The following is a 57,671-nucleotide window of genomic DNA, read 5'->3' as shown; positions in this document are numbered from 1 at the left end:
ACGTTTCGGATTATGGAGTGAGCCAGTAAATTGGCAACATATCTTTAAATCACCAGAGTTTTATTTAGAGAACTTACGTGATGACACCGAAATAGAATTGTATTTTAAGTACAGTATGCCACCAGAATTGCGTGCAAAATTCAGCAAAACAGCCGATGTAACTTTTGATGTTGATGAAGAACATAAACTTGTTATTGCTCAAAATTTGCGTTCAAAAGTAGTTTTGGATAAATCATTAGAACAACACGCAGCAATGTGTGTAGATAATTCAGAAACACTACAAGAAGCAAAAGCATTAGGAAAAGAACTAGATGACGATATTGATTGTCGAATCAAGAGATATTCAAAATGTTTGAGTCAATGTAGTAAGAATTACAGAGAATGGCTAATAGACGATTATAAATTGAAGTTAGTATTATTAACCGGTAAAAAATACCGTGAAAAAATAATGAACGAACCAGATTGATACCTTTATAGGGCTTTAAGCGGAAAGACATAAAGTCAAAAGTTTGTTCTCACTCTGAGTGGAGTAGAGGCCTATTTGTATGAGAGAATGACACGGTACAATCTAAAACTCAAAAAGAAGTTGAATAATTAGGAGCTATCCCGATAGCTATCGGGACCTGCTGTACACTATATCTTTTATTTTTTTAAAGAAAAAAAATAAAAGGATGCCGTTACCATCAGGGCTAAGAGTTCTATATTTATAAAAAAAATATCCATTAAGAGATTAAGAAAATTAAGTCAAGTCTAAATGAAACTTAATCCCTTAATGGTTTAAAAAACACAATCAGAAATTTTTAAATCTTTAAATTTTTCAATAAATTAAAACAATGTCAAAACAATTTTCAGATTTAGGGATTTCAGTACCAGTACTAAAAGCACTAACCGAATTAAATATAGTCACTCCAACCGAAATTCAGCAGAAAACTATTCCGCTAATTTTAGCTAATAAGAGTGATGTAGTAGGTTTAGCCAAAACTGGAACAGGAAAAACAGCAGCTTTTGGATTGCCATTGCTACAGCTAATAAATCCTGAGAACCCAACAGTTCAAGCAGTGATTTTAGTCCCAACAAGAGAATTAGGACATCAGATATTTAAAAATTTAGAAGATTTTTCAAAATACTTGCCAGAAGTTTCTATAGCGGCAACTTGCGGAGGAATTCCAATAAAACCACAAATAGAACGACTTACACAACCTACACATATAGTAGTTGCTACACCAGGACGTTTAATTGATTTGATGCAGCGAAAAGCAATCAATTTAAAAGAAACGCAATATCTTATTTTGGATGAAGCCGACGAAATGGTTTCAATCTTAAAAGAAAGCCTGGATGAAATCGTAGCCGAATTACCAAAAAAGCATACAACATTTTTATTCTCAGCAACATTACCTGGAACAATCAAGCAATTGATTCAGACTTACTTATCTAAAAATGTAATTCAGGTAAGCGCTGATATGGAAACAGTAGGGAATCAAGGAATAGATCATGAATATATAGTTGTTGATCCGATTGAGAAACTAGATGTTTTAATGCATTTCCTAAATTCTAGAGACGGAGAACGCGGAATTATTTTTTGTAAAACAAAAGCAGCAGTAAACAAACTAGCCAAAAACTTAGCGATTAACCGTTTTTCATCAGGAGCTTTACACGGTAGTTTATCTCAAGGAATCAGGGACCGAATCATGGAGCAATTCCGTGAAGGGCATATCAATATATTAGTTGCTACAGATTTGGCAGCTAGAGGAATAGATGTTAAAGAAGTTTCTTATGTAGTAAATTATCATTTACCAGATGCTTACGAAGCTTATGTACACCGAAGCGGTAGAACGGCCAGAGCAGGAGCAAAGGGATTATCACTTACAGTTTTGCAACCAGAAGAAGTAATTGAAATAACTGAATTTGAAAAAGAATTGGGAATTAAATTCAAAGAGTTTAAAAAACCATCAGTTGCAAGTTTGGAAGAAAATAATACACTATTGTGGGCAAAACAAATTTTTAAAACAAAACCCAATCACGACGTTTCGGCAGATTTAAAAACAAAAGTAAAAACAGTTTTTCATCATTTAACTAAAGATGAATTGATAGAGAAGTTGTTAGCCAATTATATCTTGCAAAACAAACCAGAGGTAGTTGAAAAACCTGTTAAAAAATTCAAAAAGTAATATTTTTGTATTTTAATGTTTTGACGTTATTATGACATTCAGGTATTAGTATAGTAAAATGAAAAATAAAATATTTTTAACAGCAAGCTTACTTGATCCAGATAGAAATTTGAAAATAAATAATTGCAACGGAAGTATTTTTAAAATACTTCCGCAAGATTATATTGAATTTCTTAGTCAATACGGAGAAGGGATTTATTGTAATGAAGTAGCTGTAGAATATCCAGATGAAAATAATATCCCAAAAACATTTAAAGACTATGCTGATCTATGGGAAGTTGATGAAACTTTTACTGCCAAGGATTTATTAAATGCGATTCAAATAGGTTACAGTTTTAACGGAGATATTCTTTGTGTTACAAAAGATAAAAAAGATAAAGTATTTATTCTTCCTAGGCATGATATCAGAGTAACATCATATGATAATTTTTATGAAGCAATCAATTGGCTTACAGGAAAATGGCATGATGTTAAATTTTACTCACCCTATTTTGATGGTGAGCATATAGAAATTAATTTAATAAAAGAAAATAAATTAAAAGATATAAATTCAATTCATAATACCTTTATAAGTGAATTTAATTTTGATTTTTCTTTTGATGAAAGTACACAGCCTCAGTATGTTTTAAAAAGTTTTGGCTTTTGGATACGCTTCGATTTAATATATAAAAATGCTATTACTATAGGTTATCAGAAGCAATTTAAAAACGAAATCAAATATATAATTGATAGAATTGAAGAACTATCGAAATAGAATTTGTAAACTTGAAAAACCTGTTAAAAAATTCAAAAAGTAAGTATTGATGAGTATGTAACCACTATTTTATGTTGTACTTTTGTAAGGTATTTTTTTATAAAACCTATTTAATAGACAACATATATGAAGATAGTAATCATAGGCGGAGGTTTTGCAGGAATAAATCTAGCGAAAGAGCTTGTAAATCAGCCACAAATACAAGTAACGCTTGTAGATAAAAACAACTATAACTTTTTCCCACCACTTATATATCAAGTTGCGACTGCTTTTTTAGAACCATCAAGTATTAGTTATCCATTTAGGAAATTTTTTGCAGGCAAAAAAAATCTACAGTTTAGATTGGGAGAACTACAACAAGTAGTTCCGGAAGAAAATAAAATAATTCTTAATAACGGAGAATTAGCATACGATTATTTGGTATTTGCAACAGGTGCTGAAACTAGTTATTTCGGAATGGAGAATGTAATGAAAAATGCCATTCCGATGAAAACACTAAACGATGCCATAGTAATGCGCAATACGTTGCTTAAAAACCTTGAAAAAGCGACTATTACCAAAGATATTCGAAAACGTCGCAAACTATTAACCCTTGTTGTAGCTGGAGGTGGACCAACAGGAGTAGAAGTTTCGGGAATGTTTGCCGAAATGCGTAAAAATATTTTATTAAAAGAATATCCGGAATTAGATACCACAGCAAGTAATGTTTACTTAGTTGATGGGGGAGATGCGCTATTGGCACCGATGAGTAAAGCTTCACAAGAAGATACACTCAAAGCACTTACAGATTTAGGAGTAGTAGTAAAACTTAATAATCGCGTTACTGATTATGTAGATGATGTAGTACATTTTTCAAACGGAGAAACCATTCATACCAAAAACCTAATTTGGGCAGCAGGAGTTTCGGCAAAAGCCTTTGATGGTATTCCGATGGAAAGTTACGGACGAGGCAAACGTATGGCAACCGATGCATATAGTAAAGTGAATGGCATGCAAAATATTTATGCTATCGGTGATACATCTATCATGGATACAGATCCTGCATTTCCAAATGGGCATCCACAAGTAGCACAAGTAGCCATTCAGCAAGGAATAAACTTAGCTAAAAACTTTAAAGCAAGTGTTCAAAATAAACCATTAAAGCCTTTCATATATCTAGATAAAGGATCTATGGCGATTATTGGTAAAAATAAGGCAGTGGTTGATTTACCAAAACCTAAATGGCATTTTAATGGATTCTTTGCTTGGGCAATCTGGTTATTTATTCACCTTGTCTCTCTGATTACATATCGCAATCGCTTAAGTACATTTTACAACTGGATGATAGCCTATTTTGCAAAAGATCAATCGTTGCGTATGATTATCAGACCAGATAAAAAACAAGTAATAAAGTAAAAGTCACAGTTTTAACAAATCTTACGACAAATTAATGTTTTACATAAAAAGGTTTTTCTTAGAGTAATCTTAAGAAAAACCTTTTATTTTTTTAGAAGCCTTATTTATTTTTAATTTGATAGTTTAAGTAACTAATTAAACTGTTGTTTTTATAGCCATTGGAATTTTGCAACTTTGTTTTTTTTAATCTAAGAGGTGTAGGACTACAGTACTTCAAAAGAAATTAATGAATCATTCCTGCTTCATCATTGTTAGAAATAGCTACTTTTTCTTTTATAAAACGTTTACCAATATTTAAAATTATAAAAGCAGTAATTGTAGTAGTTGTCATAATAGCAACCATCGGAATGATAGAATTTTTCACAAAAACGCCAACTGCAAAAGAGGCTATTGCACCTAAACCAAGCTGAATTGCACCCATTAATGCTGATGCGCTTCCTGTATTTTTGGAAAAAGGTGCCATAGTAAGACCAGCAGTATTTGGATTTGAAATTCCCAGGCAAGCTAAATAAATAAACAACATACCAATTGTTTCATATAAACCAAGAAGATTGTTTATTGCTAAAATTAAAAAGACAATACTAATTACAGATTGAGTAATCAAAGCTCCAAAAATCATTTGTTGACTAGAAAACTTTCTTAATAAAAAAGAATTTAGTTGGCTAGCACCAATAAAGCTCAAAGACATAAAGGCAAAAATCCAACCATATATTTTAGCATCTACTTTAAAAATATCCATAAAAACGATAGGAGAGGACGCTACGTAAGTAAATAAACCAGAAAAAGATACAGCACCAGTAAAGGCATAAGTAAAAAACTGAGGTTCTTTTACCACCTTAAGAAAGTTTGTAATTATAGGTTTAGGTTTTAACGAGATAGTCGTATCTGGTTTATGCGTGTTGGGTAAACCAATTAGAGCAGCCAATAAAATTACGATGCCCATACACATTAATATAAAGAAAACAGTATGCCAGCCATAATCAGTAGTTACGTAACCACCGATAGTTGGAGCAAGCATCGGCGAAAGGCCTACAACAAGCATAAGCATAGAAAATACTTTAGGAATGTCTTTTACAGGAAAAAGATCACGAACCATTGCAACAGATGCAACAGTAGCAGCACAGCTACCAACGGCTTGTAAAAAACGTAAACCGATAAAAGTGTCTATGTCAGTAACAAAAATGCATCCTAAAGAAGCCAAAATATAAATCATTAACCCTACAAACAAGGGCTTTTTTCTTCCAAATCGATCTAATAAAGGGCCGTAAAGCAATTGTCCAGCCGATATACCTATAAAATAACTAGATAAACTCATCGAAACTTTAGCAACAGTGGTATTTAAATCTCTGGCAATTCCAGAGAAACCAGGTAGGTACATATCGATAGAAAACGGACCAAGAGCAGTTAAAGAACCCAAAATAAGGATTAATTTGATGTATTTTTTTGTAGTCATTATATTTAAAAAATAATTTTTTTATTTCAATGCAAAGATAAATATTTCGTACCTTGTTATTTCATTAAAGAAATTTTTAGTGAAAAATCTAATTTTTTAACAAGTTAGCTTTGTAAAGGGCTATAATTATTAATTTAAAATTATTCAATTATGAAAAGATTTGCCTTATTATTACTTTTAGTTACTACAGTTTCTTTTTCTCAAACAGTTACGTCCAAAATTGAGCCAGTAAGTATTGAGCAATATGAATTTATTAAAAAAGTTAATCAATTTTATCCTGATATTCCGCTTACTAAGCAAATTACTAATTTTTATAGTGATGATAAAATTATTGACTCAAAACAAGAGTTTGATTTAAGAGGAACTCCATTCTCAGCATATAGCTTAGCAGTTGGTCCTTATAACACAACAATGAAATATGATTACACTACCAAAACTGATGGTAGAACTCATGGAGGTATTTCTATTTTTAAAGGAGATGTTATAAAAACAGTATATTATGAGGATAAAAATCAATATGAAGTTTTTATAAATGGGAAATCAGTTTACTTGAAGAAATATTAATTCCTATAAGCGATTATTATAAAAACCATCTTTTTAAGATGGTTTTTTTATTGAGATCTGTTGATTTTTTTTTTAATTAAACTCAAGTACAGTTATTCTTCAAGTAACTCATTAAAATCGATTCTTTCTTCTCTTAATTAAATTCAGTACTATAGCCTATTCTTCTACAGTGAGTTAGGGAGTAAAATGGTTTGTCATTAACTTTACATTGCTCTCTGGATAATTTAACACTACATTTTCTTAATAACTGAGTTTGTTTTAGTAAATGTTTTTATAGATTTGCGGTGTTTTATTTAACAGTTTTTACTTCGTCACATTTTAGATATGATAGCCAATGATTCTTTTATTTAGTCATCTATACACTAACCATTATGAAATTCTTTTTACTTTATAGTTAATATAAAAAGACATTAAATTACTCACGAAGAGCCTAGTTCAGCAGTATTTTAATTTTGATATTTAAAAAAATGTAACACAAACTTCTTATTTAAACACACACACATTAAAAATTTTACTCCAAATTAAATTATAACTGTAACTAAATCACATGTTTAAAAAAAACAAATTCCAAATTCTAATTTTCACTCTTTTAAATTTATTTTTTTCCATTAATTCATTTTCTCAAAAAAACGTTTATGCCGGAATTGAAATCGGGCGTAGAACAATAAAAGTTACCGTTGTGGAGGTAAATAATATCAAGAAAGCAGATTACAAAATTGTTTACTACGTTTCTGAAGAGGGACTTAGTTTTGCTAAAAACATTACTGCCTATGGTGAACTTACTCAGGAAGACATTAACAAAGCTAGTAGTATCATTTTTAATCATTTATCAGAAATAAGAGTGAAGTACAATATTCTTGAAGAGAATATCTTTTTAGTTGCTTCTTCTGTTTTTACATCTGCTCGCAATCTTGATGTTTTAAAAAAGAGGATTACTTCTCTAACCAACAAAAGCCTAGATGTTATCAATATTAACGAAGAAACTAGGATATTAGTTAAGGGATCTATACCTCCTGTTGATTATCCAAATGCAATATTGCTTGATATTGGTGCCGCAAATACTAAAGGTGGATACATTGATGAGCTTTCAGGTAATAAATTAGAGTTTATGCCTTTGGAGCTTGATTTTGGTACTATGACACTTACTGATGCTGTAAAGAGAACAGTTGTCAATCAAAAAGAAGCTAGTAATATGTTAGTATATCAGGAAAAATCTTTTGATTATAATACTGTTCTGCGTAAGAAAGTGAAGGAAATGCTTGACTCTAATCCTCTTTTGTTGAAAAAAGAAAAAATATACCTATCTGGTGGAGCTGTTTGGGCCTTTACAACACTATATTTTAATGAAAACACTAAAAATCATTATGTCCCTTTTAGTCTAGAAGATATTATGAATTATGATGCTGTATTGAAGAATAACTTCAGTAAGTATAGTAATCTTTCTAAAACGGATAAAGAAGCAGCTAGAGTTTTAAACATATACGATCAAAAATATTTAATTTCAGCAAACAATATACTATTGACATTTGTAGAAGGTATTCCTAATTTAGAGAAAAAGAAAATATACTTTGTAAAGGAAGGACCAATAGCTTGGCTTATCTCATACATTATTGACCGTTCTAAAAAAATAAACACCAATTTTTAAGGTATTTTATATGACCTACGTCAAAGGACGTTATGATAAAGCTTCAGAGGAATCTGAAGCTTTTTTTATTTATAGCGATGTTTATTAGCTTGGATTGATAAATTGACTTTTGAGTATAGATTTTATAAATTTCAAAAAGTGAAGTTTCAATTGTTTAAAAACTAAGAGCTAGTTATGTGAAAGAAATATTTTTTGTTCTTTTTTATCAGAAATTATTTTAACGAGTTATGATTTACTAAACTGCTATAAAAATAGGCACTTCGGCATTTTCTGGATTGGATGCTTTCTCTCCGTATATCTCAAAATCGGCTGTATATTTTCTTTCAAGATTAGAATTCCATATTTCTATCCATTTCTGGATTACTATACCATCTGCTAAATTCCCTTTGGCTGTAAATTGTTTGTAGGTTTCTTTTGCAATAGTTTTTCCAGTCATTCCAGCTGGGATATTGTCTAAACTTGAAACTTTACAGCCTAAAATTGTAGTGTATGGTTTTGTGTAATCCTTTTCATATTCTGTGTAGACAGAATAGATTGAGTTATCTATTTTATTTGGAATTTTTTCGATCGTATTTTCTGTCATGAATTTATTCCAAAGTGCTGGTATATCTATTGCAGATTGGTCATTTTCATTTGTCGTTCTTACTGATAATCCGATTATATAAAATTCTTCGATAGTAATTAATTCCATTTTAGATTTCAAATTATATTGTTATTGTATTTATAAGTAGCGCAAAAAATCATGCTGTTAATGCTAATGTTGTAGCTAAAAGGGAAATTAATAAGCATAATGGAGAGAAGTATTTTGTATCCATTTGTGCGAATTTTGTGGTTTTGACTTTTTTAAAGAATCCTACGTATTTAAATTCGCCAATAGCTCTCACCATAAATAGTATTGTGATAATCCAAAGTCCATATTCTTGTAACCAAGAAGGTAAATTTACGATTATTATTTTTGATTTTATTAAAACGATAACCGAAAGACTAAGTAATCCGATTGCAACTACCATGCATTCTTTTAGTTTTGGGTTGATTACTTTTTCATTGTTTTCGGTTGTTGGTATTGCGGCATCATTTCCCCATTTTCCGCCAAATCCCCAATAAATATGAATTCCAGCTAGGAATATAAAAATTAAGACTAGAATTAATCCAATTGTTGTTTGCATAATGTGATAAGTTGTATTTTTTAGATTATTATTTTTTTGTGGCAAGTATTGAATACACCATCGGAATTTTATTATTCAGATGTTTTATTCTGTATTTTTTTGGTTCAAACTCGATTGTATTATTAAAGCAATTGTATGGTGAATAATCAAATTCATTTAAAGAATTTAGCTCTAGTCCATTTTTAATTAGGCTATTTATAACTTCTCCCATATTATGATTCCAGCATATATATTCTAGCTGAATTGGCGCTTCTCTATCAGCATAGGTTCCTTCTTCGGTTTCTATTATTGCCCCTGAATTGAAATAATTATAGGCTACTTTCTCAAAATCATCATCAAACATCCAAACTACAGGATGAAATTCAACAAAGACTAATTTTCCATTTGGCTTAAGGAAATCAGAGATTAATTTTGCCCATTTATCGAGGTCTGGTAGCCATGGAATCGCTCCGTAACTTGTAAATACAATATCAAATTTTTGGTTTAAATGGTTTGGTAAGTCGTAGATGTCACAACATATAAATGATGCTTCAACATTTACTTCTTTTGCTAGTTTGTTTGCGCCATCTATTGCTTTGTCTGATAAATCGACACCCGTAACAGTTGCGCCAAGTCTTGCTAAAGAAATGGTGTCTTGACCAAAATGACATTGCAAATGCAGGATTGATTTACCTTTTACATCACCTAGTAATTCTAATTCGATACTGTTTAATGATGTATTTCCTTTTAGAAAACCTTTTAAATCATAAAAATCAGATTTTAGATGTGACTCAACCCGACTGTTCCATGATTCTTTATTCACTTCTATATAATTGTTTTCTGAGCTCATTTTTTTAATATGATTTGATAATGTCTTTTTTTATTTGATAAAAGCTTCTTTAGGGAATTTATCGGCTATAAGGTTTAGGTTGATATTGTGTTCTAAATAGGTTTTTAATCCGTCGAGAACTGTAGTAAACCCGCCAGTAGCATCTTTGATTATATTTAAGAGTTCGTCGCCTTCTTTATCAAATCCATAATTTCTGATAACTACATAAGTGGTATCATCTGTTATTTTTTGAATTAGAAATCAACGGTTGTTTTAGGTTCATTCCATTCAATAGAAATTTTTTCGTTTCGATTACCAGTCATATCGCTATTTTTTCTAGTTATGGTTTAGAATCTTGCATATAAAAGTATTCTTTTGAATGCATATAATGATGGTATTTTATTAAATCTCTTTTGGATTCGATTCTTAAATTCTTGAATGAATTGTTCTTTTATTGTACCTTCTAATCTTTCAAAATAGGGAACTAATGTTGAGCCTGATATAAATTCATATAATTCGTCAGTAGACTCTGCTATCATAGGATATACCTTTTGGTAGATAACTATATCTGTACCTCCATTTTCGAATAATATTTGTGCATAATCATCCATTGTAAGTACAGGAGAAAGTCGTTTCCAATTATTCAATGCACTTTTATACGGTTCTTCCTGAACCAATTCGATTACAATCTGATTGAGTAAATTTTCGTTTTGACAAGGCATTTGGATTGCCAATTGTCCGTCGGAATTTAATAACGATATAATTTTAGGAAATAATTCTTCATGATTATCAACCCATTGGATAGATGCATTTGCAAAAATTAAATCACATTTCTCTCCCGTATTGATTTGTTCTTCGATGGTTTTTTGATCAAATTGTATGGAGGTAAATTCTTTGGCCTTTTCCAGCATTTCTTTCGAGGAATCGATACCTTTTACTGATGGATTAGTTAGTTTATCGGATAGCATTTGGGTTAACTCTCCAGTTCCACAACCTAAATCAATGACTTTCATGCTTGGTTTATCCAGAATATGGGCAACCAAATCAAAGAAAGGTTTGTAGCGAAGTGCTTTAAACTCGTTGTATTTTTCAGGATTCCATGCCATAATTTGCAGAGGTTTTATGTGGAAAACGAAGTTAAGGAAATTATTTTTTTTTTAAGTTAAAAACACTAATATTTGACTGAAAAAGGGATCCGGATGATATAGATTTGGTAAGGCGAAAACACGGATAAAAAAGGATTTTCTCTTAAGGCTTAAGTATTGTTTTTTAAATCTGTTTTTTATCCGAGTCTTTACTTTTATAATTATTATTCGATGCGTTTTATAATATTATCAAGGCTTTCAACAACTAAATTAAATACAATCTTATTGTTAGGGAATTCTTTTTGTATTTCATCTCTTAATAGAACAAATGACGCTTGCGCTTCAGGATCGTCTGTAATATATTGATTGCAAGAAATAGAAATTTCATATATAGAATTATCCTTTTTTAAGTATAAATGTTTTTTGATTGTATTTTCAAAAAAAGCAGTTTTCTCAAAACTCTCTGCTATTTTATCTACTTCATTCGCTGGTATATTGTCTTCATAAACAATTTCGTTTTTCAATACGCCATACTCTTTTGTTACTTCATTAAATCCTGTTGTTTCAGTATATAAAATAACACCAATTATGACAACTAGCGTAATTGAAATAGCAATGAATCCAATCCCAATTGTTCGCCACCAACCATAAAATGGACCACCAGAATTTATATGTTCATTTATTTTTTGTCCTTGATAATGTTGTACGCAATAAAAAGCAATTCCAGTATATACCAAGGGTATTATCTGATTTGGGATTGTTACATCTTCAGGAATTAAAAAAATGCCACCAAAAATTATTATTGTTGCTATAATTGCAATTATCCATGTTGTTTTTGCCTTTTGAGTTTCATTAAAGGCCTTAAAATTTTCGGCTATTAAATAACCTGCAGCAAGAGGTCCACCTAAAAATGTTCCAACCCAGATTGCTCGGTCTTTATAAATCTTTTGAGTAGGTACTTCATTCTGTTTTAATTTTTCCATTTTTAATTAGTAAAGTATTGTTTGTTTTTGATAGGTTCTATTTTATTTATTAATCTTATGTAATGCTATTCTGTTTCCTTGGGAGTCTTTAAATTCTACAACTGAGCCATGTTCTCCATTTGAAGTTATTGGAAATAAAACTTCGGCACCATTTTTTAAAGCCAAATTTAAAGTTGTATTAAAATAAACTATTGTTCCGTTTATTGTTGGATTGTATATTTGTCCTTTTGCTAAAGCTCACAAAATTCTGTTATTACCTTCGGTGAGAGGAAAGAATGCCATTTTGCTATCATGGATCATTGTTTGCTCAAATTCATAATTAAATAGTGCTATACAAAATTGTAGGGTTCTTTGTATGTTGGTTACAGGAATTTAAAAATAAGCTACAGGATTTAATTTGTTCTTTATGTTCTTAGTTTAGACCTGTTAATAAGTTAGCAATTTTATCTGGTTGATGAATATTTAATTCTATTATATTTTTTTTTATCCTTAATCTAAAATCTTCTTGTAGGAGTTGTGTTTTTTTTAATTCCCTCTCAAATGAACTCTTAGAAACAGAGAATTTTTCTTTTATATTTTGACTATTGTTTTCGTCAGTGTAATCTGAAAAATAAATTAAATCATTAACTGTTTTAAAAAATACCCAAGGATGTCCAATCCATAGTTGATGCCATTCTTCCTTTTTTGCAATTAAAATATTTAGCCATTCTGTTAAATTTCCAATATCACAACAACAGTTAGGTTCAATAAATTTTTGATCATTAATTTTTAATATAATTCCACCATTAAAGGGTAAGATTTCATCATCAATATTTTCGATGTCAATTTCTTCAAGTGCTTTTTGTAGAATTATTTTTAGGCTATTATCATTTATAGTATTTATATCAACGAAATAACTACTTTTTTCGATGGGTTCTAATTCTGTTAAATTGCTATCGTTGATGCATTTTTTCCAATAATTATACCATGCCGTTTGGTTTTCTAAAAATGTACAATTTGGGCTTTTATAATTGTTGTTTGAATATGTCGAGGGTGAAATTTCTATGACATTAATCAATTTCATTTTAATGTTTTTATAATATAGTAGAATGTCTATTTTAGATTATTACAAAAATATGGCTTTTTTACTACGTAACAACCTTTTTGATTATTTAATTTTGGCTATGGGAGAATGATTAATTCTTCACTTACATTAAAAATCAATTTTGGTACTTTTAAATTTAAGTTATCTAGTGGTATGTTTTTTTGATTTTTAATGATTCATTCATTTCCTTTTTTAATCCATTTCCCAACTTCTGGCGCCACGTAGTTTTTCATTTTATTTATTAAATCCTGTGCATCTGTGCTTACGATTATCATTTGTTGGTTTATCTCTTTTAAGAAACCTTCATTTACCATTTTTAATATAAACTCTAATAATAAATCGTAAAATCCATTGCTATTTAAAATTCCAATTGGTTTTTTATGCAGCCCTAATTGTGCCCAGGTGAGCATTTCAAAAAACTCTTCGAGTGTTCCAAATCCGCCTGGTAAAGCAATTATACCATTACTTAATTCATTCATTTTGGTTTTTCTTTCATGCATGCTTTTTACAATAATTAATTCGGTTAAATTATCGTGAGCAATTTCTTTCTTCATTAAAAAGTCGGGTAGAACACCAATTACTTTTCCGTTCTTATTCAAAACACCATCTGCAACTACTCCCATGAGCCCTACTTTGGCTCCACCATAAACTAGATCAATATTGTTTTTAGATAGTATTTGTCCAAGCTGAAAGGCTTGAGTTTCATATTCTTTTTTATTTCCAAAACTTGATCCGCAAAAAACTGTAATTCGCTTCATATTTAATGTACTATTTAATTCTTAACTGCCGATATCAATATAAAAATTGGTCTTCTAGCTTCGTCAATCATTTCGGGATATTTCTCTATTATTTCTTCGGAAGGTTTAGGTTCTGAGATTTGTTTAATTGTAAAGTTGGCATTGATTAATGTATTTACAATTGTTTCAAAAGTTCGATGGTATTTAATTACTTCATGACCTAGAAAGTCTGTGTGTCTTATGCCTTCATCTTGATAATTATCTATTGGCCAGTGTAAGCGATTGCCCTCTGAGTCAGTAAACCAATCTTGTTCTGGTCGGGAGGTAAACGCTGGGTGTTCCATTGAAAATACAAAGCTTCCGCCTTTTTTTAGATAGGTATTAATTTTATCAAAAACTGCTTCTAAATTTTTTACATAATGAAATGCTAGCGAACTAATGACAACATCAAATTCTTCGGCTTTAAAGTCGATATCTTCAATTGCGATTTGTTTATAATCTATGGCTAAGTCTTTTGAATTTTCTTTGGCCTTTTCGATCATTTTTTGAGATAAGTCGATACCAATAACTTTTTTGGCGCCTTGTTCTTTGGCATAAATACAATGCCAACCATATCCACATCCAAGGTCAAGAATGTTTTTATCTTTAAATTCAGGGAGCATTTCGCGTAAAATGTACCATTCACCAGCTGCATTTAATCCTTCGGCTGAACGAGGCATTTTACCATAATTCTCAAAAAAGGATTCATCGTCGTATTTATTTTGTTTCATGTGTGGCATTATTTTTTTGTAGAAGAGGATTTTATTTATATTTTTCTATATTCAATTCTATCAATATGTTTTAATAATTTTTTCTGTTCAAGATCTTCAAATAAATCTAACATATCTTTAAAAGGGCTCTCAGAATATTTGGTAAGATGTGTAAGATGGTTGGTTGTTTTAATGAAATTATAGAAAAAATAAGGATCTAAATTTGCAATATGCTCTTTATGCCCCAGAGAAACTTCTAGAGTTTGTCTGGTTATTGTATTTTCAAACATGCAATGTTCTCCATGAACATCATAAAACCAATTATCGGATAATGTTTTTTTGTTATTTAAGAAATCAGCATTTTCAATTTCGTCATAATTCCCTTTTTTTATTGCTTCAATTTCAGATTGATTTGTTTCATTGATTACTTTATTAATTAGTAGCTCTGCTATAGTTTTAAATTCATCCATAGCATTTAGCAATTCAATTACTATTTCATTTTGAAGTGTTTTCATAATCAATTTTATGAATAGCTGTTATTATTAAGGATATTGGTTGAAATTTTCAGAGGTATTTATATTTGTTTTTCTTTTAAGAATATGTCTCTTAAAGAGTCAAGGTCACTTTTTCTGATCTCTCTGATTTTCATTGTATTCTATTATTGTACCTTGTTTTTTCGTTTTTTTCTAATTTTTCGAACAATATATACAATACCAGTTATTAAAATAATAAACGGCCAAATTGCAATAGTCCAAAGTAAGAAATCAACAATAGATGTCCATCCTTCACTAATAGAATTTTTAATTCTTTCCGAAAATTTGTCTTGAGCTTGTGGCTTGTAGACATATTCTTTTTCTTTATATAAGTTTAAAGCCAAAGTACTAAATGACACTTGATCGCTAAGGTATTTCAAACGTCCTTCTTTGCTTTCTATTTCCTCTTCGATTACTCGAATGTTTTCTTCGATTGCAAGAATATCTGTTACAGTTGAAGCTTTCGAAAGTAACTCTTTATAGCGTTTTAGATATTCTCTTTTATTAGCCAAACGAGTTGTAATATCAACAAATTCTTCGGTTACATCTCTAGCTTGGATGCTTTTACTTGTTAGTTCATCTTTGCCGTTTTCGATACTTGTAATCAGTTTTTCGAAATTATCCGCAGGAACTCTTATTTTTAAATTATAAGAGATAGCCTGATCGTTATTTTGAAGATCTTCAGTTTCATAATAGGCGTTTAGCTTTTTCAACAATTCGTCTATGGTTTTTTTACTTACTGCAATATCATTCGTTTTAACTGAAATGTTTCCGTCTTTTATTATTTTCTTTTTAATTAATACAGCTTCAACAGTTTTAAGACCTGTATCATCTTTCTCAGTTACTTTGTCTTTTTCAGGCATTGGCAGTTCTGTTACAGGTTCTACAGACGCCGGTGCTTCAGACAATGTAGCATCTGCCGCAACAGCATATTTTGCATCACCGTTGCTAGAGTTACAAGAAAATAAAAATATCGATAAAAGAAAAAGTAGGCTAAAAGAAGTTGATTTCATATATGTTTGGTTTAGGCATTGATTATAAAAAGACACAACTAATATAGTTTTTTATATTAAAAAATAAGGTGTTGTTAGATTAATCCTCTGAAAATAGATTAGGGAGTTTTAATTATCTCTTTCTGCACTAATAAAGAAATCTTTTGCAGATTCCAATTATCGTCAAGATCGTATGCTAAAGCATCTTATTTTATTTCCATCATTTCACAGAAACGTTTTATGTTGCGACTCTGATGTATTTTATGGTTTGGTGCTGTATCTGTCACAGGTGAATATAATTATATTATGGAAGGAAAATTACGGAAACTTATGTTATTAATAGGTGATTTATAGTAATAAGTTGTGTGAAATATTCTTTTGACTTTTAAACTTTCGACTTACTTATACAAGAACTATTAGAATGCAAGAATAGTAAATACAATTATGCATATGTTTTTTTAAGTAAGAAAAAACTATGTTAAATAAATAGTTGTTTAATTATTTGTAAGAAAAAAAAATAATATATTTGAAGCAGGTCAAAATGAAGTAACCCTTTGTTAATGTTCCTAAATTGGAGTGTACATGAAAATTTATTTCGCATATATGCAAATTAACAGGCATTGAAACAAAATATAAAAAACAAACTTAATGACAGAATTTAGAAATTATTACGGAACAGACCCAGGTTGGGGAACAGATGCAAGGAGAGCATTATTTAAAGCTGCATGTAAATATTTAGGAATTAACCCAACACAAGCAGAAAATATTTTTGGTGTAGGATTTCATTCTATATTGCAAAGTAGCTCAGTTCAGCTTTCGGGGGAAATTCTCAATAAAGTAAAGAAAGATCCAGCAATTCTTAATAAACAAAGGGAAATAGTAGCCGAAATAAAAAAAGATAATGATTATAAGGTCAAAATTATAAGAAACAGAGAAATAAAGTCTTTTGGAATTCAACTTGGCGGGCAACGAGCCAGAGGCGAAATGTGGAAACAAGCTCTGGAGTTTTGGAAATGGAGAACGGAATATAGTGCCACTTGGGAAATGGCATTTGATGAATTAACTTGGGCAGTTCGATCAGTAAATGTAAAGTATAGTTATGTTGCCGATAGTAATGGAGATATTACGATATCTTATAACTTAGCCGATACATTAGATTTGCGCCCGTCTTGGGGAAATCGTTCTATGGAATACAACGCTATATGCTGTGTATTGGGTTTTATGTATCACGATGTTCTTGGCGGAAGCGACGAATTACAAATAAAAGCAAACTGGAAAACGATAATTAAATAAAGATGAAAAACAAAATAAGTATTACACTCGGTGTCGCTATTATGCTATGTTTGGTATCATCATGTGCTTTTAAAAAAGAACACAAAGATGTAGATCCTTTTTATACAACTAACCATTTTGGTCAGTTCCATCTCCTCCCTTTAGCAAAACCAATAGTATTAACATATGATCCAAATGGCAGAGTATGGAGGATGCTAGAAGATAACCAATCGTTAAAAAAAAGTGTGTATGTCGACTCTTTAACAGAAATAGGAGTCGATAGAACTTATATTTATGGTAAAAAATTTGAGAGGAAAGAATACATTGAAACATATCAACCAGAAGATTATTTATTTTTAAGTAAGTATGGCACAATTTCGTGGAATGATAAAAAGGACAAGCCAAGACCAGACCAAATCAGAATTTATCCAATAGATAGTGCACAAAAAATATTTATAATGCCAGAACAATGGTTTGTTATAAATGTAGCAGACAGTACAACCGAAGCTTTTTTTTCGAAAAAAGAATATAAAAACTACCTGAAAGAAAAGGGAGTGTCTGGCAAAATGTACAACATAGAAAGCGTAAAAAAAGAATTTGCAAAAACTGGTATTGCTCCGTGGTTTCCCGAAGATGTAAAAACGAAACTGAGAGAATAAATAAAGCTATGATCTACTAGCTACTGTTTAGCAACAGGACAGTTTTAGACTTAATATTCTAGGCGGAAGCGACGAATTACAAGTAAAAGCAAACTGGAAAACGATAATTAAATAAAGATGAAAAATAAAATCAGTACTACACTTATCGTTGCTATTATGCTATGTTTGGTATCATCTTGTTTTTTAAAAAAAGAACACAAAGATGTAGATACTTTTTATACAACTAACCATTTTGGTCAATTTCATCTCCTCCCTTTAGTGAAACCAATAACTTTATCGTATGATCCTAGTACAAAAGTTTGGATGTTAGAAGATAACCATTCATTAAAACATAGTATTGGCATTGATTCATTAATAAAAATTGGAGTACAGAAAACCTATATTTATGGCAAAGTACATGGATGGAAAGACACTATTGAAAGTTATACTTCAAAAGACTATGTGTTTTTAAATAAGTATGGTACAATATATGGACCTAGTAAAAACAAAAAGGGTATAACAAATGAAATCCAAATTTATCCTACGGATAGTATTCATAAAATATTTATAATACCAGAACGCTGGTTTGTTATAAATATAGCAGACAGCACAACCGAAGCTTTTTTCTCGAAAAAAGAATATAAAAACTACCTGAAAGGAAAGGGAGTATCTGGCAAAATGTACAACATAGAAAGTGTAAAAAAAGAATTTGTAAAAACAGGTATCGCTCCGTGGTTTCCCGAAGATATAAAAATGAAACTGAGAGAATAAATAAAACCATAATCTACTAGCTACCGTTTAGTAATAGGGCAGTTTTAGGCACGATGTTTTAGTTTGTTTATTCTCTCAATTTAGAATTTATAACTCACTGGTTTAGATTTATAACTAGCAGAGTTAGGTTCATAGCTTATCCTATTTCTATTTCGGTTCTAAATACAACTACAGCATCGCCTTTTATTTGAATCAATGCTGGCTTATGGTCTTCAATCTTAACTTTGACTTTTATTACGCCAAGTCTGTCGATTTTTTCACCTTGTCTTCCGTTAAATTCGAATTTAGAGTCTTTAAAATCAACGATTTTATTCTGTATCAAATATCCTCCTAAAGGTCCGTTTGCATTACCTGTAACTGGGTCTTCATTTATACCAATTCCTGGGGCAAACATTCGTCCATAGGTTAAAATGTCTTGGTCATCTGAATCAAAAGTAAAGACAAAATAGCCATTGCAGTTAATGGTTGCACTTAAGTTAGCTAATGCATTGTAGTCTGGTGATAAATTGTTCAGTTTTTCTCGGCTTTTAATTCCTATCATAACTTTAGAATGTCCTGTAGATGCTATCTGAATAGGGCAATTTTTATCAGTATCAGATTCTTCTAAGCCTAATGCAGTTAGCATTTTGTTGGTTATATTTTTATCGAATGTAGGACTAAGTTCAAAATTTCCTTGAGTCATTAAAATTTGATAATCTTCATTATTTTTGATAATCTCAAAAGGAAGAATACCGATTTTAGTTTTAAATCTTAAAATGCAAGAATTTAAATTTTCTTCAACAGCTTTAGCATACATTGCTGCAATTGTAGCATGTCCGCAAATTGGAACTTCGGTGCTTGGTGTAAAGTATCGTATTATTCCATCGCAATCATCGCTGTCTGGCGGAAAAAGAAAAGCCGTTTCGGAGTTATTTAATTCTCTTGCTATTTGTTGCATTTGGTAATTATTCAGTCCTTCGGCATTTACAACTACTCCTGCGGGGTTTCCTTTGAATTTTTCTTTTGTAAAAGAATCAATTTGGTATGCTATTAGTTTTTTCATCATTATCTTTTTCTACCCACAAATCGTATTACAGATCCTTTTCCGTTATGAAAAAGACCTTCGTTCAATTCTATTTCTTTCTCAGTTAATTCGATGATTTCATAATCAGGAAAATCAGCTTTTATTTCATCAATAGAAAATAGCATGTCCAATTCTTTTGGTCCACCAATTTTTTCGTCTTTTGAATTGTATTCGATATGTTTCTTACTGAATGCTTCAAAAATTAGTACTCCTCCTTTACGCAAATAGTTGCTAAGTGTTTTATGATATGATGATTTGATATCGCTAGGAAAATGTGCGTAGATTAAAGCAATTGCATCAAATTGTTCAGGAGTATAGTTTGTTTTTTGTAATTCACCAACCTGATAGTCGATTGTTACGTTATTAGCTTTGGCAAGGCCAAGGGCTTTATTTTTCCCTTCTACGCTTATATCAAATGCCGAAACCGTCCAGCCAAGTTTGGCTGCAAAAACAGCATTTCGACCTTCTCCTTCGGCAGGGAAAATAATGGTTCCAGCATTTAGTTTTTCTAATTGTTCTTTTAAATAATTGTTTGGATGCTCACCATAAGCAAATTCATCTGTACTATATCTGTTATTCCATCTTTCAGTCCAAGAATCATTCATGTCTTCGTAGGGTTTCATGTCTTTATAAATTGCAGTAGCATTTCTGTTGCATCGTTTATTAAGAGTATTTTTAGCTTAACGAAAATACGAATTTTAAAGGGAATTTATTGGTGTTTTGGATCTTCAAAAAATAGATTGAGTAAAGATGTTCATGATAGCTCCAAAATAGGTTCTTGTTGCGTGAAGGATAGAGGCGATATTTTTTTTTGAGCACCGCTAAGCAAAAGATAAAACCGAAAGCCTGAGCCATTTTCGGGTCACGCCATAAAAAAAATCCGACTTATTTGCACAAATCGGATTTTTCAAATTGAAAATTATATATAACCTGCCTAGATGTATAGCTGTACATCTATTAGGGTATTTTACAAGTGAATTACTTCGCCGTAAGCATCAGCAACAGCTTCCATAACAGCCTCGCTCATTGTTGGGTGAGGGTGAATAGATTTTAGGATTTCATGGCCTGTTGTTTCTAGTTTACGTGCTACAACTGCTTCAGCAATCATATCAGTAACACCAGCACCAATCATGTGACATCCTAACCATTCGCCATATTTAGCATCGAAGATTACTTTTACAAAACCGTCTGGAGTTCCAGCAGCTTTTGCTTTTCCTGAAGCAGAGAATGGGAATTTACCAATTTTTAATTCGTATCCTTTTTCTTTAGCTTGTTTTTCTGTTAAACCAACAGAAGCAATTTCTGGAGTTGCATACGTACATCCAGGAACGTTTCCGTAGTCAATAGGTTGTACATGTAATCCAGCAATTTTCTCAACACAGTTAATTCCTTCTGCAGAAGCTACGTGTGCCAAAGCTTGACCAGGAGTAACATCACCAATTGCATAATATCCAGGGATATTTGTTTGGTTGTAATCGTTAACTAAGATTTTATCTCTGTCTGTAGCGATTCCTACTTCTTCAAGACCGATATTCTCGATGTTAGTTTTGATTCCAACAGCCGAAAGTACGATGTCAGCTTCAAGAACTTCTTCACCTTTTGCAGTTTTAACAAATGCTTTTACACCAGCACCAGTTGTATCAATACGCTCTACAGAAGAGTTAGTCATGATTTTGATTCCAGCTTTTTTCAAAGAACGCTCCATTTGTTTCGAAATGTCTTCGTCTTCAACAGGAACGATGTTAGGCATAAATTCTACAATAGTAACTTCTGTTCCCATTGAATTATAAAAATGAGCAAACTCAACTCCAATAGCTCCAGAACCAACGATAATCATTGATTTTGGTTGTGTTGGTAATGTCATTGCTTGACGGTATCCTATTACTTTTACTCCATCTTGAGGTAAGTTTGGTAACTCACGAGAACGAGCTCCAGTAGCAATGATGATATGGTCAGCACTATATTCAGTAACTTTATTGTCTTTATCTGTAACGTCAAGTTTTTTTCCTGGCTTTAATTTTCCAAAACCATCAATAACGTCAATTTTGTTTTTCTTCATCAAGAATTGAACCCCTTTGCTCATTCCTTCAGCTACACCACGACTACGTTGTACAACAGCAGGGAAATCTTTATCGAATTCAGAAACAGTCAATCCGTAATCAGAAGCGTGTTTTAGATAATCAAAAACCTGTGCAGATTTAAGCAATGCTTTGGTTGGAATACAACCCCAGTTTAAGCATACACCACCTAAGTTTTCTTTTTCAACTACGGCTACTTTAAAGCCTAATTGTGATGCTCTAATAGCAGTTACATATCCGCCTGGACCACTTCCTAAAACAATAATGTCGTATTTCATTTTTTAAGTATTTATTTTATTTTTAAAATTGAAAGCTGTAAAAGCGCATTTCATTTTCTATTTTTTAATAATGAATAGAGATTGCGAATTTAAGGATTTATTTTAAAAAAAGGTTTAATTTTTATTTCAAGGTCAATTTGCATTAGCTATTTCACAGAGATTAAAACGAAAGCGATATGATTTACTAATATTAAGCGAATAATCGGCTTTTTTTTGAGAAAACAGTAGTAAAACTATGACTGTACTAACAGTGTGTTTTTTTAATTTGCAACCACAAATTGAGAGTCGTATAAATTTTTATAATATCCATTGGTACGATTAATCAATTCCTGATGTGTTCCTTGCTCTACAATAAGTCCTTTATTCATAACTACAATTTTATCGGCATTAACAATTGTTGCCAATCGATGTGCAATTACAATTGAAGTTCGGCCTTTGGTGATAGTTTCGGTAGCTCGCTGAATCATTTCTTCGGAGTATGTATCTATAGAAGAAGTGGCTTCATCTAAAATTAAAATACTAGGATTACTTACATAAGAGCGCAAAAAAGCAATAAGTTGGCGTTGTCCTGAGGATAGCATAACTCCGCGTTCTTTTACATCAAAATCATAATTATCGGGCAAACTCATAATAAAATCATGTACACCAATTACTTTGGCAGCTTCCAGAACTTGTACTTTTGTTATTTCGGGATTATTCAGGGTAATATTATTGTAAATTGTATCGGCAAATAAAAACACATCTTGTAAAACAACGGCAATTTGTTTGCGTAATGAAGCCAAAGTGTAGTTCTCGATATTGTTTCCGTCGATACAAATTGTACCACTATTTATTTCATAAAAGCGATTCAATAAGTTTATAATAGTCGATTTTCCAGCCCCTGTAGAACCTACAATTGCTACTGTTTGTCCAGCTTCGACTGACAAATCAATTCCTTTGATAACTTCTTCTTCGGGAATATAACCAAAACGTACGTCTTTAAATTCGATTGTTCCGTCAAAAATTGGAGCTTCGATAGTTCCAGTATCCTGAATATGATCTTGCGTATCGATAATGTCAAAAACACGATTGGCAGCAATCATTCCCAATTGCATCTCGTTAAATTTATCCGCAATCTGACGTAATGGATTAAATAACATTCCGATAAACATGGTGTAAGAGAATAAATCTCCAAATGTGGTAAAATGATCTCCGTTAAGAATTTTAAAACCTCCAAAAACGACGATACAACCTAGTGTAAGTGATGAAATAATATCGGCAATAGGAAAGAAGATTGAGTTATATAAAATTGTTTTTATCCATGCTTTTTTATGTTTTCCGTTTATTTCCTTGAAGCTTTCATATTCGGTCTTTTCACGATTAAAAAGCTGAACGATTTTCATACCCGTAACGCGTTCCTGTACAAAAGAGTTCATATTAGCAATCTGAGTTCGAACTTCTTCAAAAGCAACTTGCATCTTGCGCTGAAAAATTCGAGTAATATAAACAAGAATAGGCATTGCAATCACAACAATCCAAGAAAGTTTCCAGTTCATATAGAACATAAAAATCAGGATTACGAGCATTTTCATCAAGTCGCTAATAATCATGAATAAACCTTGGCTAAAAATTCTGGCAATCGACTCAATATCCGAGACAGAGCGTGTAACTAATTGCCCCACAGGAACAAGGTCAAAATATTTCATTCTGAAACTCAATATATGCTTAAACAATTTCGTACGGATATCTTTTACAATATCTTGTCCGAGCCAATTGGCCCAATACACAAAATAAAATTGAGAGAAAACCTCCAACATTAGTACAATTCCCATTAAGGTTACATAAAAAAGTAAACCCAATTGGTCATGCGTTTTAATATATCCATCTACAGTTTGCTTAAGTAAATAGGGGCGGAGAGCAGCAAAAACAGATAAGGAAATGGCAAAAATGATTACACCATTATAACGCCATTTATAAGGTTTAGTATAAGTAAGAATTCGTTTGAATAAGCCGGTATCAAATGCTTTTGCTTTCATTTTATTTAGGAGCTGTTTCCTGCTTTTCATTGCAATCTTTAATTTTTTTAAAGGAAAAAAATTAAAGGATTTACATTTCAATCAGGGCTATTAGGTAATATAATTGTATTCAACCTTAGTTAAATACAATCCGTGAGCCGGAACCGAAAAACCTGCTTTGTCTCGGTTTTTACTGGCGATAATGTTTTCGAAATCCTCCAGCGTAATTTTATGCAAACCAATATTTACTAATGTACCTACAATGGCGCGCACCATATTTCGCAAAAAACGATTGGCCGATATCGTAAAAATCAACTTATTGTTTTCAGTTTTCCAATACGCTTCAAAAATACTACAATCAAATGTATTTACATCTGTATTGACCTTTGAAAAGCATTGAAAATTGGTGTGATTTAACAAAATTTTGGCAGCCTCGTTCATTAAAGAAACATCTAAATATTGATGAAAATACCAACTTAGTTCTTCTAGAAACGGGTCCTTTATAATATTGATATGATATTCATAGGTGCGTTTGGTTGCATCAAAACGACAATGCGCTTCATCTTTAACCAAAATAATAGCATAAATAGCAATGTCTTTTGGTAAATATGAATTGAGTTTGTGTATCAAATTTGGTACTTCAATAGGAGAATCATAATCAAAATGTGCATACATTTCTTTAGCATGAACACCAGTATCAGTACGTCCAGCCCCCATTAAATTAATAGGCGTGTTTAATAAAACCGAAAGCGCTTTGTTAAGTGTTTCTTGTACAGATGCAGCATTAGGTTGGTATTGCCAGCCGTGATAATGTGTGCCGTTATATGCAAATTGTATAAAATATCTCAAGTTTTTAAGGCGCTAGGAATGTGAAGAGCAAAGGTACAAAAAAGGTTCAGAGAGACAAAGGTTTTTGAGAAAGCTACAAAGAGGTAAAGATTTTGAGGTGGGACATTATTGTTCATTTAGGTTATCTAGAGGGAGCTGCTGTGCTTCTCTACAGATTTGATGTGAATTTAGGTTCTCAGAATCTTTGGCACTCTGAAATCTATTAACTGAAAAAAACAGCATCTTAGAACTTTAGTGTCTTAAAAATCCTTTGTACCTTAGCACCTCAGAACCTTAGTGCCTTTTTTAAATCTTAATTAAAAAATTGAAAAAAATCCTCTTACTTTCCGATACTCATAGTCATATTGATGATACTATTTTAAAATATGTTTCACAAGCTGATGAAGTGTGGCATGCAGGTGATATTGGTGATTTATCGGTGACTGACGCTATAAAGAAGTTAAAGCCATTGCGTTGTGTTTATGGGAATATAGATGATGCGAAGGCACGTTTAGAATTCCCTTTGAATAATCGGTTTATGTGTGAAGATGTTTCAGTTTGGATTACCCATATTGGTGGTTATCCAGGAAAATATAGTCCCGCTATTAAGGAAGAAATGGCATCCAATCCGCCTAAACTCTTTATCTGTGGGCATTCGCATATACTTAAAGTGATGTTCGATAAAAAGAATAATTTACTGCATATGAACCCAGGTGCTGCTGGAAAAAGCGGTTTTCATCAGGTGCGCACAATGCTTCGTTTTGTGATAGAAGGGGATAAAATAAAAGAGTTGGAGATTATCGAAATAGAAAAACGAAATTAGTTTATGTTAGGCACATTATAGGAACTTCTATTCTGATTGAAGTACCCATGTCGATTTTGGAATTAACAGTTATTTCTCCTTTTAAGTTTTTTATTCTAGCCCTAATTTGATTTAGACCAAAACCTTCGATGATATTAAACTTATTTGTTTTATATCCTTTACCATTATCATTCACATTAATAATCAAGTTAGATTTGTCTTCAGTTAATGAAACCATCGCAATGCTAGCTTCACTATGTTTAATAATGTTGTTTAGAAGTTCTGAAATGATAAAATAAATCCTCATTTCGAATTTTTCATGATAGCGCGTCTTAGAAGGAATTGTACAATGATATTCAAATAATATTGTTGAGTTAGAGTTCTTTTCACATAAATCTTCTAAAGCGTAAAATAACCCAAATCGGACTAATAATGTAGGTAAAAGTTCATGAGATAAATCACGTACTTTGTCGTGTGCTTCTTCGAGGATAAATTTTGTTTTCAGGATTTCTTCTGAAATAGGTTCATTTTGAGTCGAAAAAACGTTTAGATGCATTCCTGCCGTAGACAATAATGCGCTGATATTGTCATGTAAGAATAAAGCAATTTTCTTACGTTCACTTTCTTGACCATCAATACTAGCATTGATTATGTTCTGTTGTATTTTACCTTGTATGTCTTTTAATCTGTTTTTTTGTTTTAGTTTGGTGTTTTGATAAAAGAAATAAAATAAGATGATACTAATCACAAATAAGGATATCATAATGCTAACCACTTTTTTGTTTCGAGATTGCTCTAATAACAATGATTGCTGATTGGATTTATATTGGTTTCCAATTTTATCGATATCTCTTTTGTACTCGTCAACTTCTAAATTAAGTCCAGCAACATCAACCTTTCGTAATTTATCTTCATTGTTTAGTTCATCATTTAAGATATGATAAAGCGAAAGAATTTTGTATGCATCTTTGTACTCACCTATTTTTGATAAAAATTTTGAATACTCGAGATATGTAAAGGATAAATCTGATTTTTCATTACCATCATTACCAATTTTTATTGCTTTTTTATAAAAAAAATCAGCCTTTTGATTTTCATTTGTGTGATTGTAGTATATGCCATTAAGCATGTTTAAAACTACTAAAGTTGTTTTGTCGCCATGTTTTGTGTGAAATTTATTAATATAACTTAAGTAGGGGTAGCCATCATTATAGCCGCCAATATCAAAATATGCCCAAGCTATATTTAATTTTGTTAAAAAAATTTGAACTGAATCTTTTATTTTAGTGCTATAATAAAGTGATTTTTTGTAGTATGAAATTCCTTTTTCATACTCTTTTTTATCAAAGCAGTAAATGTTGCCTAAATTATTATAAAGTAAATTTTTAAGTTTTCCGTTAGTTGTTTTTTCAGCATAGACTAACCCTTTGTTGTAATAAAATAAAGCTTTATCGGGTTCAGTTAGTTCGTCAAAATTGGCTGCAATTGTATTATATGATCTTGCAATAAGATAGGGGTCTTTGGTATTAATGGCATAGTTTAATGTGATTCGGGATTGTGTTAGTGATTTTTCGTGATGCCCTTCACGCATCAACTTTACAGATTCATCCGAAAGTTTTTCTATCTCTTGTTTTGATAATTCTTTTTCTTGTCCAAAAACAGTATTACCATAATTTTGGAGAAGAAAGAATATTAAGACAATAACCCGAGTGGAAGACATAAAAAAATATTTGCAGTTAAAAGTGTATTAAGTTACACATAAAAAGTAAGTTTTGTTAAATCACTTTGGCAATTCACTTTAATGAGATAAAATAGTTGTCTTTACTAAAGTATTCCAAATAGCTACTTTATTGATTTAAGATTTAATTAAATTATTTTTAATTGCATATTTTACTAGACCAATGGTGTTTTTGGTTTTTAGTTTTTTCATTATATTCTTGCGATGTGTTTCTACAGTATTGGTACTAATAAAAAGTAATTCACTAATTTCTTTTCTACTATATTCAAGTGAAATCAATGTTATTATTTCTAGTTCACGGGAACTTAAAATAGAATTTTCTTCTCGAGTTCGTTCATTAAGTTTAGGATTCCCTTTAGTAAATGTGGTAAATATTTTTTCTCTTACTGAATCACAAAAATATTCTTCACCTTTATTGACAGCTTCAATGGCCTCGATGATATTTTCACCAGCGCACTTTTTGGTTAAATAACCACTGGCTCCAAGGTTCATGACTTCTTTGATGATTTTTAAATCATCATAACTTGAAAGGATTATTACTTTGCAAGGATAACCTTTTTCTGAGAATTCTTTTAGGACTTCGATGCCGTCTTTTTGTGGCATGCTTATATCTAAAACTAAGATGCCTGTATTGTTTGTCGTTACATCATTATAAATATTCATTCCGTTTAAAGACGAACCCACAACTGCAAAGTCTGAAACAGTATGTAATAAGTTAGTGAGCCCATCAATAAGTACCTGATGATCGTCGGCTAGATGTACTCGTATTTTGTTTTTCATAAAATAATGACTATATAATTTCAAATTTAGGTAAAAATAAGACAATGCGAATGTTTGTAAGGGTTTATTTTGTTTTTCTAGTTTATTAACCTACTGTTTTTTCCACAAAAAAACCCGAATCTTTCAATTCGGGTTCTCTTCGCACAAAATAAATTAAATTTATAGGTTTACCTCAATCGATCCACAGATTTTACAAGATCCTCATCCTTTTTGATGGCTTTGTTAGCTAGTACTAACAATACGATAGCAACTATAGGTAGAAACATCCCAATACCTTTCTCTGAAACAGCAGGTGTTTCTCCAGATAAGTTTAGTGAGTGATATACAAATAATCCTAATAAAATTAAATTTAATATGATGTTCAGTCTGCCCATGACAAACTGGTTTTGTCTTTTTTTGTATGAAATAACGCTTACTATAGTAAGCATGGTACTTAAACCAAGCAAAATAACATACAGTTGATTTTGCATAAAATAATAAGGTTTGGCATCAACAGTTATCCAAAGTGGAATAAAAAACATTAAAATGCTAGTTACTGCAAATGTTAAAATTAAATATATGGTTTGAACTCTTTGTATCATTATATCTTGTAATTGTTTTACAAAAATATATTTTCTTTTTTTAAAATACTATTGTATGATAAAATATTATTCGTATTATTGCATCATAATACCGTAAGCACTTCATACTGCGGTTGATTCAACTAAAAAAAATAAAGATACTACCTATTCTTTTACAGTATTTCTGAAAATTAATTAAATTCATAGAACATTCATGTTTGATATTTCTGCATTAAAAGAAATGAAGCTTTCTGAGCTTCAAGAAATAGCTAAATCAGCTAAAACGATAAAAGTTAATGGTGTTAAAAAAGAGACATTGATAGGTCTTATTTTATCACATCAAGAGGAAACTGTCAAACCAGCAGTGGAAGAAAAAGTTAATGATGTTGATGAGGATAAACGAAAAAGAGCTCGAATTGTTCCTGTAAAAAAAGTAGCTATACAAAAGAATACAGTTCAAAAGAATATGTTTTTTGAAGAAGAAAAAGAAAATATATCAAACGAAATTCTTGATACTCCAATAGTTCCCGAAGTTCCAGTACTAGAAGCAGAAACGATTCAATCTACTGAATCTCCAGAAGAAAGTGCTCCTGAGAAAAAGGGATCAAAAATTATAAAATTCAATAAATCGGCTTATGAAAAAAAGGTCGCTTTACAAAAAGAAAAAGAAGCATTAAAAGAAAATGCTTTGCCAACTGAAACTCCAAGTGAGGCTCCAGAAAATACTACTTCGGAAAAAGTTGAAGCGCCAGTTCAGACAAAAAAGATAAATCCGAACCAGAATAAGCCAAACCAAAACCAGAATCCAAACCAAAACCCGAATCAGAATCAAAACGGGAATAATGGAAATCAGAATCCAAATTTTAAAAATAAAAAGAATAATTTTAGAGACTCTGATTTTGAGTTTGATGGAATTATCGAAAGTGAAGGTGTTCTAGAAATGATGCCAGATGGATATGGTTTCTTACGCTCTTCAGATTATAATTATTTAGCCTCTCCAGATGATATTTATTTATCAACTTCACAAATCAGATTGTTTGGGCTTAAAACAGGTGATACAGTAAAAGGGGTAGTGCGACCTCCTAAAGAAGGAGAAAAATTTTTCCCATTAGTTCGTGTTTTAAAGATAAACGGACATGATCCACAAGTAGTTCGTGATCGTGTTTCTTTCGAGCATTTAACTCCAGTTTTTCCTTCTGAAAAATTTAAATTAGCCGAAAAGCAAAGTACAATTTCAACTCGTATTATTGATTTGTTCTCTCCAATAGGAAAAGGACAACGTGGTATGATTGTAGCGCAGCCAAAAACGGGTAAAACAATGTTGCTAAAAGACATTGCAAATGCTATTGCAGCAAATCATCCTGAAGTGTATTTAATTGTTCTTCTTATAGATGAGCGCCCAGAAGAGGTTACTGATATGCAACGTAGTGTACGTGGAGAAGTAATTGCTTCTACTTTTGACAGAGAGCCACAAGAACATGTTAAAATTGCTAATATTGTATTAGAAAAAGCAAAGCGTTTGGTTGAATGTGGTCATGATGTAGTGATTCTATTAGATTCAATTACACGTTTGGCAAGAGCTTATAATACAGTTCAGCCTGCTTCGGGTAAAGTATTAAGCGGTGGTGTTGATGCAAATGCATTACAAAAACCAAAAAGATTCTTTGGGGCAGCTCGTAATGTAGAAAATGGTGGTTCATTAAGTATCATTGCTACAGCATTAACTGAAACAGGATCAAAAATGGACGAAGTTATTTTTGAAGAATTCAAAGGTACTGGTAACATGGAATTACAATTGGATCGTAAGATTGCTAATAAACGTATTTTCCCTGCAATTGACCTGACTTCATCAAGTACACGTCGTGATGATATGTTGTTAGATGAGAAAACATTACAAAGAATGTGGATTATGAGAAAATATCTTTCAGATATGAACCCTGTAGAAGCAATGGACTTTATTAATGATCGCTTTAAGAAAACTAAAAATAATGAAGAGTTTTTAATCTCTATGAATGACTAGAGGCAAGAACTAAGATATATATAACAAAAAGGATGAGTAAAACTCATCCTTTTTTGTTAATCTCAGAACCAACCTTTTTGTCTTTGAACTTTTGAATCTTAGAAAAACTTATTTCTTATCAACTACGGGTCTGTTATCTCTATTTGCCAAATCCCATGCTATTACAAATGCCAATTGGGTTCTTTTTGTTAAAGCATCGTATTCGATTTTTTCAGGTTTATCTCCTTTTTTATGGTAATCTTCATGAACTCCATTGAACAAGAATACTGATGGAATACCAAGTTTAGCAAAATTATAATGATCTGAGCGCTCATAAAAATGATTCGGATCTTTTGGGTCATTAAATTTAAAATCTAAATCTATTTTAGTATATTTTTTATTTTGAGCGACTACGATATTATGTAAATCGCTCGATAGTCTGTCAGCACCAATTACATATACATAATTATTTGTATTTGCATGTTCTACGTCGCGACGTCCAATCATATCGATATTAATGTCAGCTATTGTATTTACAATAGGGAATAATGGGTTTTCTGAGTAAAAACGGGAACCATGTAAGCCATGTTCTTCTCCAGTTACATGTAAGAAAAGGATAGAACGTTTGGGACCGTGTCCTTCTTCCTTTGCTTTTGCAAATGCTTGAGCCATTTCTAGCAAGGCAACAGTTCCAGATCCATCATCGTCGGCACCATTATAGACTTCACCATTTTTCATGCCTACGTGGTCATAATGAGCTGAAATAACTAGTACTTCATCTGGTTTTTCAGTACCTTCAATATACGCCCAAATGTTTTCAGAATCTGGCAAATTCTGATTTCTTCGAGAATTTAAGTATGATGCGGGGATATGTTGGTAGTAATCGGTTGCTCCTTTAGGAAAAGAAATTTTATCTTTTTTGTATTGATCGATAAGATATACACCAACTTTTTTTTGTCCTTTTGAGCCGGTTTCTCTTCCTTCCATTTCATCTGATGCGACTATATAAAGATGCTTTTTTAATTCGGCAGCAGTTATGGTGTTCATATATTTGGTTGGATCCGAATTGTCTTTAGTAGCTACACTTTGCGTGTTCTTACATGAAAAGGAAGAGACAATTAGTAATAGAATTACAATTTTTTTCATTTTTTGTTAGTGTAAATTTATGAATGTATATAAAATATAGAATGTTAGTAAAAATACTATAAAAAAGAAGTTGATAAAGAATAATGTTGCACTTTTAACAAAGGAAACAAATCTTGTTTCTCCATAAAAACGATGATGCGCCGGATAAAAATAATAACACATCCAGACTATTCCTACAAAATATATAATGCCCGAAATAAAGCTCAAAGCACTAGTTGAACCGAGTAATCCAAATAATTTCTCTGTAATGAACAAAATGAGGAACATGAGCAGCAAAAATGAAAAATAATGCAAAGTGAAAATTCCGTGATCAAAATAGTACCATTTCTTTTTGTTATGAAAAATCCATAAGAAGAAAGCGAAAAATGGCATTATGATGAAAAGAATCTTAGGTATGTTATGAACAAAAGATTCGATAAACTTTTCAATGATTTCCTTTTTAGTGTTTGTCTCCGTCACGTGGACTGCTTTCTCATAAATCCAGTATTCAAACTCATTAAGTTTTTCTTTTTCTTTTCCATATTTTTGAATGGAATCAATCTCTTTCATTGTTTTTAGCTTAAAATAGGACTTATCCACTGTTTTCGACTTAAAATATGACTTTTCATTCCAGTTTTTAATCTCTTTTGTATTTTCTTTTTCGAAATTATACGTAATTTCATTTTCACTTTTTGTCAGATTTTCTGTTACTGAATTGGGGAATAATGCAATTAAAAGAAAGGTAACAAAGCTGATAAAAATATATAATCGAACTGGTGCTAAATAAGACAAACGTTTTCCTGAAAGATATTCTTTGGTTAGAGCGGATGGTTTGAATAAAAGATTTCTAATTGTACGCCAAAAAGCATTCTCATAATGCGTTAAATCTTCGAAAAAATGAATAAATAAATGGTGGAATGTTTTTCGAGTATCAGTATTTTCCTGTCCACAATTGGGGCAAAATTTCTGATCAACAACGTGTCTGCAATTCAGGCAGGTTTTGTCTTTTCGTAAAGCGCTTTTTGACATAAAAAAAAAGGTTTGGTATTTTTTGGTTTGAGATAGTTATGGTTATTTTTTTAGGACTTCGTTTAAGAAAAGTTTTAAATGTTCAAAGGAACGTTTAGCGGCTTTTTCATTATATGCTGCCCCTTTAGAATTATCATTTCCTGCTTCGGGATTGGTAAAAGAGTGTACCGCATTTGCATAATAAATCATTTGCCAATCGGCTCTGGTATCGCGCATTTCTTGTTGAAAAGAGTTAATTTCTTCTTTTGACTCATATGGATCATCGGCACCATGGCAAACTAAAACCTTTGCTGTAATAGGCTGGGCTGGTCGTTTAATATCTTTTCCTAAACCACCATGAAATGAAACAACTCCCTGTATATTAAGATGTCCTCTTGCAGCTTCAAGAGCACCTGTTCCTCCAAAACAATACCCAATTATAGCAGTATTATTAACATTGGCTCCTGATTTTACTAATTGTTGTAAAGCTAGATTAATTCTGTTTTGATAAATACTAAAATTACTCTTGTAATATCCAGATAGTTTACCTGCTTCGGTATTATCATTTGGATAGTTTCCTTGTCCGTATATATCTGCAATAAAAACATGATACCCCAAATTGGCTAAGTTTTCAGCAATTTCTTTGGATGCATTATCAATACCTTTCCAAGCAGGAAGGATTAATATCCCAGGATTTTCATTGCTTTTTGTTGTAGGATTAATAGCGAGCCCATTTAAAACCTGACTTCCATCAGTATATTTTACTTGTTTTAATTGTGCGCTCATAGTTTGGCAAAAAAGAATAATAGTAAATAAGAGAAGGTGTGATTTTTTCATAGTTTCGTAAATTTAAACAAATATTAGAAATTTTATGTTACAAAAAAACTTCAAAAATGTATTTCTTCTACCTTTTTTGTAAGCTGATTGTTAAGTTGAAAATTATTTACCAGGATGATAGTTTTTTTTTGCATTTTTTATGACATCTTCTTTATAAAATAAGACTTCTTTAAACTCACCTTTTTGATACATTTCAGCTTGGTCAGCAAAATGTTTTGAAGTTGGATCACCACTGTTTCCTCCTGCTAATAACGATTTTGCCTTTATTTTTGAACCAAATTCTACAGCGCAAACAAAACTATTACCATTGTATCCATAACGTTTTTTAGAATCATTTTGGTAGCTGCTTTTAAAAGAAGGTAAGCTTCCCCAGGAACCTGGACCAAAAGCAATTGATAAACTTGGTTTTGAATCGTCATATTTTAAATCGATGTCACCGCTAGAACGTTGAAAGCGGTTAATTTCGCCCCAAGCTACTTTCCATGTTCCCCATTTTGATTTTAGTTCTTTTAAAACGGATTGCAATTGTGGTATTAGTTGAGCTGCAGTTGCATTTTTTGCAAAATTTTTAGTGTTTTCAACCTGATCCAATTCACCTTCATCAATATAAGCTTTTAAGATAATTGGGTCTAATTTATACGCCCATTCAACGGCTAATGTTGTTGCTATAGAATTTTCTTTTGCATAATAATCCCAGTTTTTTAGCATAGCAATTGATTCTGTTAAATCATTATATTCTGGATCTGTAGTCTTTATACTTTTTTCGAATACAGTAATTAAACTTGGAATTAAGATTTCAAATATGGATAATTTAGTGTCATATCCATCGGCAATTACTTTGTCTAATGTGTAATTATCGCCTTTGCTAAATATGCGAACGGCATTTACTCCTCTAAAGTTTTCTCCATCAGGTGCCATATAAGGCAAATAGTTTTCTTTTTTAGGACTGTTTTCTCCAGCTACTGAATAGGGTGTAGAATTACAATTTTGAAGCCAGCCATTTATCGGATTATATATATGTACAGTTTCATTTACTTCATGAAGACCTTTCCATTGCGTTGATGAAACGGAACCATCAACGACTTTTGACCAATTGAGATTTTTGTCTCTTATTGGAATAAAGTTTCCGTGCCAATACGCAATGTTTCCTTTGTTATCTGCATAAACGGTATTGTTGGAAGTATTGGCTTTTAAATCCATTGCTTTTTTATATTCTTCAAAATTGGTCGATTTTGTTCTTATCCAACTCTGAATTAGACTTGTCATTGATCGGTTATTCGATTTTAAACTAATCCATTTTCCATCGCGTTTGGCCATAATCGGTCCGTTATTGGTAAAATAGGTTTTAAATTTTTTGGGAATTAATTTGCCGTTTTCAGTATAGTTTATTGTAATTTCTTTTTCGATAACAGGCAGTAGCTTTTTATCAAATTCATAAAATAATTTATTTTTTTTATGAACTATTTTTTCTGCATACATATCAGCAACATCTACATTTGATGATGTATGCATCCAACCACAATTCTCATTAAAGCCCTGATAAATAAAAAACTGTCCCCAAGTTACTGCTCCATATGTATTTAGCCCTTCTTCACTTGTTACCTGAACTTCAGGTCTAAAGTAAAAAGTGGTATGAGGATTAATGTATAAAATAGCATTTCCATCAGCTGTTTTTGATGGTGAAAATGCAAAACCGTTTGAGCCTGTTTGTACATTTTTTTCTCTTTCTACATAAGCTACTTTGTCATTATTTCCAGAATAAAAAGCTTTTAGTTCACCAGTTGTAAGATCGGCAGTGCTTATGGCTCCAATGCTCCCATCAGTCCAAAGCAAAGGGAACCACGGTTCAAAATGAGTTAAAAGGGCTGGTTTTACTTCTGGATGATTGTATAAATAAAAATTGATAGCATCTGCATAACTATTTAAAAGTTTTTTGAGCCAGTCAGGTGCTTTTTTATAATCTGATTTAGCTTCTTGTGTATCAATTAAAAGACGTATTTCGAGATCATTGTATAAAACTGATTGTCCTTTTATTTCTGAAAGGCGTCCTAGTTTTTCAATATAATTCATCTCAATTCGCTTAAAATCATCTTCGCATTGCGCGTAAAGTAATCCAAATACAGCATCAGCATCGGTTTTCCCATAAACATGTGGGATTCCCCAATTATCTCGAATTATGGTAACCTGCTGTGCTAATTTTTTAAGCCGATTAATCTCTTTCGTATTTATTTTCTGTGCAGAAATTTGAAAGGTTATACAAGTAAGAACAAAACTTAGTTTTATTATTTTAAGGTAATTGAACATAGTTAGTTTATATTAAATTTTTGTCCTGCGGTATAAATACTCATTTGAAGATTTTCTATAGATATCAGGTTGTTATTTTTAGCTTTTAAAATTCCTTTTGGATTTCTAACTACAATGACTTCACTATCTCCAGCAACTTCAACCTGATTGTTTCGAACAATAATTGCGGTAGCTTCATCAATTCCAATTCCGGTTAAAGTTGGAAATTCAACTAAAGCCGTTAGGAGTCGATTGTAACGATTTCTCTTTAAAAAATGCTGATCAATAATGGCGGTTTTAATTAATCCTAAACCTTCTGAGGTTTCTAGATTGTCATATCTAATATTATCAAAAGTTCCTGAATATTCTTTTTGCAATTTTTGATTTCCTGTTATCATTTTTTCTGACATTACAGCTGCACCAGCACTTGTTCCAGAAATTGTACTTCCGTTTTCATAAGCTTTTTGTATGGCTGTTTTTATTGGAGTATTTTGAACTATATTCATAAAACGTGTTTGGTCGCCTCCGCTTATAAAAATTAGTTTTGCTTTTTGTAGTGAGTCAGTTAATGTTTTATTTTGTGCTGTTGCTGCATTAAAGTTGAACATTACAATTGGATTTGTTGTCAATTTTAGCATTTGTGTTTTAAAAAAGATAAAGGAGCTATCTGGTTCTTCACTAGACATTGGTAAAACGACGATGTAATCTTTTTTTGTTAAGTCGGCAACACTTAAGACTTGTTTCATCAAATTATCAGATCGGTCTCCACCGCCAATTATAAATAGTTTTCCTTTAGGTGTTTGTGCCTGAAGAAGGCAACTCATGAATAGGAGTGAAATCAATAGTTGTTTTTTTGACAAATAATTGAACAGTAATTGGTTTTTCATGGTTTTATCTGGTTTAGTTAAGGCATATTTGCTATAAATCTTAAGAGAGATGTATTAATTATAAAAAGAACATCTTGAATTTTATCTAAATCTACTTTTGAGGCTACATCTCGAATGGAGTGATAATCATCATGAAAACCACTAAAATAAGTCATAACTGGAATTCCTTTAGCTGCAAAAGAGGCATAATCACTTCCGGTATGTCCATTGGTTTCCCAAAGATCGAGTGTAAAAGGTTTAGAAAGTTTGCTATTGCTAAAAGTAATTATTTCTTTTAAACTATCGCTTCCTTCCTGTGTTCCAATGCTTAAAACTCGATGGGTTTTATCTTCTGGAGCACTTCTTGATATCATATCCATATTGATAACGAGCAGTATTTTTTGTTTCTTTAAATCGAAATTTTGAATAAAATTTTGACTTCCTAAAAGTCCCATTTCTTCTGCAGTCCAAGAAGCAAATAAGATATTGCACGGTGGTTTTATTTTTGATTCAGACCAGTTCTTAGCTAATGCCAACATTCCTGAAACTCCCGAAGCGTTATCGTCGGCACCATTATAGATTGTATCATTTATGATTCCTAAATGATCGTAATGAGCACCTACAATAATGGTTTTAGTAGTATCTTTTCCTTGAATCATTCCCAGAACATTTCGAACAGGAAAAGTTTTTGTTTGTAATTCAATGGAAAAATTAACTGTTGTGTTTTTTAATTGAACAGGAGGAATGCCTATTTTATTTGCATAATTTTTCTCAACTGTTTCTAATGAAATACTATTTCCTGAAAAAAGTTTTTCAGCTGCCGATTTATTTAATTTAAAAAGAGGAATAGCAGTTGTAGTTGGTGTTTCTAATGAATGTAAAAGAGCATCTTCTTTGAAATTTTTAAATTTCGGATCTCCATTTGCTCCTATAATAATTAAAGCAATTGCATTTTTATTGATGGCAGTTTGTATTTTGACTTCTTCCAGATTATTTTCTTCTGGGAATAATTTTTTAAATTTCTGATATAAAGTTGAGGTACTGTCTTGATGGCCTGGGAATCCTTTTAAAATAACAACAATTTTTCCTTTTACATTTAGGTTTTTATAATCATCACAGCCTTCTTTTGGTATGCTTAGCCCGTAACCTGCAAAAACTATTTGGGCTTCTCTTTGTAAAGATTGCGTAATTGGAGTGACTTGATAATCGTTTTCTGGTGAAAGAAGGAGTGTTTCTGTATTTCTTTTTTTAATTTCAAAAGATGTTTTCTTTACGGTGTGTTCTAGGATTTTAAAATCTTGAAAATATCCAGATTTACTGTTATAAGGAATTAATTGATATAACTCCATCATTGATGCAATATATTCAGAAGCCATAAAACCACCTTTTTGAGTAGAGCCGCGGCCTTCCATCCAATCAGAAGCTAAAAAGGAAAGGGTTCCTGAGAAATCACTTTTGGATGGATTTTGGACAATAGTTTGCGAAAACAAGACAGATTTGCAGAGAAATAAAATAACTGGTAAAAGGAATTGTTGACGCATATTTTTAGTTTATAAGGTTGATTATAAAGTAATATTTCGTTTAAAAGCACATCCTAATTCTATAATTGAATCAGTTTTTGCAATACCAGGAATACTATCTATTTTTTCGTAGAGTATTTTTCTCATATGCTCATGATTCGTAGCTATAATTTTTAGGTAAAGGGTAAATGATCCAGTTACAAAATAACATTCAGTAACTTCTGGGATTTCTTTTAATGCTTCTATTATGCGATTTGAATCGGAATCTTTGTTGAGTGTAATTCCTGTAAAAGATGCCCAATCATATCCAATTTTTTTTTCGTTTACAACAGGTTTTATTCCAGTTAAAATGCCATGATCTATTAGTCTGTTAACCCGTTGATGAACCATCGTGTTTGAGATTTTTAGATTAGAAGCGATAGAGGAGAAGGCCATTCTGCCATCTTTTTCCAGCTCTTTTATGATACTGATATCGAATTCGTCTAATATATCCATTGTTTTGTTCTGAATTAAAATGATTGTTTCTGTTAGTTATAAAAGTAATTGTTTTTTGTGATTTTTAAATAGAATGTTTCTTTTTAAAAATGACTCGAATTGATGTTTTTTAAATTTAAATTTTTGTAAAATAAATAAATTTTAAGTCATAATAACTTTTTTTTGTTGTAAAATATATAAAAAGGGCTAATTTTGTAACTTAAGTTTAAAAAAAATAAATAATTATGCAGACAAAACAAAACCTTTCATCAAAATCAGAAATCTTGATTGAAAAAGAGAATAAGTATGGAGCACATAATTATCACCCACTTCCAGTAGTTTTAGAAAGAGGTGAGGGTGTTTATGTTTGGGATATAGATGGGAAAAAATATTATGACTTTTTATCTGCTTATTCTGCGGTCAATCAAGGGCATTGCCATCCAAGAATTATAAAGGCTATGGTTGATCAAGCTCAAAAACTTACATTGACTTCTCGTGCTTTTTATAACGATCAATTAGGACCTTATGAAGAATTTGTAACCAAATACTTTGGTTTTGATAAAGTTTTACCAATGAATACTGGTGCTGAGGCTGTTGAAACGGCACTTAAAGTATGTAGAAAATGGGCTTATGAAGTTAAAGGTATTCCTGAGAACCAAGCTCAGATTATTGTTTGTGAGAATAATTTTCATGGAAGAACAACAACTATCATTTCATTCTCTAATGATGAAGCTGCTCGTAAAAACTTCGGACCATTTACTGATGGCTTTATAAAAATAGAATATGATAATCTTGAAGCTCTTAAAAAAGTTTTGGAATCTTCAACAAATATTGCTGGATTTTTGGTTGAACCAATTCAGGGTGAAGCGGGTGTTTATGTTCCTTCTGAAGGATATTTAGCAAAAGCAAAAGCCTTGTGTGAAGAACATAATGTTTTATTTATTGCAGATGAAGTTCAAACTGGAATTGCACGTACTGGAAAATTATTAGCCGTTCATCACGAGAATGTTCAGCCTGATATTTTAATTTTAGGTAAAGCAATTTCTGGTGGTGTTTATCCTGTTTCTGCAGTTTTGTGTAATGACGAAATTATGAATGTTATTAAACCAGGACAACACGGATCGACTTTTGGAGGAAACCCTGTTGCTGCTGCAGTTGCTATTGCTGCACTTGAAGTAATTAAAGATGAAAATCTAGCTGAAAATGCAGAACGTTTAGGGATTATTTTAAGAAAAGGTTTGAATGAAATTGCCAAAAAAAATAACCTGATTACGTTGGTTCGTGGTAAAGGATTATTAAATGCAATTGTGATAAATTGTGGTGAAGATTCTGATTTAGCTTGGGAAATTTGCCTTAAATTTAGAGATAATGGATTATTGGCTAAACCTACTCACGGAAATAAAATTAGATTAGCACCACCATTGGTAATGACAGAATCTCAAATTCATGAGTGTCTTGAAATTATTGAAAAATCTTTAAATGATTTTAGAAATTAAATTAATGTTTACAAATTGATATAAAAAAACATTCGCCGCAGCGAATGTTTTTTTTGTTTTCTTAGTTACTATATCCTGGATTCTGAGTGATTTTTTTATTGGCATCTGTTTCTTTCAACGGAATTGGAAATACCAAATTATTAGCGTCATAAAGAATTAAACTAGTTCCGTCTCCATCTTCACTAATATCAATGGAGCGTTTTGTTCTTTTGATGTCATGTATTAAGAAACCTTCCATTCCTAGTTCTAATTCGCGTTCTAATAAAATATCATCCAGAGTAAGTGTTGATAAGTTAGCTGCATTTGCTCTTGTTCTAATAATATTGATATCGTCAAGCGGAGTGTTTCCAAGTGCTGTTCCTTTTCTAAAATTAGCCTCAGCTCTTATTAAGTACATTTCGGCTAAACGAATAATACCCACATTCGCAAATTGATCTGTATACTTAGATGTTAGTGTTCTTCCGGTTCCATCATCTACATAGTTAAAAGCAGCTCTGTCATCAGGATCGCTAAATTTTTCTAAGTAATGATCTCTGATAGAAAAATCACCATTACGACCTCCGTTACTTTCAGACGCATAGAAAGTAACCGCATCATTTACTCCTGTTTGTTTTGTAATCTGTATGGCAAATACATCTTCGGTTTGATCTGTATCGTGATTAAAAGCCGCAGCATAGGTTTGAGATAATCCATGTCCGCTATTTTCTATAACATCATTGGCAGCATCTCTTGCGTCATCATAATTGCCTTGCTGCAAATATACTCTGGCTAATAATGCTTTTGCAGCATACTTATCAGCATAAAAGCTATTTTGGTCAGGTAAATTAGTGTAAGCAAGATTTAGTCCATCTATGATTACTTTATAGACTTCATCAACAGTGCTTCTCTCTTTTGAAAGATCAGTATTAAAATTATATATAGCATTTGGTCTTAATACTACTCCTAATTGATTATTAGCCTGACCACTCACGTATGGTTTTGCAAAAAAACGAACTAAATCAAAATAAGCTAGAGATCGTAGAAAGTTAGCTTCACCAATCATTACCGTTCGTTTATTTGGGTCTTTAACTTTATCAATGTTCTCGATTACTGTATTTGCTGCATTAATCATTTCGTAATATCTGGAATAAGTACCTTCGATAATTACGTTGTCAGACAGCATTGTTTTATTGTACATCTGTCTTAACTCACCAAAAGTTCCTCTCCATCTAAAGTCTGTTGTGTTTATAGCTGCACTAACTCCTAGTAAATCGGCATAGACTAAAATTCTTCCACCGTAAGCATTACCATTTGCTGCCAAGGCATACGTTCCAGTGAGTATATTTGTTATACCTGCTTCTGTGCTCAAAGTGATTGAAGCATCTTCTCTTTGCTTAGGCTCTACATTTAGTTCATTTTCGCAACTTGCAAAAAGTACTACGGAAAATAGATATAAAATTATTTTATTTGCTTTCATCTTTGTTCGTTTTAAAAATTAATATTTACACCCATAGCAATTGTTCTCGCTGGTGGAGCGGAGTAAAAATCTTGCCCAATAGCATTATTATCATCTCTTCTGGCTTCGGGATCATTGCCTTTATAATTTGTAAAAGTAAATAGGTTAACAGCCGTGATGTAAAATCTTAAATTGCTCATCCCCATGTCATTTACAGCTTTTTTAGGTAAAGAATATCCTAAAGTAATGTTTCTTAAACGAACAAAATCTGATTTGTCTAAATAACGTGTCGATTCCTGAGTTCCGTTAGCTCCTTCAAATCTAGCTTGAGGAACATTTGTAATGTCACCAGGCTTCTGCCAACGATTTAATTGATCTAATGTTTGATTGTCAAAATAATCAGCTGCAGTAGATTGGTATATTCCTGCCGAATTATAAATACTGGCTCCCCATTCTCCCTGGAAGGTAAATGAAAAATCAATGCCTTTATAAGTTATGGTGTTTGTTAAACCAGACATTAAAGTAGGAAAAGGGTTTCCTGTAATAACTCTTTTTGCTTCGCTATAATCATTAGTTGTACTTTTGTCAATACTTCCATCAGCATTTATAGTATTTTTTACAAAAAGGGCATCTCCATTTTCAGAATCTACGCCAGCATATTCGACTAAATAAAATGAGGAGATATATTCGCCAACTCTATTAATGTTATAATTATTGATAATATCAGTATTGTCGTTAGGTAATGATTTTACTTTGGATTTGTTTGTAGTGATATTGAAGCTTGTATTCCATTTAAAGTTTTCATTTTCAATATTTTTTGTATTTAAAGTAAATTCGAAACCATTACTTCTAATTTTTCCAATGTTTTTATTAATTGTAGATTCTCCAGAACTCAAAGGCAACGGAACTTCAAATAGTAATCCATCAGTATCTTTTTGATAGTAATCTGCTTCTATAGAGATTCTATTTAAGAATCCAATTTCAAAACCAACATCTGTTTGAGTTGATTTTTCCCAAGTAAGATTATCATTTCCCGCCTGATCAAAAGTTAGACCCGATTTTAAATTGTAAGGATTTGGTTTGTACAATTGGCGTGAGGCAAAATTTCCTATTTCTGCGTTTCCTAATTTACCCCAACTTCCTTTTAACTTTAAATAGGTTAAAACAGGATTTTCTTTTAAGAAACTTTCCTGCGATACAACCCAACCAGCTGAGAAAGCGGGGAATACTCCAAATCTTTCATTTTTTCCGAAACGAGATGAACCATCACGACGGATGCTGGCTTTAAAAAGATATTTATTATCATAACTATAATTTAATCTTCCAAATTGTGAAACAAAAGCATAATCAGTTTGACTTCCGTGCCCTTCATTTACTTCGGCACCACCATCAACAGTTTGAAAAGAATCATTTGGAAAATAAATGCTGTTCACATCCTGGTAACGTCTGTTGTATTTGTTAAATTCCATACCTGCAACAGCATTTATAGTATGTTTTCCTGCAAATGTTTTATCGAAAGTGAAATAGTTACTAAAAACATAATTTTCTGTATTTACTGAGGATGCAAATACAGCACCATCTGTTGCCATAAACGGAGCATTTTTTCCTTGCCAGTAATCTTCCGTTTGACTTAAAAGGTCGTATGAGAAATCTGAATTAAATTTTAAAAATGAAAATAATTTCAATTCTCCATATACTTTCCCTATAACTCTTCTCATAATTGTTTTCCAGAAGGTGTTGTCTTTGGCCAAAAGGTAATTTGAATATTCTGTATTTGGGTTTGCGCTTCCATCTGCTAATCTAGCTTGAGATATTGGTGCTTGTGCCACAGATTGTAATGGACTTGAAAATGAATTATCGTCCTGAACTCTATTTATTAATGATCTCGAAAATCCAATATTCATTCCAGCTGTAAAACGGTCAGACACTTTGTGAGATAAGTTGGTTCTGGCTGTTAATCTTTCTAAATTATTACTATCAATAATTCCTATAGTTTTGTTGTAAGAACCTGATATAAAGTATTTAGTTTTATCATCACCGCCTGAAACTGAAAAATCAGCGTCAGTTGTATATCCTGTTTTTAAGGCTTCTTTTTGCCAGTCGGTGTTTACTTCTCCATTTCTCCAATCTGTTCCTTGCGATAAAAATTCCAATTCATCTTCTACCGATGCTAAATCATTTACATTTCTACCTGCTTCTAGTAATAATTCAACATATTGTTTTGCGTTTAACCATTTTTTTTTATGTGTAGCTTCACTAATTCCCTGTGACATATTAATAGAGAAAGTCCCTTTTCCATCTTTCCCTCTTTTAGTCGTAATAATTACTACTCCATTTGCACCACGTGCACCATAAATAGCAGCAGATGAAGCATCTTTTAGTACATCAATAGATTCAATTTCGTTTGTACTTAAAGTCAATAAAGGATTAGTTGGAGCTCCATTGCCCGATTCATCATCAGTAATTAACGGAATACCGTCTAATACATATAAGGGTTGTGTTCCTGCGCTAATACTTGCAGCTCCACGTACTCTAACACTTATTCCTCCTTCTACTTTACCGTTTGTCTGAGTGATTTGTACACCAGCTAATTTACCGACCAATGCATTTTGTAGGTTAGAGACAGGGATTTGCTGTATGTCTTTTGCTGTTACCCTGGCAATGTTGTCTGTTAAATTCTTTTTAGATTGTGTACCATAACCCACAACTAGAACTGCATCAAGTTCATTTTGAGTTTCGGTTAATTCAATCGTCATTAAATTTGACGCTGGTACTTGAATTGTTGCAAAACTTACATAGCTCGCAATTAAGATATCTCCTTTGTTTGCTGCTATTTTAAAATTTCCATCAAAATCAGTTTGAGTACTGTTTTTTTTCCCTTTTACAAGGATGTTTACTCCAGGAATAGGAACCTTTTTTGTATCGGTAACTTTGCCTGATATAAATCCTTCTTGAGCATGAGCTATTTGTACTAGTAATACCGACAAAAGCCATAAGTAATACTTTAAGTTAATTTTCATTTTTTAAAGTTTAAGGTTAGGTTTCAAATATCTTAAATTTATGTTAATTAGTTTTGCTTTTTTAACATAAAACTTAACAAATAATAGTGTTTTTGTATAAAATGTAACATTCTGGCGTTAAAGTCTACTTTTTTATTAAAATAAATATCATTTTTCATGAATAATGTAATTAAAAGCCTTTTTGTTGTCTTTTGTTTGTTGTTATTTAACGTAATTCCGGAACAATATCTTATTATTTGTGTTTTTTTGGTGTTTAATAGCAAAAGCGATAGTCTTTGAGCTATCGCTTTTTGTTTTATAATTGCTTAAAATATCAAAAAAAGCAACTATTTTTTTAAAGGGTTTCCACCTGCTAAAAGCAGAAGGATTAGTGTTATATAAAATTTCTTCATTTTATGTTAATTTTTTGTGGGCTAACTCTTTCCTATAATTTTAGTTGCTGAATAATAATAAGGCTATTATCAGCGTAATAATCACGTTGAATAGTTGTGCTATTAAAAAGGCAAATAGTGGTTTTTTGCTGTTGTTGTTTAGCAAATCTTTAAAGTTGGTTTCCAGACCTATACTTGTAAATGCCAGGGCAAACCAAATTCCCTGTAGATTTTTTAAACTATCCTTGACTTCTTCTCGAATTTCAGATGTAAGTAGGAACGAAAAGATTAGCGAAGCGGCTATGAATCCAATGACAAACTTTGGAAAACGTTCCCAGATAACTCCCAATGTGGGCTTGGATGCAATAGCTTCGGCCGATTTGTTATGGGTATAAGTCCAATAAACAGATATGGCAAAAGCAGCTAGTCCTAATAATACATTTTGAGAGAATTTTACAATCGTACTAATTTTTAATGCTGTTTCTCCTACCAATGAACCTGATGCAACGACAGCTCCTGAGGTATCAATACTACCACCTAACCAAGCTCCGGTAACTTCTTCGGGGAAGTTGAAATATTTGGCTATGATAGGCATGAAAATCATCATGGGAATTGCTGTTACTAATACCATCGAAATGACATAGGATAGTTTTTTGGAGTCTCCTTTGATAGCACCTGATGTTGCAATAGCGGCAGAAACGCCACAGATGGAAACGGCACTGGAAATCATCATTGTTAGTTCATCATCGACTTTTAGTTTTTTGCACAACCAAAAAGCAAAGTACCAAACGGATAACACTACCACCAAAGCTTGGGCTAATCCTAATGTACCTGCTTTAAGAATGTCGGAGAAGATTACGCTTGTACCTAATAAGACCAATCCGATTTTTACAAATACTTCTGTAGCAAGTGCTGAACGAAACCATTCTGGCAGTTTGAAAAAGTTACCAATGGCTAAGCCTATAATCAGACTAAAAATTACGGCTTCGAGATTAAATCCTTTTATGGTTGCATTTCCTGCAATAATCAAAGCAATTATGGTTAGTATATAAACTATTGGGAATCCGAGTAAAAAGTTCTTCACTGATTTTCCGATTAGGAAAGCGCCAATTACTCCTATAGAAATAAGGTATATAAACTGCAATGCAATGATTTGTAAATTCTCTGAATCAAAGACATCACTTAATAAATCGGTTACATTTGTCCATTTGAATACGGGTACTTCAGGAAGAAAAATAAATAGGGATATCCCAATTATTAAAAATCCTAAAATAACGACTGTCCAGTCTTCGTGAATGGTATATTGTTTTGTTTTAATTGACATTTTAATGTTTTTTAATTTTTTTCCTCCAAGGTCTTTTTTGACCTTGGAGGTATGGTAATCTTGCAGTAAAAGCTTTAACCTTTAATGAAGACGCACTGCGGTGCGTCTCTACGGAAAACCTTTGCGTCTTTGTTCCGATAGCTATCGGAACTCAGAACCTTTGTACCTAATTTTCAGCTAAAGCCACATCAACATCTTTTTTCAAATCACCTAAACCTTCTTTTTTAAAAACAATCTTTCCGTTTTGATACAATATCAAGGTTGGGAACACTTTTATTGTTTTTAAATCGGCTATAATTTGTGGGTTTTCTTCTAAGTCAATTTCTACAATTTTTAAATTAGTACCGTATTGCGTTTTGATGGTTTCTAAAACAGGTTTCACTTTTTTGCAAGCACCACAATATTTAGATCCAATGTCTACTAAAACAGCATTATTATCGGCAATGATTTTGTTGTATTCTGTTAGCGATAATTTGCTTTTTGAATTGGTGTAAAATGGTTTTCCGTTTCCAATCCAATTGGCAATTCCGCCTTCAAGACTATATGCTTCTATGAAGCCATTTTTTAATAATTCTTTCTCTAAAGCTACACTTCTACCAGCTCCGATGGAGTAGATAAAAACGGGTTTTGATTTATCTAATGCTGCCACAGCTTTTGCATAATTCTCAGATTGTAAATTAAAATTGACTGCGCCATTGATATGGTTCAATGCATATTCCTCTGCGCCACGAGCATCAATTATCTGTGGATTTTTTTGACTTTTTATTTTCGAATAAAATACATCCAGCGATACTATATTAGAAGCTTTATCTTGGGCAAAACTTGCAATTGTAAATAGCAAGATTATCGCTGTGATACTGTTTTTTATTTTTGAATTTTTCATGTTTTTACGATTGAGTTTGATGTTCATAATAAACTGGACTTGGACTTTGGTTAGCAGTATTATTTGCTTTTTGTGTTAATGGAACTGCGAGAACTCCTTCAGCCAGGGCACTTCCTTCTTTTTTAGATTTGAATATTGGCCAAAGAAATTGCGCATACCATTCTTCTTGTTTATAGGATTTCATTCCGTATGATTTTGGGAATTTACGAGTAATTAAACCTGTCCCGAAAATCATATCCCAAATGAAAAACATATTACCAAAGTTGCCTTTAAAATGTCCAATTCCGTCACCGCTAGTATCAGCATGATGTGCGTGATGCGTGGCTGGAGTCGAAATTAATCGTTCTAAAACCCATGCAATAGGATGTAAAACTTTGTATTTATAAAATGGTTTATCCCAGGCAATGCTTGAATGTGCTCCCAAAGTGATAAAGCTTTTTATAACCAAAACAAATAAAGCAGGTAATCCTAATCCTAAATACGTTAAAGTTGCTGTTAGGTATATTTGAGAAAAGAAAACGGTATAGATAAAGTTTTGTCTTGATGCCATTGCCATTCCCATATATGGTGCGGAATGGTGTGTTCTATGAAAACGCCATAAAAAAGGTACTTGATGATGCAAACGGTGATACCAATATTGGGTTAAATCGTCGGCTATTGCAATTAGGAAAAAGCCTCCCCAAAACGGAATCCAAGAAAGGGAATTTTCTAGATTAGGAATTAAAAATGGTAAAACAGTCAAGCTAAAAAAAGCAATTACTGGAGGTAAAAGTAATTTTGGTGCCAAGAAACAAACAATATCTATTTTGCGTTCTTCGCCTGTCCATTGATCATCATATAAACCGGCAGCAAATTCTACGATGCCTAGAATCAACATAAAAACGATTAATCCCCATGTTCGTATGTGAGTAAAAGCTGGTTTTATAAACTCTAAATAGGAGGGTAATGAAATATGTGATTCACTTACTACACCATTACTTAATTTAAAATACAAGTAAATTGCTAATACAGGTAATGTATATAATAAAAGACTAATGCTCAAATCTCTTGTTAGTCTTTTGTTTGAATTATGAGTTGTTGCCATGATCTCTTATTTTAAAATTTGATTAATTAATGTTAAACCTCCTGCCAAAATGATTAGCGGAACTAAAAAAATAATCGCTCCAACGATGATTTTTTTTCCTATTATTTCAAAGTCTACTCGTTTCATATTTTTTATTTATTAGATTCAGGTCTTTTCTATTTTGATAAAAGACCTGAATCATGATTTATTATTAACTCATTGGTAATTATTCTTAACACATAGAAGCATAGAAGCATAGTTTGCAAAGACTTAAAAAGACGTTTCACTTAAAATAAATCACATAGTACTATGCGAAAAAATTATAATTTTCTAAGAATCCCTTAAATTTTGTTTTTGAATCTATCTCTCTATGTGGTAAATACATTTTGCGAATTATTTTCGAGGCTATTATTAATTTGTTGCTCCAGATTGTGTTGCTTTTTTAGCTAATTCCTGAAGTGTTTTGCCTTTGTCAGCTCCTAGATTATGTATTCTTCTATTAAAAACATCTTGCCAGTCGATTAGCGGATATACGTTGTTTTCTTTTGCTTGTTCATCAAACAATTTCTGAAGTTCTGCTAATTTCTCAGGGTATTTTTTTGCCAAGTTTACGCGCTCGTTAAAATCTTCGTTTAGGTTATACAATTCCCAAACATCGGTATCAAAATTGCTAGGTGCAGGCGCTTCGTTTTTGCCTAACGAATTTTTTATGGCAAATGAATCTGGAAGGTGCGCTGCAGCAGCTTTCCAGCCATCTTTATAAATGGCTCTGTTTCCAAAAATGTAATAGTATTGTACTTTGTGTAATGATTCGGCTTTGGCATTATTTAGCGAAGCATATAAAGTAGAACCTTGTATGGCATCTTGCTTAATTTCTCTAATATATTCCGGAGCCTTAATTCCTGCAATATCTAAGGTTGTAGGAAGTAAGTCGGTTACATGGCTGTATTGATTTCTTATTCCACCTTTTTCTTTGATTTCTTTTGGATAATAAACAATCAACGGATTGCGTGTTCCTCCTTCTGATTGAGCATCTTGTTTCCAATTTTTAAAAGGGGAGTTTGTGGCTTGCGCCCAACCTAAAGGATAGTTTGTATTCAATCCTTTTGCTGTTCCAATTTCTCCAATATTGTTTAAATTATTCTGAAGATTTTGTTCATCAGATACCGTTTTAGAAAAAAGAGATTGGTTTATTGTACCTTGTAAAGTGCCTTCTTTACTAGCTCCATTATCACCAATTGCAACAAAAATTAAAGTATTCTCTAATTGGTTGGTTTCTTTTAAATGATTTACAATTCGTCCTATTTCAGAGTCAGTATAGGTAAGATATCCAGCATATACTTCCATGAATCGGGTATATACTTTCTTTTGATCAGGAGTTAGTTTTTTCCAATCTGTAATAAGCGGATTACGTTCTGGTAATATAGCATTAGCAGGAATTACACCTAATTTTTTTTGATTTGCTAATACTTTCTCACGATACACATCCCAGCCTTCATCAAATTTCCCTTTATATTGATCGCTCCAAGAATCAGCTACCTGATGAGGTGCATGAACGGCTCCGGGTGCATAATACAAGAAGAATGGTTTGTTGGGAGCGGCCTTGTGTTGCTTTGTGATATAACTAATGGCTTTATCGGTAATCTGATCTGTTAAATGTCTGCCATCTGGCGTAACATGGGCATTATCCTCGACTAAATCAGGTTTGTATTGATCTGTTTGTGATCCTAAGAAACCAAAAAAGTGTTCAAAACCTTTTCCTGTTGGCCATCTGTCAAACGGACCAGCATCGGTAGCTTCTTCATCAGGCGTCAAACCATATTTACCTACTGCAAAAGTGTTGTATCCTTTATCTCTTAAAATTTCAGCGATTGTTCCTTTATCAGATGGAATTCTTCCGTCCCAACCAGGAAAACCTGCTGACATAACCGTGTGGGAAAATCCGCTAACATGTACTTTACCTGAATTTCTTCCGGTTAATAATGCTGCACGTGTTGGTGCACAAATAGCCGTTGTATGAAAATTGGTGTAGCGTAAACCATTATTTGCTAAATTATCAAAAGTGGGCGTTTGTATCAAACCTCCAAACGCGCTAGAAGCCCCAAAGCCAACATCGTCTAGTAAAATCCAGATAATATTTGGTGCGCCTTTTGGTGCTGTAACTGGCTCTGGCCAATATTCTTTAGAGTCGGCTAAGGTTTTACCTATTACGCCTTTAAAGTTTGTATCTGGATTTGTTTGTGCAAATCCTTGTACTGCTCCTAATTGTGTGACTAGTAGAGCAGTAATCAAAAGCCCTTTTTTAGGATTTTTGATTGTACTGTTAGTATTGATTTTTTTCATTTTTAATAGTTTTATTTATGGTTGTAGTTAATATCCAGGGTTCTGAGGTAATCCAACTGGGTTAATATTTCTTTCGCTTTGCGGAATTGGGTATAGATTATTTCTTTCTGAAACAGAAGCTTTTGCTGCTACTTTTTTTACTTCGGTTACCAATGTTCCCCAACGAACTAAATCATACCAGCGTTGTCCTTCCTGAACAAATTCTTTTTTGCGTTCTTCCTGAATCGCTGCTCTAAAGGTTGCAGGAGTTAATCCTGATAAATCTATCGTAGGATTTGGCGTATTAATTGGTTTTCCATAAGCTCTCCTTCTTACTTGGTTTAAAGCTTCATACGCTTCGGTAGTAGGTCCGGATTGTTCATTTGTCGCTTCCGCTAAAGACAATAAGATATCGGCATAGCGAATAACAGGGAAATTAATTGCCACATTTCCAGGTGTAGCCAGGTTTGTAAGATCCAGGTATTTTTTAAATATTGGTTTAGGAAAAGTATAAAGTGTTCCTGTAGAAGGATTCAGTAATTGCTTAGCATAACTTACATCTCTTCTGGTATCTCCAGCGGTATAAGTATCATAAAATAAAGCTACATCCGAGATAATATCTGCTGGTTCTGTGGCTGTAAATCCTGTAAAAGAGGTACCTTGAAAAGTACTTCCGCTAGATCCGTTTCCTGCCTGATTTGGTTCAAATTGTACAGAGAAAATATGTTCTTTTCCGTTCTTTTTTGTTTTATTAAATACATCTGCAAAATTTTCAAAAAGGGCATATCCATAACCACCATTAATCACTTCTTTGGTTTTAAGGATAGCATTAGACCAATCTTTTCTTGTCAAATATACTTTTGCCAAAATAGCTTTTGCCGCTCCCGAAGTTGCGCGTCCAGCATCATTTGCAGGATAGGTAGTCGGCAAGCCTTCGGCATCTTTTAGGTCGGTAATAATTTGTGCATACACTTGATCTACTGTAGCTCTATTTGCTTTTAGACTTTCTAAATCAATAGATTTTGGTTCGTGTAAAACTATCGGAACTCCACCCCAAAGACGAACTGCCTGAAAATACAAAAGCGCTCTAATGAATTTAGCTTCATTAATCAATCTTGTTTTTACCACTTCTGAACCTGAAACTTTAGGCACATTATCGATAGACACGTTGGCTCTATTTATACCATTATATATTTGGCGCCAAGCCACTTGCACACGGTCAGAAGTAGCATCATGGGTTAAACTACTTAATGCTCTTACCTGAGGATTGGTTGCCGAAACTCCCGCTGCAGCATAATCTGTAGCCATATCGGTTAGGAAATAAAGATTTCTGCCAAATAAACTTTGCTCTCCCGGATCAAGACTTAAGGAGGCATAAACTGCATTTACACTTGCAATTGCATCATCTTGTGTCTTAAAGTAATTGTCTTCGGTTACAAATGAGGTTGGTGTTACCTCTAGTTCGGTGCACGATATAAACAGACCGACACTTAATAGTAATGTTATTATTATTTTTTTCATCGTTTATTTTTTTGCTTAGAAAGTTACGTTCAGGCCAGAAATGAATGTTTTAGAGTTTGGATACGCTCCAAAGTCAATTCCGGGATATAAATTATTTTGTTCATACGAACTTACCTCTGGATCATAGCCAGTGTATTTAGTCCATGTAATTAAGTTTTCGGCAGATACATAAAATTTAATGCTCTTTGTTCCTAGTTTAGACGAAAGGCTTTTAGGTAGTGTATATCCAAAAGTGATCAGTTTTAACCTCAGGAAAGAAGCGTCTTCTACATAGCGTTCCGAAACGATCCCTAATGGAGAACTTGATGCTCTAGGAATTTCATTACTTGGATTAGTAGGTGTCCAGCGGTCATTTAGAGTTGATGCAGCATTAGTACCAAGAGTAGAGATTTCTAGCTGTTGGTTAAGTGCATTAAATATTTTTCCTCCATAAGATCCTTGTAAGGAGAAATTTAAATCGAAGTCGTGATAAGAAATTGTATTACTAAAACTTCCCACAAATTTTGGTTGAGAACTTCCAAGATCACCTTTATCGGCAGCTGTAATAACTCCATCTCCGTTGGTATCTACATATTTTCTATCTCCAACTTTTGTATTGGCAAGACTGTTTATTTTAGGTTGCGTATTAACTTCTTCCTGGGTTTGAAAAATACCATTGGTTTTATACCCCCAGAAAGTTCCAAGAGGTGACCCTACTTTTACCGTTACGGGCTGTTGTTGTAACAAAGAACCATTAGGAACTACAGGAAAGAATTGATCAACTCCATTTCCTATTGAGACTACTTTGTTCTTATTAGCAGAGAATACGATGTTAGAATTCCATGAGAAGTTTTCTGTTCTTACGTTTTCTGTTGTTAAGCCAATTTCGATACCTTTATTTTCTACACCTCCAATATTTTGTAGCACTGTTGCATATCCTGAAGTAAGCGGAATGGGTACATTTATAAGTAAATCATTTGTTTTCTTGTAATACACATCAAAAACAAAATTTATTTTTCTGTCCAATAACGACAAGTCTAAACCTACATTGTATTGATTGGTTTTTTCCCATCTTAAATCTGGATTTGCCAATCGGGTAGGAGCTAATCCTGTTTGTAATGTCCCTCCAAAAGCATAATTAACAGAACCCATTGAAGCCAATGAAAGATAATTTCCAATTTCCTGATTTCCTGTTGTTCCAGCTGTTAATCTAAGTTTAGCTTCGGTTACACCTTTAATATTTTTAGCAAATTCTTCTTCGGTAATATTCCAGGAAAATCCTGCCGATGGAAAGTATCCCCAAAGTGATTCCGAACCAAATCTTGATGAACCGTCTGCACGTGCAGACAAAGTAAAGTTGTATTTACCTTTATAAGAATAATTTATTCTGGTTAACCATGATTTCAATACACTTTCGAATGCATCGCTATACGGTTTTACACCCACACCATCTTGCAAGGCATTGTAAGTGTTAGCATCATTTACAAAAGTATTTGCGCCAGCATTAACTACTTCTCCTTCTGTGTATTGAAGTGTGTATCCTGCCAAAGCAGAGAATTTGTGGTCTTCGCCAAAATGGGTGTTGTAGTTTAATGTGTTTTCATTTAATACAGAACTTACTAATCGGTCACCAACAGAAGCTAGTCCTTTTGTTCCTGCACCATTTGTAGTATTTGATGGAGCGTAATAATTTTGTTTGGTAACAATTACATCTCCACTTACAGCAATTTTGGCGGTTAGTTCTTTGGTTATTTTATACTCGCCAAATAAACTGGTCAATATTCTATTAATTTTAGTTTCATTGGTCGTATTTACTAAATCATTAATCGGGTTTGATACATAACCATTAACCGATGTTGCGTAAGGATTTTGAGTTACATTATAACTTCCATCATCATTTTTAATATGAACTACTGGAGCCGTTAACAAGGCAGCAACTAACGGATTGGGTTGTCTACTGCTAGAATTCGATCCGACACCATTAGATATTGAATTGCTATAATTGGCATTTACACCAAATTTAAACGCTTGAGAATAATTCCTTTCATAATTGGCGCGAAGAGAAATTCGTTTAAAATCTGATCCAAGTAAAATACCTTCTTGATCAAAATATCCTGCAGAAACAGCATATCTCGAGCGCTCATCTCCACCAGAGAAAGTCAATTGGTGATTTTGTATTGGAGCTGCAGTTCTTAATGCTGCCGATTGCCAGTCATATCCTCCTGAAGTTTTTAGTGCTTCTATTTGAGCAGGAGAAAAAGATGGTGCTTGCCCTATACTTGCCTGAACATCATTGCGCAAACTTGCCCATTGACTGGCATTCATTAAGTTTAGTTTTTTTGAAACATTCTGAAATCCGAAATAACCTTGGTAGGAAATGTTATCCTGTCCTTTTGTTCCTTTTTTGGTAGTAATAAGCACGACACCATTTGCACCACGTGATCCGTAAATTGCAGTTGCAGATGCATCTTTAAGTACTTCAATAGATTCGATATCACTAGGGTTAATTGTAGACAATACATTAACAGTTGCTCCAGAGTAGGATACTCCAGCAGTACTATTGCTATTGTCATTATAAATTAATATTCCGTCTACAACATAAAGGGGTTCATTACCAGCAGTAATCGAGTTTCCTCCTCGAATACGTACACTAGATGAGGCACCAGGTTGTCCTGAACTTTGTGTAACAATTACTCCAGGAATTGCTCCTCGTAGTAAGTTGTCTGCAGATGAGGTTACTTGTGCCAAATTTGCTTTTGGAACAGATGCTACAGAACCTGTAATATCTTTTCTTTTTTGAGCTCCATAACCTACAACGACTAATTCGTCTAGTTCCTGGCGTTCTTCTTTTAAACTGATGGTAACAGGATTTTTATTAACGATTATTTCAGCTTTTTTATATCCTATATAACTTACTATTAAAGTGTAAGGAAGTTTTTGACCGGTTTGAAAATAAAATTTTCCCTCGGTATCTGTCACCACTCCGTGTGTAGTACCTTTAATATTTACAGAAGCCCCAATAATGGGTTGGTTTGTGATATCATCGACTATAGTCCCGTCGAGTTTAGATTGTATAAGAGGGGTTGTATCTTGTGCATTAATTCCGGCAGATACAAGCAGAAGAAATAGCAATGAGTATATGTTTAATTTTTTTTTCATTTCTTTGTGTTGGTTTAAATAGTAAAGGCATAGCGAAAGCTGAGAAATCAACTATCGTTTCCTTTATAAAGAGATTCACATTTTTTTTTAAGCCTGCCATTTCTGTTGCCGCAGAAATGGCTTTTTTTATTTACAGCAACTTCTATACATTGTTTTCATTTTAATTTTTTTAGTTAATTATTTATTTTTTTACATGTTATTCCACCAAGCCGTTCCTTACGCATTTGTTAAAGAATAGTTTTTGTCTTTTCAGTAAGATAATTGTGGAGGGGGTTTAATAAAATCCGTTTAGTTTAAACTATATAAGTTTATAGTTTTATGATAGGTAAACGCAAACGAAAATATTACGATGAGAATTAGCAACAGATACACATATAACAGAAGGTGTTATAAGTGTATACTTTAGGAAGACTGTAGTTAGATATTCTCTCGATTGTTTTCAAAATACAGATTGTTTTTATTTAAACTCTACTAATTCTATAGACAAAGTTAAATTATATATAATAAAAACCAAAAATTTAGATAATTATTTTTAAAAATAAATAGGGAGAATGTAATTAGTAACCTTTTTTAATTTTTTAGTTTGTTGTTTATTAGTGGTTTATTGTTGTTTTTTGACTTCCTTTTTTATTTTAAAAAATGAAATGGTAATTAATAAAAAATAGCCTTTTTAATACAATTTGAATCTGAAATCTTAATTTATTGACTATCAAAAACTTCATTCAGATGGATGTTTTAGCATGAAAGTGCCGTTTGTCTTATTTGTAACATAATTTGTAACATAATTTAGTCAGGAAAGTATTCTCGGTATCTTCATATAATATATATTAGTTTATTTTTTTTGCTTTATAATACTGATAGTAAGTTATTTATATTCTTTCTTAATACGAGTTAATTTGTTTTTGTGTAATTTTTTTTTGTTAATTTTATTCGAAATACAACCACCATTGTTTAAAATAATATCCAACTGGACATAAAGAAACTATTAAGGATAATATTGTCCTTTAATATGACAAATGTCATTTTAAGTAGGAATTGATTTCTTTAATTTTGATTTTTTAATTAAAGAAGTTCATAAAATAGCGTACTGATTTAATTAAAAAACGATATTAAAAACAGTCAATTATGAGTAGTTTATCTCAATCACACAAAATTTTATTTTTAAACACTTTAGCATTTACAATATGTTTTGCTTGCTGGACACTAAATGGTGTTTTGGTTACTTATCTTGTAGATAAAGGTATATTCAATTGGACAGTTGTAGAAACAGGTTGGCTCTTAGGAATTCCTATTTTATCAGGATCAGTTTTCCGACTTCCTATAGGTATATTAACAGATAAATATGGAGGCAAGATTATATTTTCTGTTTTATTGTTATTATGTTCGATTCCTCTTTTTCTTCTTCCGTTTGCCAATTCATTCTGGAGTTTTGCCGTATTAAGTTTTCTTTTTGGTTTAGTTGGAACCAGCTTTGCAGTAGGAATAGGATATACTTCAGCCTGGTATCCTCAAAACTGGCAAGGAAGAGCTTTGGGTATTTTCGGAATGGGAAATGCAGGTGCAGCGATTACAACTTTTGTTGCGCCAACTTTACTAAATCATCTATCAGAAAAAGATCCTACAAACGGATGGAAAATGTTACCTATAATCTACGGAGCTGTTTTAGTTTTTATAGGAATACTTTTTATTGTTTTTGCTAAAAATAAAACCAATCCAGGTGTTTCAAAAACGATGAAAGAATTAATGTCACCGCTTAAAAACATTCGAGTTTGGCGTTTTGGAACATACTACTTTTTAGTTTTTGGATGTTTCGTAGCTTATTCACAATGGTTAGTACCTAATTTCATGAATGTTTACCATACGTCATTAGTAATGGGAGGAATGTTTGCTACTATGTTTAGTTTGCCATCTGGAATAGTTAGAGCTTTTGGAGGTTATTTATCCGATAAATTCGGAGCTCGAAAAGTAATGTATTGGGTTTTAGGTTCATCAATAGTTATAAGTTTCTTACTGATGTTTCCAAAAATGGAAATCTTTACTGCAGGTCCTGGAGTTCTGGCTAGCAATA

48 protein-coding genes and 1 pseudogene (2 of these 49 running past the window's edge) are annotated in these 57,671 nt (G+C 32.2%); 13 read left to right on the top strand and 36 right to left on the bottom strand.

The features are described 5' to 3' along the window. From IUY40_RS13250 to IUY40_RS13235, 4 genes are all read left to right on the top strand, one after another. Positions 1-466: the final stretch of a DEAD/DEAH box helicase gene (locus IUY40_RS13250; protein ID WP_195737337.1), read on the top strand. 1,073 nt of this gene lie to the left of the window's left edge; the window shows 466 of its 1,539 coding nt (coding positions 1,074-1,539); its start codon lies beyond the left edge, outside the window; it ends in the stop codon at positions 464-466. Positions 467-833: 367 nt separating this feature from the next. Continuing rightward, on the top strand, positions 834-2,168 hold the full coding sequence (locus IUY40_RS13245; RefSeq protein WP_195737336.1) for a DEAD/DEAH box helicase: 1,335 nt from the start codon (positions 834-836) through the stop codon (positions 2,166-2,168). A gap of 58 nt (positions 2,169-2,226) precedes the next feature. After that, positions 2,227-2,922, top strand: a complete 696-nt coding sequence (locus tag IUY40_RS13240) for an SMI1/KNR4 family protein (RefSeq protein WP_195737335.1) — start codon at positions 2,227-2,229, stop codon at positions 2,920-2,922. A gap of 126 nt (positions 2,923-3,048) precedes the next feature. Continuing rightward, positions 3,049-4,317 (top strand): NAD(P)/FAD-dependent oxidoreductase, encoded by a 1,269-nt coding sequence (locus tag IUY40_RS13235; RefSeq protein ID WP_195737334.1) that lies wholly within the window; start codon positions 3,049-3,051, stop codon positions 4,315-4,317. 223 nt (positions 4,318-4,540) lie between these two features. On the opposite strand, the gene IUY40_RS13230 is transcribed toward IUY40_RS13235, so the two are convergent. Beyond that, on the bottom strand, positions 4,541-5,770 hold the full coding sequence (locus IUY40_RS13230) for a multidrug effflux MFS transporter (RefSeq protein WP_195737333.1): 1,230 nt from the start codon (positions 5,768-5,770) through the stop codon (positions 4,541-4,543). A gap of 150 nt (positions 5,771-5,920) precedes the next feature. Here IUY40_RS13230 and IUY40_RS13225 point away from each other — a divergent pair, with 150 nt between their 5' ends. Beyond that, the gene (locus IUY40_RS13225) at positions 5,921-6,334 is read left to right on the top strand and encodes a hypothetical protein (protein ID WP_195737332.1); all 414 of its coding nucleotides are present in this window, start codon (positions 5,921-5,923) and stop codon (positions 6,332-6,334) included. A 547-nt stretch (positions 6,335-6,881) separates the two neighbouring features. After that, entirely contained in the window at positions 6,882-7,979 is a 1,098-nt protein-coding gene (locus IUY40_RS13220) for an exopolyphosphatase (RefSeq protein WP_195737331.1), read from the top strand. Positions 7,980-8,214: 235 nt separating this feature from the next. Here IUY40_RS13220 and IUY40_RS13215 read toward each other — a convergent pair whose 3' ends face one another. The 12 genes and pseudogenes from IUY40_RS13215 to IUY40_RS19485 form a co-directional block, all read right to left on the bottom strand. Continuing rightward, complete coding sequence (locus IUY40_RS13215; protein ID WP_195737330.1) at positions 8,215-8,670, bottom strand: GyrI-like domain-containing protein; 456 nt, start codon at positions 8,668-8,670, stop codon at positions 8,215-8,217. A gap of 49 nt (positions 8,671-8,719) precedes the next feature. Further along, positions 8,720-9,145: a DUF3995 domain-containing protein gene (locus IUY40_RS13210; protein WP_195737329.1), complete on the bottom strand. Its 426-nt coding sequence runs from the start codon at positions 9,143-9,145 to the stop codon at positions 8,720-8,722. Between the two features lie 28 nt (positions 9,146-9,173). After that, positions 9,174-9,974, bottom strand: coding sequence for a class I SAM-dependent methyltransferase (locus IUY40_RS13205; RefSeq protein ID WP_195737328.1), 801 nt, complete (start codon positions 9,972-9,974; stop codon positions 9,174-9,176). Between the two features lie 326 nt (positions 9,975-10,300). Beyond that, positions 10,301-11,059, bottom strand: a complete 759-nt coding sequence (locus tag IUY40_RS13200; protein ID WP_195737327.1) for a methyltransferase domain-containing protein — start codon at positions 11,057-11,059, stop codon at positions 10,301-10,303. 203 nt (positions 11,060-11,262) lie between these two features. Beyond that, positions 11,263-12,021, bottom strand: a complete 759-nt coding sequence (locus tag IUY40_RS13195; protein ID WP_195737326.1) for a hypothetical protein — start codon at positions 12,019-12,021, stop codon at positions 11,263-11,265. 42 nt (positions 12,022-12,063) lie between these two features. After that, on the bottom strand, positions 12,064-12,186 hold the full coding sequence (locus IUY40_RS19620) for a hypothetical protein (protein WP_255520469.1): 123 nt from the start codon (positions 12,184-12,186) through the stop codon (positions 12,064-12,066). A gap of 247 nt (positions 12,187-12,433) precedes the next feature. Continuing rightward, positions 12,434-13,084 carry a hypothetical protein gene (locus IUY40_RS13185; RefSeq protein ID WP_195737325.1) on the bottom strand — a complete coding sequence of 217 codons (651 nt, stop codon included), beginning with the start codon at positions 13,082-13,084 and terminating at the stop codon, positions 12,434-12,436. Between the two features lie 197 nt (positions 13,085-13,281). Beyond that, entirely contained in the window at positions 13,282-13,863 is a 582-nt protein-coding gene (locus IUY40_RS13180; protein WP_195737324.1) for a TIGR00730 family Rossman fold protein, read from the bottom strand. Positions 13,864-13,877: 14 nt separating this feature from the next. Then, on the bottom strand, positions 13,878-14,612 hold the full coding sequence (locus tag IUY40_RS13175) for a class I SAM-dependent methyltransferase (RefSeq protein WP_195737323.1): 735 nt from the start codon (positions 14,610-14,612) through the stop codon (positions 13,878-13,880). Positions 14,613-14,647: 35 nt separating this feature from the next. Then, on the bottom strand, positions 14,648-15,106 hold the full coding sequence (locus IUY40_RS13170) for a hypothetical protein (RefSeq protein WP_195737322.1): 459 nt from the start codon (positions 15,104-15,106) through the stop codon (positions 14,648-14,650). 143 nt (positions 15,107-15,249) lie between these two features. Then, a complete protein-coding gene (locus tag IUY40_RS13165) occupies positions 15,250-16,137 on the bottom strand; it encodes a DUF4349 domain-containing protein (RefSeq protein WP_195737321.1) in 888 nt (295 codons plus the stop codon). A gap of 110 nt (positions 16,138-16,247) precedes the next feature. Next, a pseudogene (locus IUY40_RS19485) lies at positions 16,248-16,403 on the bottom strand (XRE family transcriptional regulator); the annotation flags it as partial. Positions 16,404-16,764: 361 nt separating this feature from the next. Here IUY40_RS19485 and IUY40_RS13160 point away from each other — a divergent pair. From IUY40_RS13160 to IUY40_RS13150, 3 genes are all read left to right on the top strand, one after another. Beyond that, positions 16,765-17,409 carry a hypothetical protein gene (locus IUY40_RS13160; RefSeq protein WP_195737320.1) on the top strand — a complete coding sequence of 215 codons (645 nt, stop codon included), beginning with the start codon at positions 16,765-16,767 and terminating at the stop codon, positions 17,407-17,409. Positions 17,410-17,411: 2 nt separating this feature from the next. After that, on the top strand, positions 17,412-18,047 hold the full coding sequence (locus IUY40_RS13155; RefSeq protein WP_195737319.1) for a hypothetical protein: 636 nt from the start codon (positions 17,412-17,414) through the stop codon (positions 18,045-18,047). Positions 18,048-18,164: 117 nt separating this feature from the next. After that, a complete protein-coding gene (locus IUY40_RS13150; RefSeq protein ID WP_195737318.1) occupies positions 18,165-18,797 on the top strand; it encodes a hypothetical protein in 633 nt (210 codons plus the stop codon). Positions 18,798-18,933: 136 nt separating this feature from the next. On the opposite strand, the gene IUY40_RS13145 is transcribed toward IUY40_RS13150, so the two are convergent. The 5 genes from IUY40_RS13145 to truA form a co-directional block, all read right to left on the bottom strand. Then, positions 18,934-19,839, bottom strand: a complete 906-nt coding sequence (locus tag IUY40_RS13145; RefSeq protein ID WP_229335551.1) for a PhzF family isomerase — start codon at positions 19,837-19,839, stop codon at positions 18,934-18,936. Positions 19,840-19,841: 2 nt separating this feature from the next. Further along, positions 19,842-20,465: a class I SAM-dependent methyltransferase gene (locus IUY40_RS13140; protein ID WP_195737356.1), complete on the bottom strand. Its 624-nt coding sequence runs from the start codon at positions 20,463-20,465 to the stop codon at positions 19,842-19,844. A 362-nt stretch (positions 20,466-20,827) separates the two neighbouring features. After that, complete coding sequence (gene lpdA, locus IUY40_RS13135) at positions 20,828-22,216, bottom strand: dihydrolipoyl dehydrogenase (RefSeq protein WP_195737316.1); 1,389 nt, start codon at positions 22,214-22,216, stop codon at positions 20,828-20,830. A gap of 260 nt (positions 22,217-22,476) precedes the next feature. Continuing rightward, entirely contained in the window at positions 22,477-24,231 is a 1,755-nt protein-coding gene (locus IUY40_RS13130) for an ABC transporter ATP-binding protein (protein WP_195737355.1), read from the bottom strand. A 90-nt stretch (positions 24,232-24,321) separates the two neighbouring features. Beyond that, complete coding sequence (truA, locus tag IUY40_RS13125; RefSeq protein ID WP_195737315.1) at positions 24,322-25,059, bottom strand: tRNA pseudouridine(38-40) synthase TruA; 738 nt, start codon at positions 25,057-25,059, stop codon at positions 24,322-24,324. Positions 25,060-25,363: 304 nt separating this feature from the next. Between truA and IUY40_RS13120 the strand changes: the two genes are divergently transcribed. Beyond that, a complete protein-coding gene (locus IUY40_RS13120) occupies positions 25,364-25,861 on the top strand; it encodes a metallophosphoesterase family protein (RefSeq protein ID WP_195737314.1) in 498 nt (165 codons plus the stop codon). A gap of 1 nt (position 25,862) precedes the next feature. Here IUY40_RS13120 and IUY40_RS13115 read toward each other — a convergent pair whose 3' ends face one another. The 3 genes from IUY40_RS13115 to IUY40_RS13105 all read right to left on the bottom strand — a co-directional run bounded on the left by IUY40_RS13115 (position 25,863) and on the right by IUY40_RS13105 (position 28,939). Continuing rightward, on the bottom strand, positions 25,863-27,560 hold the full coding sequence (locus tag IUY40_RS13115; protein ID WP_195737313.1) for an ATP-binding protein: 1,698 nt from the start codon (positions 27,558-27,560) through the stop codon (positions 25,863-25,865). Positions 27,561-27,695: 135 nt separating this feature from the next. Then, positions 27,696-28,358 carry a response regulator transcription factor gene (locus IUY40_RS13110; protein ID WP_195737312.1) on the bottom strand — a complete coding sequence of 221 codons (663 nt, stop codon included), beginning with the start codon at positions 28,356-28,358 and terminating at the stop codon, positions 27,696-27,698. 167 nt (positions 28,359-28,525) lie between these two features. After that, positions 28,526-28,939, bottom strand: coding sequence for a DUF4293 domain-containing protein (locus IUY40_RS13105; protein WP_195737311.1), 414 nt, complete (start codon positions 28,937-28,939; stop codon positions 28,526-28,528). Positions 28,940-29,132: 193 nt separating this feature from the next. Here IUY40_RS13105 and rho point away from each other — a divergent pair, with 193 nt between their 5' ends. After that, on the top strand, positions 29,133-30,938 hold the full coding sequence (rho, locus tag IUY40_RS13100) for a transcription termination factor Rho (protein WP_195737310.1): 1,806 nt from the start codon (positions 29,133-29,135) through the stop codon (positions 30,936-30,938). A 108-nt stretch (positions 30,939-31,046) separates the two neighbouring features. Here the strand turns inward: rho and IUY40_RS13095 are convergent, their stop codons facing one another. The 7 genes from IUY40_RS13095 to IUY40_RS13065 all read right to left on the bottom strand — a co-directional run bounded on the left by IUY40_RS13095 (position 31,047) and on the right by IUY40_RS13065 (position 39,051). Further along, positions 31,047-32,063, bottom strand: coding sequence for a M28 family peptidase (locus IUY40_RS13095; protein WP_195737309.1), 1,017 nt, complete (start codon positions 32,061-32,063; stop codon positions 31,047-31,049). A 6-nt stretch (positions 32,064-32,069) separates the two neighbouring features. After that, on the bottom strand, positions 32,070-33,071 hold the full coding sequence (locus tag IUY40_RS13090; RefSeq protein ID WP_195737308.1) for a DUF3667 domain-containing protein: 1,002 nt from the start codon (positions 33,069-33,071) through the stop codon (positions 32,070-32,072). Positions 33,072-33,113: 42 nt separating this feature from the next. After that, entirely contained in the window at positions 33,114-33,887 is a 774-nt protein-coding gene (locus tag IUY40_RS13085) for a dienelactone hydrolase family protein (RefSeq protein ID WP_195737307.1), read from the bottom strand. A 102-nt stretch (positions 33,888-33,989) separates the two neighbouring features. After that, positions 33,990-36,191, bottom strand: coding sequence for a penicillin acylase family protein (locus tag IUY40_RS13080; RefSeq protein ID WP_195737306.1), 2,202 nt, complete (start codon positions 36,189-36,191; stop codon positions 33,990-33,992). 2 nt (positions 36,192-36,193) lie between these two features. Continuing rightward, positions 36,194-37,057, bottom strand: coding sequence for a cyanophycinase (locus tag IUY40_RS13075; protein ID WP_195737305.1), 864 nt, complete (start codon positions 37,055-37,057; stop codon positions 36,194-36,196). 17 nt (positions 37,058-37,074) lie between these two features. Beyond that, entirely contained in the window at positions 37,075-38,577 is a 1,503-nt protein-coding gene (locus IUY40_RS13070) for a M20/M25/M40 family metallo-hydrolase (protein WP_195737304.1), read from the bottom strand. Positions 38,578-38,598: 21 nt separating this feature from the next. Then, positions 38,599-39,051, bottom strand: a complete 453-nt coding sequence (locus IUY40_RS13065; RefSeq protein WP_195737303.1) for an Lrp/AsnC family transcriptional regulator — start codon at positions 39,049-39,051, stop codon at positions 38,599-38,601. 221 nt (positions 39,052-39,272) lie between these two features. On the opposite strand from IUY40_RS13065, the gene rocD reads away from it, so the two are divergent. Then, a complete protein-coding gene (gene rocD, locus IUY40_RS13060) occupies positions 39,273-40,526 on the top strand; it encodes an ornithine--oxo-acid transaminase (RefSeq protein ID WP_317190920.1) in 1,254 nt (417 codons plus the stop codon). Positions 40,527-40,587: 61 nt separating this feature from the next. On the opposite strand, the gene IUY40_RS13055 is transcribed toward rocD, so the two are convergent. The 8 genes from IUY40_RS13055 to IUY40_RS13020 form a co-directional block, all read right to left on the bottom strand. Further along, positions 40,588-41,982 (bottom strand): RagB/SusD family nutrient uptake outer membrane protein, encoded by a 1,395-nt coding sequence (locus IUY40_RS13055; RefSeq protein ID WP_195737301.1) that lies wholly within the window; start codon positions 41,980-41,982, stop codon positions 40,588-40,590. Positions 41,983-41,993: 11 nt separating this feature from the next. Beyond that, on the bottom strand, positions 41,994-44,981 hold the full coding sequence (locus IUY40_RS13050) for a TonB-dependent receptor (RefSeq protein ID WP_195737300.1): 2,988 nt from the start codon (positions 44,979-44,981) through the stop codon (positions 41,994-41,996). Positions 44,982-45,413: 432 nt separating this feature from the next. After that, positions 45,414-46,676 carry a putative sulfate exporter family transporter gene (locus IUY40_RS13045; protein WP_195737299.1) on the bottom strand — a complete coding sequence of 421 codons (1,263 nt, stop codon included), beginning with the start codon at positions 46,674-46,676 and terminating at the stop codon, positions 45,414-45,416. Between the two features lie 166 nt (positions 46,677-46,842). Beyond that, positions 46,843-47,559: a thioredoxin domain-containing protein gene (locus IUY40_RS13040; protein ID WP_195737298.1), complete on the bottom strand. Its 717-nt coding sequence runs from the start codon at positions 47,557-47,559 to the stop codon at positions 46,843-46,845. 4 nt (positions 47,560-47,563) lie between these two features. Beyond that, the gene (locus IUY40_RS13035; RefSeq protein WP_195737297.1) at positions 47,564-48,643 is read right to left on the bottom strand and encodes a sterol desaturase family protein; all 1,080 of its coding nucleotides are present in this window, start codon (positions 48,641-48,643) and stop codon (positions 47,564-47,566) included. A 390-nt stretch (positions 48,644-49,033) separates the two neighbouring features. Then, positions 49,034-50,965 carry an arylsulfatase gene (locus tag IUY40_RS13030; protein ID WP_195737296.1) on the bottom strand — a complete coding sequence of 644 codons (1,932 nt, stop codon included), beginning with the start codon at positions 50,963-50,965 and terminating at the stop codon, positions 49,034-49,036. Between the two features lie 27 nt (positions 50,966-50,992). Continuing rightward, positions 50,993-52,465 carry a RagB/SusD family nutrient uptake outer membrane protein gene (locus tag IUY40_RS13025; RefSeq protein ID WP_195737295.1) on the bottom strand — a complete coding sequence of 491 codons (1,473 nt, stop codon included), beginning with the start codon at positions 52,463-52,465 and terminating at the stop codon, positions 50,993-50,995. 15 nt (positions 52,466-52,480) lie between these two features. Beyond that, the gene (locus IUY40_RS13020; RefSeq protein WP_195737294.1) at positions 52,481-55,603 is read right to left on the bottom strand and encodes a TonB-dependent receptor; all 3,123 of its coding nucleotides are present in this window, start codon (positions 55,601-55,603) and stop codon (positions 52,481-52,483) included. A gap of 1,125 nt (positions 55,604-56,728) precedes the next feature. On the opposite strand from IUY40_RS13020, the gene IUY40_RS13015 reads away from it, so the two are divergent. Further along, positions 56,729-57,671, top strand: partial view of an MFS transporter gene (locus IUY40_RS13015; protein WP_195737293.1) — the 5' portion only. Its footprint extends 533 nt past the window's final position; only the first 943 of its 1,476 coding nucleotides appear in the window; it begins with the start codon at positions 56,729-56,731; the stop codon falls past the right edge of the window.

Origin of the sequence: Flavobacterium sp. ALJ2, from assembly GCF_015594725.1 — a bacterium.
Taxonomy (GTDB): domain Bacteria; phylum Bacteroidota; class Bacteroidia; order Flavobacteriales; family Flavobacteriaceae; genus Flavobacterium.
The sequence above is the reverse complement of the archived record's forward strand: the minus strand, read 5'-3'. Positions and strand labels throughout refer to the sequence as shown.

Coding starts and splice junctions, on each gene's coding strand:
- IUY40_RS13245 (WP_195737336.1), top strand. CDS start 834: ATGTCAAAACAATTTTCAGATTTAGGGATTTCAGTACCAGTACTAAAA.
- IUY40_RS13240 (WP_195737335.1), top strand. CDS start 2,227: ATGAAAAATAAAATATTTTTAACAGCAAGCTTACTTGATCCAGATAGA.
- IUY40_RS13235 (WP_195737334.1), top strand. CDS start 3,049: ATGAAGATAGTAATCATAGGCGGAGGTTTTGCAGGAATAAATCTAGCG.
- IUY40_RS13230 (WP_195737333.1), bottom strand. CDS start 5,770: ATGACTACAAAAAAATACATCAAATTAATCCTTATTTTGGGTTCTTTA.
- IUY40_RS13225 (WP_195737332.1), top strand. CDS start 5,921: ATGAAAAGATTTGCCTTATTATTACTTTTAGTTACTACAGTTTCTTTT.
- IUY40_RS13220 (WP_195737331.1), top strand. CDS start 6,882: ATGTTTAAAAAAAACAAATTCCAAATTCTAATTTTCACTCTTTTAAAT.
- IUY40_RS13215 (WP_195737330.1), bottom strand. CDS start 8,670: ATGGAATTAATTACTATCGAAGAATTTTATATAATCGGATTATCAGTA.
- IUY40_RS13210 (WP_195737329.1), bottom strand. CDS start 9,145: ATGCAAACAACAATTGGATTAATTCTAGTCTTAATTTTTATATTCCTA.
- IUY40_RS13205 (WP_195737328.1), bottom strand. CDS start 9,974: ATGAGCTCAGAAAACAATTATATAGAAGTGAATAAAGAATCATGGAAC.
- IUY40_RS13200 (WP_195737327.1), bottom strand. CDS start 11,059: ATGGCATGGAATCCTGAAAAATACAACGAGTTTAAAGCACTTCGCTAC.
- IUY40_RS13195 (WP_195737326.1), bottom strand. CDS start 12,021: ATGGAAAAATTAAAACAGAATGAAGTACCTACTCAAAAGATTTATAAA.
- IUY40_RS13185 (WP_195737325.1), bottom strand. CDS start 13,084: ATGAAATTGATTAATGTCATAGAAATTTCACCCTCGACATATTCAAAC.
- IUY40_RS13180 (WP_195737324.1), bottom strand. CDS start 13,863: ATGAAGCGAATTACAGTTTTTTGCGGATCAAGTTTTGGAAATAAAAAA.
- IUY40_RS13175 (WP_195737323.1), bottom strand. CDS start 14,612: ATGAAACAAAATAAATACGACGATGAATCCTTTTTTGAGAATTATGGT.
- IUY40_RS13170 (WP_195737322.1), bottom strand. CDS start 15,106: ATGAAAACACTTCAAAATGAAATAGTAATTGAATTGCTAAATGCTATG.
- IUY40_RS13165 (WP_195737321.1), bottom strand. CDS start 16,137: ATGAAATCAACTTCTTTTAGCCTACTTTTTCTTTTATCGATATTTTTA.
- IUY40_RS13160 (WP_195737320.1), top strand. CDS start 16,765: ATGACAGAATTTAGAAATTATTACGGAACAGACCCAGGTTGGGGAACA.
- IUY40_RS13155 (WP_195737319.1), top strand. CDS start 17,412: ATGAAAAACAAAATAAGTATTACACTCGGTGTCGCTATTATGCTATGT.
- IUY40_RS13150 (WP_195737318.1), top strand. CDS start 18,165: ATGAAAAATAAAATCAGTACTACACTTATCGTTGCTATTATGCTATGT.
- IUY40_RS13145 (WP_229335551.1), bottom strand. CDS start 19,839: ATGAAAAAACTAATAGCATACCAAATTGATTCTTTTACAAAAGAAAAA.
- IUY40_RS13140 (WP_195737356.1), bottom strand. CDS start 20,465: ATGAATGATTCTTGGACTGAAAGATGGAATAACAGATATAGTACAGAT.
- lpdA (WP_195737316.1), bottom strand. CDS start 22,216: ATGAAATACGACATTATTGTTTTAGGAAGTGGTCCAGGCGGATATGTA.
- IUY40_RS13130 (WP_195737355.1), bottom strand. CDS start 24,231: ATGAAAGCAAAAGCATTTGATACCGGCTTATTCAAACGAATTCTTACT.
- IUY40_RS13115 (WP_195737313.1), bottom strand. CDS start 27,560: ATGTCTTCCACTCGGGTTATTGTCTTAATATTCTTTCTTCTCCAAAAT.
- IUY40_RS13110 (WP_195737312.1), bottom strand. CDS start 28,358: ATGAAAAACAAAATACGAGTACATCTAGCCGACGATCATCAGGTACTT.
- IUY40_RS13105 (WP_195737311.1), bottom strand. CDS start 28,939: ATGATACAAAGAGTTCAAACCATATATTTAATTTTAACATTTGCAGTA.
- rho (WP_195737310.1), top strand. CDS start 29,133: ATGTTTGATATTTCTGCATTAAAAGAAATGAAGCTTTCTGAGCTTCAA.
- IUY40_RS13095 (WP_195737309.1), bottom strand. CDS start 32,063: ATGAAAAAAATTGTAATTCTATTACTAATTGTCTCTTCCTTTTCATGT.
- IUY40_RS13090 (WP_195737308.1), bottom strand. CDS start 33,071: ATGTCAAAAAGCGCTTTACGAAAAGACAAAACCTGCCTGAATTGCAGA.
- IUY40_RS13085 (WP_195737307.1), bottom strand. CDS start 33,887: ATGAAAAAATCACACCTTCTCTTATTTACTATTATTCTTTTTTGCCAA.
- IUY40_RS13080 (WP_195737306.1), bottom strand. CDS start 36,191: ATGTTCAATTACCTTAAAATAATAAAACTAAGTTTTGTTCTTACTTGT.
- IUY40_RS13075 (WP_195737305.1), bottom strand. CDS start 37,057: ATGAAAAACCAATTACTGTTCAATTATTTGTCAAAAAAACAACTATTG.
- IUY40_RS13070 (WP_195737304.1), bottom strand. CDS start 38,577: ATGCGTCAACAATTCCTTTTACCAGTTATTTTATTTCTCTGCAAATCT.
- IUY40_RS13065 (WP_195737303.1), bottom strand. CDS start 39,051: ATGGATATATTAGACGAATTCGATATCAGTATCATAAAAGAGCTGGAA.
- IUY40_RS13055 (WP_195737301.1), bottom strand. CDS start 41,982: ATGAAAGCAAATAAAATAATTTTATATCTATTTTCCGTAGTACTTTTT.
- IUY40_RS13050 (WP_195737300.1), bottom strand. CDS start 44,981: ATGAAAATTAACTTAAAGTATTACTTATGGCTTTTGTCGGTATTACTA.
- IUY40_RS13045 (WP_195737299.1), bottom strand. CDS start 46,676: ATGTCAATTAAAACAAAACAATATACCATTCACGAAGACTGGACAGTC.
- IUY40_RS13040 (WP_195737298.1), bottom strand. CDS start 47,559: ATGAAAAATTCAAAAATAAAAAACAGTATCACAGCGATAATCTTGCTA.
- IUY40_RS13035 (WP_195737297.1), bottom strand. CDS start 48,643: ATGGCAACAACTCATAATTCAAACAAAAGACTAACAAGAGATTTGAGC.
- IUY40_RS13030 (WP_195737296.1), bottom strand. CDS start 50,965: ATGAAAAAAATCAATACTAACAGTACAATCAAAAATCCTAAAAAAGGG.
- IUY40_RS13025 (WP_195737295.1), bottom strand. CDS start 52,465: ATGAAAAAAATAATAATAACATTACTATTAAGTGTCGGTCTGTTTATA.
- IUY40_RS13020 (WP_195737294.1), bottom strand. CDS start 55,603: ATGAAAAAAAAATTAAACATATACTCATTGCTATTTCTTCTGCTTGTA.